Origin of the sequence: Nocardia miyunensis NBRC 108239, assembly GCF_001613065.1 — a bacterium.
GTDB lineage: Bacteria > Actinomycetota > Actinomycetes > Mycobacteriales > Mycobacteriaceae > Nocardia > Nocardia miyunensis.
This window is the reverse complement of sequence record NZ_BDBQ01000072.1, coordinates 1-57,671: the sequence shown is the minus strand read 5'-3', so window position 1 is coordinate 57,671 and position 57,671 is coordinate 1. Positions and strand designations below refer to the sequence as shown.

Below are 57,671 nucleotides of genomic sequence, written 5' to 3'. Positions count from 1 at the left end.
GTGGGCGGCCTGGCCGCCGCGCTGGCGGACACCGCGGCCTACGCCCGTCACCCGGTGGGTCCGGATGCTCGAATGTTGTTGCTGATCAACGCGATCACGCCGGCCCGGGTGATGCACCACATGATCCGGCTGCTGCTCGGGATTCCGCGGCGCGGCAGCCTGCGGACCCAACCGCGGAGTGCTCAACCAAATATTTGATCCGATACGGCCGAGCGGCGAGCTACCGGACTCCGGCGGGACAGAGTTTCGATCAGGCTGAACGCAACAGGCGGGTAGGGGCGCTCGATCGCCCTACCATGACCCGGCGTGCGAACGAACTGCACCCATCGTCCGCACGGCGTCTCGAGAGGATTTGTTGTGAAGCCGAACCGTTTTCGGAACTCCCGTCTCCGTGCCGTGGCCGTGTTGGCCGCGGTCGCCGCCCTGAGCCTGCCGCTTACCGCCTGCGGGAAGGGCGATTCGGTGCAGTCCGAAAACGGCGTCACCACGCTGCGATACCTGGGTTGGGCCGATCAGGTGCTCCTGCCGGAACTGGCCGAGAACCTCGGATATTTCAACGGCAAGGTCAAGCTCCAGTGGCAGGGCACCACGACCAGCGGCCCCGCGGAGATCCAGGCCGCGGCCACCGGCCAGGTCGATTACGGCGGGGCCTTCGCCGGTGCCGTGGCGAAGCTGATCAGCGCGGGCGCGCCGGTCACGGCCGTGATCAACTATTACGGGTCGGACGAGAAGCAGTTCCAGGGCTACTACGTGCGCGACGACAGTCCCATCCACACCGCCGCGGATCTGGTCGGGAAGAAGGTCGGCGTGAATACGCTGGGCGGCCAGAACGAGGCCGATATCCACGACGCGCTGGTCAAGGCCGGTCTGAGTCAGGATCAGGTCAAATCCGTCCAGCTGATTCCGCTGCCGCCGCCGAATATCGAGGACGCGGTGCGCAAGGGGCAGGTGGACGTTGCCTCGTTGAGCGGGCAGTTCCAGCAGCGCGCGCTCGCCGTCGGCGGTCTGCGCCCGGTCTTCACCGAACTCGACGAGTTCGGCGGGCCGATCGACGGCGGGCCGTACGTCTTCCGCAACGACGTCATCGCGAAGCACCCCGATGCGGTGCGGACCTTCACCACCGGCGTCGCCAAGGCGATCGAATGGGAGCGCGACACCCCGCGGGACCAGGTGGTCGCCAAGATGAGTCAGATCATCGAAGCCCGGCACCGCGCCGGTGAGGACACCAGCACCCTGAAGTACTGGCTCTCGGTCGGCATCCCCGCCAAGTACGGCGTCATCTCCGACCAGGACTTCACCCGCTGGGAGAGCTGGCTGCGCGACACCGGCGCCATCCACGGCAAACTCGACGTCAGCAAGTTCTACACCAACAAGTACAACACGTTGGCCGCGCATTCGTAATACATAGCGGGACTTGATAATCCGGTGCGATGAGTCAGGTACTCATCGCACCGGTCCGTCCGCGTCGACTGAAATCCCCTGGTGTGCAGACGAAATCGCCGGTTGCTCAGTCGGTGGGTTGGTAGCCTGGATCGAGAGAGGCCGTGGTGCCCAGAATTATCGCTGCCTCAGCGGAATCCTGCGAGGCCGCCGAGGATTCCGCGCGAGCGTTGTCCGAGCTGCCTCGGCGCTGGTGTGAGACCGTGCGTCCCCGGGCCAACTCCGCCGACGGGTTGCTGATCGAATCATTGCTCGGCACACCAATTTTCAACGCCGACACGGCGCAAAAGATCACCGGTACGTCGGATGCCAGCACATACCGTGCGCTCAACAGCTTGACCGACGCAGGCAAGCGAAACCGAATCTGGGCCGCAGTGGATGTGCTGGCCGAACTCGACGCGCTGAGTGCTGCGATCAGCAAGCGCACCACAGAGCATTTGCGGTGATCGAGATCGGAGTCTGTGGCGACGACGCCGGTCGCTCGCTGTCCTCATGGCGGGTCGAACGGGGTGCGGCCGAGAGTCCCGAGTCGGGTTCAGCGGCGGAAAGCCGCCTTCGGTGTTGATGACTTGTCCTGTGATCCAGGAGGATTCGTCGGTGGCGAGCCAGGAGATCAGGCGGGTGGGTGCGTCGGGGGCGGCGAGGTCCAGGCCGAGCTGGTGTACCGCCGCGCCCTCGGGATGGAGCTGGGCGACATCGTCGGCAATCGCCTGTGGTCCTTCGGGGTCCGCGCCCCACGGCTGGTCCGCGTCGTGTGGTGCGTAGTGATGCAGGAACAGGCTCGCGCCCGACGCTGCCAACCGGCGAGCGATGGCACGACCGATACCCTGACGTCGGCTCACGCCGGTGAGCAGCGGTAGCGGATCGCGGCGCAGCTCGAGGGGAGCGGGGTCGATGTGGGACACCATAATAGTGTCGTGCGATGGATGGTTCGCTGTCCGCTGGATTTACGGCGGATATTCGGCCGACCAGGTATGACCGAGCTGAGAGGGGGAGCCCGTGGACTGGAAGACGCTGGGCGCGCAACTGGACGAGGTGTCTCGGCGATATGCGCAGCAGCACGATTTCCAGCGGACGCCCGAATGGCTGGTGTTGAAGATCGCCGAGGAAGCCGGTGAGCTGGTGCAACAGTTCCTCGCCGCGACCGGGCAGGGGCGTTCCCGCGGCAAATCGCCTGCTGAGCTGAACGATGCGGTGGACAACGAGATCGCCGACCTGCTGGGGCACACGATCCTGCTGGCTCACCACCGCGGCACCGACCTACAGGCGGCACTCGATCGTAAGTGGTTGTGGCGCATCGCGAACGAATCTCCGCCGCGGTCGGTGGAACAGCGGACCGTGGAAGGTGCGACCGCGGTTACGAATCTGCCGGATATGTTGCAGGCGCCGAAAACCGACAACTCGGGAGCCTCGCACATCGCGCCGAGTGATGACGAGTAGTGTCGCGTGATAAGCCACTCGACTGGGTCGTAGGTGAGACCGTTGAGCGGCCGTGAGTTCCGTCGAAGATGACGTGAATTTGCCACTGCGCGATAGCATTACAGCCGCACTCAACACGGGCGATCAGTTTGGAGTCGATTCTTGAGCATGCCCAGCCCCGGACCGCGGACCTCGTCCTGTCCCGTCGGACAAAACGTGCCGTTCGGCAGCGACGACGCGCGGTTCCTGTTGTGGCAACCGGAATTCGCCAGTGATCCGTACAGTTACTACGCGCGAATGCGCCGAGTCAATCGGTCCATGGTGCCTGTGGAGCTGTCGCCCGGAGTCCCGGCGACGCTGGTGGTCGACTATCGGACCGCCGTGCAGATCCTCAACGATCCCGAGCACTTCCCGGCCGATCCGCGAACTTGGCAGAGCACCCTGCCCGAGGACTGTCCGATTCTTCCCCTCGTCGGATACCGGCCCGTCCCGGCTCGTACCACCGGCCAGGAGCACAACCGGTTACGGGAGGTTCACACCGCGGCGATGCGCGGGGTGGATCTGCTCGCCATGCACTCCCATATCGAGAAGCTCGCCATTCCGCTGATCAACCGCTTCTGCGGAGACGGGCACGCCGATCTGATTCAGCAGTACAGCTTTCCGCTCTCGTTCGCCGCCTGCAATGTTCTCCTGGGCTGCCCGCCGTATCTGGGTGATCGGATCGCCGAGGGGATGGCGAAGATCTTCGAGAACGTCGATGCCGCGACGGGCAATCAGATCGTCGGAGCGGCGCTGATGGAACTGCTCGAGCTCAAGCGCAGTCAGCCCGCCGACGACGCCGTCACCCGGATGTTGCAGCATCCGGCCGCGCTGTCCGACGAGGAGATTCTGCACCAGATCAACAGCCAGTACGGTGCGGGCATCGAGATCCAGCAGACGCTGATCGCCAACTGCCTGCTGCGGATCCTGTCCCACGGCAGCGTCGGCGACAGCCTGCTCGGCGGCAGCATATCCACCCGCGATGCCCTCGACGAGGTGCTGTTCACCGATCCGCCGATGGCGAACTTTCTGCTCACCTATCCTCGCCAGCCCATCCTGATCGACGAGGTGTGGTTGCCCGCCAATCAGCCGGTGGTCATCAGCATCGCCGCGTGCAACAACGATCCGCGGGTGCAGAGTAACGACCGCAGGGGCAATCGCTCGCATCTGTCCTGGGGCCTGGGTAACCACAGCTGCCCGGCGCAGACCGTCGCGTACATGATCGCGCAGGACGCGATCGACCAGTTGCTCGACGCCCTCCCGGAAATGGAGTTGGACTTCCCGAGCGGCGCGCCCGTGTGGCGGCCCGGTCCGTTCCACCGTTCCATGACCGAGCTACCGGTCCGTTTCAGCCCCAGCCCGCCGCTGAACTTCTAGCCGCCCGCGCGTCGGCGGTCCAGGTCGGAGCTACCGATCCGCTACGGACCACCGGCGTGCCGGACCGGCCGTTGCGGGCCGCGATGGGGAGCGGATTCTTTTGTGCCCCAATAGAGTTGGTGCTAGCGTGCGGGCCGCAGGTACTCTTTGAACGCGATCGCAAGATGAGGTGGGGTTCGAGCATGACCACAGACATGTCCATAGACATGCTGCGCACTACTTATCGCCGGGATTACGACCCGTACAGTTCGACGACCATCGGCGACCAGTTGGCGGAACTCGCGCAGCGCCGGGAGGTGCAGCCCATCAGCTATTCCGCGCGCGGCAACGGATGCTGGGTGCTGACGCGTTATGACGACATCTCCAGCGTGCTGCGCCGCAGCAACCGCGGTTTCATCAGCTTTCCCAACGATCCGGACGGCATCAACTCCGCCGGTTCGGAGGAGGGGATGATCCCGATCGAGATCGACGGAGCCCGCCATCGGCAGTTCCGATCGGTACTCGAACCAGCGTTCGCGCCCAAGCGGGTGGCCGAACTCGAGGACGGTTTGCGGGCGTGGGCGAATCGGTTGATCGATGCGTGGATCGCGGACGGCGAATGCGATTTCGGCGCGGGTTTCGCGTTGCTGTTCCCGAATGTCACCGTCATGAAGATGATGGGCTGGCCGGAGGATGACGTCGAGCGGCTGAACCGCTGGGTCGACGTCGTGATGCACGGCGTGCCGAATGTGTCGCAGGACGAGGCCAATGCCGCGCGGGGCAAGGCACACGGTGAAATTCGCGAGTACATGTTCGCGTTGATCGCGCAGCGCCGCGCGGAACCGTCCCGCGAGGACGTGACCTCGGCGGCGCTCGAGGCCGAGATCGATGGCGAGAAGCTTTCGGACGCGGAGTTGTTCGACCTGTTCCTGCTGATGATGCTCGCGGGCCTGGACACGGTTCAGAGTGTGCTGAGTCAGGCGATAGTGCACCTGGCGGGCAATCAGGAGAAGTGGGACCGGATGTTCGACACGCCCGAGATACTCGCCTCCTCGGTAGAGGAGTTCCTGCGCTGGGCCACTCCGCCGGTTCCGACCCGCACGATCAACCAGGACGCGGTCCAGGTGGGTGAGCTGACGCTGCCGAAGGGCGAACGGGTGCATTTCCCCCTCGCCGCCGCCAACCGCGATCCCGCCTACTACGAGCGTCCCGACGAGGTGATTCTGGACCGCTTCGTCAGCACCGAGACGAAGCCCCATGTGGCATTCGGCCTGGGCCCGCACCACTGCGTAGGCGCGCCCCTCGCCCGACTGGAACTGCGCATCGCCTTCGAAGAACTCCACCGCCGGATCCCCCGTTTCACCCTGAAGCCCGATCACCACCCCCAGGAACACCTGGGCCTGGCGTGGGGCATCGACAACGTGCACATCCAGTTCGAACCCGGCGAACCCGAAGTGCATTCGCCGAACCAGGGGTAATCAGGGCAACCGGGTTGATCGTCGCGGACCGTCCGGTCCGGGCGGTCGACCCCGCCGCTGCCGGAGGTGGTGTCGATCGCACCCGACAGCGTGGTAGGCACGCCGCTCAACCCGTCCCGGCCGGGACGGGTGCGTCGGCCTCGTGCTGATCAGGCTCCGGCGAAGACGTCGGTCATGTGGTTGATCCGGTGGGCGCGTGCGAGTTTGGGGAGATCGCTGCCGTCGGCGACGCGCTCGCCCGCGGGTCCGAGTCGATCGATGGTTTCCGCCGCCCAGGCGACCTCGTCGGGCTGCGGGCTCAGTGCGCGGTTGACGACCGCGGTGTCGCGAGCGTGCATGCAGAGCTTGCCGCTCATCCCCATCGACTTCGTCACCGCCAGTTCCGCGGGCAGGTCCGCAGGTCCGGTGACGCACGGTCCATCGATCGGCCCGGCGATGTCGGCGGCTCGGCTGGCCACGACCAGGCGGCTGCGCGCATAGCCCAGGGCGTCCGCGCCGACGTTGGTGTCCCGGCGGAAATCGCCTGTGCCGAAAGCCAATCGGATCGTGGCATCGGCCGAGGCGATATCGAAGGCGAACTCGATGCCGCGCGCCGATTCGACCAGGGCGAGAACCGGAATGCCGGGGAGTTCGGCGGCGGTGCGATCGACCTGCTGCCCGGATTCGGTCTTGGCGAGCATCACGCCGCGCAGGCCGGGCAGGTCGCGCAGAACCGCGAGGTCGATGTGCCAATCCGCGGTGGTGATGTTGTTGATCCGCACCCAGCCGCTGCCGCCGGCGGTGAGGAAGTCGGAGACATGTTCGCGGGCAGCGGTTTTCGCGGACGGGATCACACCGTCCTCGAGGTCGAAGATGACGGCGTCGGCTGCCGAATCGATGGCGTCGTCGAATCGATCGGGGCGCGACCCCGGGACCAGGAGCCAGGAGCGAGCGTGGATCGCCGGGACTGAGACGGTCTGCGGCGCGGACGTACGGGTCATTCGGGTTCTTTCCTCTCGGCGCTCAGCTGTCCCGCTGCGCGGATTCGAATCGGTACGCCAACCGCGTCGAACAGTACACCACATCCAATATATTGGATGTGGACAGGGTCACTCCATGCCGTGCGTATCCCGGGAGTTTGTCGGCCGTACAGTATCCAATATGTTGGGTGACCGGGTGGAGCGGCGACGCATGAGCGATGTGGCGTTCGATCGGATCTGCGATGCGATCGTCACCGGTCAGCTCGCGCCCGGTTCGAAGGTTCGCGACAGCGATCTGGCAGATCAGTTGGGCCTGAGCCGGACTCCGGTTCGCGAGGCCCTGGCCCGGCTGATCGATACCGGACTCGTCGAGGCCAAACCCGCCGCATTCACCCGGATCACTCCGCTGCACCGCGCGGACGTCGAAGCGACGCTGGCCGTCCTGGAGGTACTGGATCAGCTGGCCGTCCGAACCGGTGTCCCCAATCTCACCCCCGACATGATCGCCCTCATGCGCACCGCCAATGACGATCTCGCACAGGCGATCAAGGCAGACGATATCGGCTCCGCCCTGGCCGCTGACGACATCCTGCACGGCGTGATCGTCGACGCCGCCGGGAACCCCTTGCTCAAGCGCCTCATCCAACAGGTCCACCCGCAGATCCACCGCATCTACTACCGCAAGTTCTCCAGCCTCCGCGGCTGGCAGGACGCCCTCGAACACCACGACAACCTGATCAAACTGTGCGCGGCGGGCGACAGCGCCGCCGCTGCCGAAATCTCCTCCCAGCACCGCCGTTTCCTGGGCGGCCTGATCGGCGAACTCTTCGATATCGACGAGGACGGTTCTACCGATCCGTCGCAGTGACAGGCCGGTCCGCTCGACCAACGCTCCATCGCGGAGGGGCGAGATTCGAACTCGCACAGGCTGTTCGCCCGGCCACTCGGCAAGTCGCCGGTTCATCGATTCGTCCGGCTTTCCCGGAGAAGCGATTACGCGTCGGGGTGATCGACTGCTCGGGCATCATCGGGCGAAGATGCCGCGAATACATTGCGATGCAAGCGACTTCATTCATCGATCACAGTCTGCACGATTAGGGTGCGGCGGATAGCCGGAAACCCAGTCGCCGCTGGGCCGACTGGGCGGGGGGACAATTCTCCGGCGCTTGTGCCCGGGGGATCAGGCGTCGGTGAGGCGGCGGCTTTCCAGGACGGTCCCGACGATGTAACCGCCGCCTCCGAGGATGGCCAGGATCGAGAAGAAGACGGGGGAGCTGAACCAGCACGCGGCGGCGGAGATCAGAGTCAGCCAGCTGCCGAGACTGTAGTGCAGGATGTTGCGGCGGTGGGCGCCCTCGGCGATGTAGATCAGCCCGACCATGAGGCCGGAACCGGCGGGCCAGAGCCAGGTCGCCAGACCGGGGTAGTCGAGGCTGGACGTGAGTCCCGTGATGGCCAGGCACAGGGCGGCGAAGGCCACGATCCAGGCCAGGCCCAGGAGCCTGGCGCTGAGTATCTGCGGTTGGCCGGCGCCCCGCTGGGAGCGCTGAGCTGCGATGACGGCGCAGACGGTGCCGATCGCGATGCCGGTGAACAGCAACGTTGTCGGCAGCCATCCGGGGAGGTGGATCAGTGGATCCGTACCTTGGGACAGCGCCGCGGCGCCGTGTCCGATGACGTAGGCGAGTCCGAAACTGACGTAGGTGGCGCGATTGTCGATTCAGCGCGGTCAGTCGGGCCGCTGCCGGTCGACGAGGAGCCGCGGGTGGTGTTATGCCTGATCCGCGTCCGGGACGATGACGACTTTGCCTGCGACGGTGCGGGATTCGGCGAGCGTCAGGGCGGATGCCGCCTCCGACAGCGGGAATCGCGCCGCGATCTGCGGGGTGAGCACCCCGTCGGCCAGCAGACGCAGCACCTGGGTGAGGTCCTCGCGCAGACGCGCCTGGAATGACGACGGGCAGCGCCGCCCGGCCCAGAAGTTGTAGAAGTGCGCGGATTTGCCGTTGGGCAGGGCGTTCCACACCCCGAGCTGCCCGAACAGCTTCAGGACCGGCAGCCGCGAGTTGCCCTCCTCGTCCTTGGTCGCCGCCGTGCCGTAGGACACCAGCGTCCCGCCCCGGCGCAGCAGCCGCCACGACTCCGCCACCGCGGGCCCGCCGATGTGGTCGAACACCGCGTCCACGCCGTCCGGTGCGATCTCCCGGATCCGGCCGTACATATCCGGGTCGCGATAGTCGACCGGCGTGACGCCCAGCTCGCGCAACGCGTCGTGGTGGCGCGGCGCCGCCGTGCCGATGACGGTGATCCCGGCGTGCCGCGCCAGTTGCACGAGGGTCGACCCGACGCCGCCGTTGGCCCCGAGCACCACGATGGTTCCACCGGAGCGAACTTCGGCGGTGCGGTGCAGCATCTGCCAGGCGGTGATCCCGTTGACCAGCACGGTCGCCACGGCCGCCGGATCCATGCCGTCCGGTACCGGCAGCAGGTCGGTGGCGTCGACGAGCAGGTGGCTGGCCCACGCGCCGGTCTTGGTGACCGCGGCGAACCGGCGTCCGATGAGTGAGGCGTCCGCACCCGGGCCGACCGCCGTCACGGTGCCGACCACGTCGTAACCGGGGACGAACGGAAAGGGCGGCTGGTCGAAGTACTTGCCGCGGCGCATCTGCTGCTCGGCGAACGACACGCCGGTCGCGTCCATCCGCAGCACGACCTGCCCCTCGCCCGGCGACGGAAGGTCGCGGGTGGTGACCTGCAGCCCGGTCGGTTCGACCTTGCCGGGCAGGACGATCTCGGTGACGTTGCTGGTGAAGACGTTGTTGCTCATGGGATTTCCGATCTGCTCAGCTTCAACTTACAGACGTAAGGTTACGAGCGTTTCCTTGTCTCCGCAAGAGCTAACAACTGTAAGTTTTGAGGCGTAAGCTGACGGCATGGCAGAAGACGCATCAACAACAGGGGCCCGCGTTCGCAATCGCCGTGGTGAGGGCGGTCGCCTACGTGAGGAGATCGTCACGGCGGCCGCCGAGATGCTCGACGAGACCGGCGACCCCAGCGTCATCACCCTGCGATCGATCGCCCGGCGCGTCGGTATCGCCGCCCCGTCGATCTATCGGCATTTCCCCGACCAGTCGGCCATCATCCTGGAGGTGTTGCGCAATGCCTTCGCCGAGTTGGACGAATGGCTGCGCGTTGCCATGGACGCCGCAGGCGACACCCCCCGTGAGCAACTGCTGGCTTTGTGTCAGGGCTATCTGGAGTACGCGAGCGAGCACCCGGGCCGCTATCTCATCATGTTCGGCGGGACGTGGTTGCCCAATCTGAACGAGACTGCCGTAACCGCGGAGGACTTGGCGACGCTCGGCCAAGCAACCATGCGCCGGCTCACCGAAGCCCTCGAGAGCTGCGTGAACGCCGGCTGCTCGACCAGCACCGACACATTCGCCGACATGGTGGCTCTGTGGATCGGCCTGCACGGCCTTGCTCACCAGCGGCTGTCCACCCAAGCCTTCCCCTGGCCGCCGGATATCGCCGAACGCATCATCACTCCGCTCGCACACCTCACCGAGGAATGAAGATTCCGGCAGCAGCGGAGAGCGGCTACCAGAATCCGATGTGAGCGGCCGCAGCCTCTTCCTCGAGCACGGGGCCGTACACCTCGACGACGCGTTGTCCACGCGCGAAGATCTCGCGGCACGGCAGTGCGAAGGTGGGATTCTCGGGGTTGTCGCCGGTGAGGCCGAGCAGCTTTTCCTCGGACAACGCGTAGACGACCCGGCCGATGCCGGCCCAATAGATCGCGCCCGCGCACATGACGCACGGTTCGGCGCTGGTGTACAGGGTGGCGCGTGTGAGTTGCGCCGCGGTGAGGTGTTCGGTGGCGCGGGCCGCGGCGGTCAGTTCCGCGTGCTGGGTGGGATCCCCCTGCGGCGGCATCGAGTTGTTGCCGCGGCGAGCGACGACGACGCCGTTCTCATCCGCGACGATGGCCCCGAAGGGGTGTCGTCCGCGTTCCCGGGACGCGTACGATTCGGCGATCGCCTCGCGCAGCAACGCGAGTTCGGGCGCGGTAAGTGTCTGTGCGGCAGATGTATTCGTATTCACTGGCGGCTGGACCAGGGGGCGTGGCGGGGTCATGCACTGACCTTCCGGGAGACGATGGCGTAAGCGAAAACGGCTACGGCGCAGCCGATCACGTGCCCGAAGCCGCTGACATCGGGGTATGCGGCGGCGATCGGGCCGGTGAAGAGGCTTTGGCTCATGAAGGGGACGGAGGCGGCGACGCCGAGTACGGTGGCCGGCAGGGCCCAGCCGAAACGGTGTCGGCGATCGGCCAGGTGGACCGGCGTAGGCGCCGCGCCTCGGTCGCGCCAGAAGAACGCGGCGACGGTGACCGCGGCCCACGGGGCGAGCCAATAGCTGGTGATCAGCAGGAAGTTCTGGAAGGCGTCGGCGAAGGCGTGCTGTCCCACCCACCAGGCCAGGGCCGATCCGATGGTGCAGACGATCGCGACCGAGACCCAGCGCGGAATCCGCAGCCCAGCGGCCAGGGCCGCCATCGAACCCGAGTACAGATCGATCACGGTCGAGGAGAGCGTCGACAGCAGCAGCGCGATCAGCACGATCCGTCCCAGGACCGGCGGGTTCACCGACGATACGCAGATGACCCTGTTCACTGCCGAGGGTCTGCTGCGCACTGAGGTGGGTGCGGATCCTGTACCGGCGCTGCGGCAGGCGTACCTGCGCTGGCTGGATACGCAGCGCAGGGAGTCTCCGGGCCCGGATCCTGATGGCTGGCTGCTGGCCCAGCCGTTCCTGTACGCGGTGCGCGCGCCCGGCAACGCGTGTTTGTCCGGGCTGGATCGGCAAGCGCGTGAATATCTTCCGGCGCGGCGGCTCGGGGAGCCGGGGCTGGTGAACCCGCAGTCCAAGGGGTGTGGTGCTGTGATGCGGTCGGCTCCTTTCGGTCTGATCGGCCTGGGGCCCGATGCCGCGTTCACCACTGCGGCTCGAGCCGCACAGCTCACGCACGGACATCCGACCGGTTATATCGCTGCGGGCGCATTTGCTGCTTTGATCGATCGGGTGGCCGGCGGTGTCGATCTGCCGACGGCTGTACAACAGACCATTGCGCAGCTCACTGATGTGCCTGCCGCAGGAGAGACAGTTCAGGCGTTGGTGTGGGCGGTCGAAGTGTCCCAGAAGAGGCTGAACCCGATCTGGGTCGAACAGGTCGGTGGGGGTTGGGTCGCTGAGGAGTGCCTGGCGATTGCCGTGTGTTGTTCTCTGTACGCGGCCCGTTCCGGAGATGTGCGTGGCGCATTGTTGTTGTCGGTCAATCACTCCGGTGATTCCGATTCGACCGGCGCGGTCACCGGCAATCTGCTTGGTGCCAGCCAGGGGGCCGCTGCGCTTCCGCAAGATTGGGTGTCGGCCGTGGAGGGGCGTGCGGTACTCATCCGGGTCGCCGACGATCTCGTCGCGGCCTTCGGTCCGCCCGGCAACGGTCGGCATGAGCGAGGATGAGTCGAGGAGCAGTGGGTGGATCTGCTCGTCGGCGGATAGTGCGGTCCGGCGCTGCTGTTCGCTGCGCGCAGCGGTCAGCTGCTGCTCCAAGTGAGTGGTGTTGGCGGGTGAGCCGAATGCCGTGGTGATGTGTCGGTTCGGGGCGTTGGGATCTGTTGGGGGAGAAAGGTATCCGACCGGACGGAATCCCATAGCCTGAGCCGCATCCCGGTAACCCATTGCGCTTCGAACCCCAGACTTCAGTGCTGATTATTGGATTCGTCGAGCAAGGTCTGTAGTGCGCTTCGCAGTTCGGTGCGTTCGGCAGGGGCGAGCGGAGTCAGTAGGTCTTTTTCGATGTCGGCGCTGAGACGGCGGAGCGTCTTTGCTACCCGCCGACCGTGGGACGTCAGCTCGAGTACCCTGCGACGCCGATCGGCGGGATCGACCTGTCGGATCAGGAGCCCCTGCTCGACTGACGTCTCGATGATCGGCACGGCATTGCGGCGATCGATGCCCACCAGCTCGGCGAGTCGTTGCTGGCCGAGCGGGCCGGTCTCATCGAGGGCCAGCAAGAGCTTGTGCTGACTGGAGGTCAGGTCGAGCTGTGACTGGATCTCGGTCCACCGTCTCAGGACGAGTTTGCCGGCGCCCGCGAGCAGCCAGGGGATCGTGCGCTGGAAGGCGAGTGGTCCCGTCCCGGCGGGCAGCTGGACGTCGTCCGTACTCGAATCCATAGGCAGAGCCTAGCGTTTCGGCATGCGCCATGATAGACATGTCTCATGTCATGACGTGAGACATGTCTATCTGAAGGAGGTCGGCAATGCGAGCAGTTCGTTTCGATCATTACGGCGACGTCGATGTGCTCGACGTTCGTCACACCGATGATCCCGTCGCAGCACCCGGGCGGGTCGTCGTCGAGGTTCGGGCCGCGGCCGCGAACCCCGGCGACATTTACGTGCGGGAGGGGCTCGCCGAGGAAGCCTGGGCGCTGCGGGCGCGGCTTTCCGGAAAGGACTCTGATATGCCGAAATGGTCGATGAGTTTCCCCGCGGCGCAGGGCCAGGACGTGGCGGGCGAGATTGTTTCGGTCGGTGATGAGGTCGATGCCTGGCGCATAGGCGATGAGGTACTCGGCTGGTCCGAGGAGCGCGTCGCCCAGGCTGAGCTAGCCGCTGTACCTGCCGGCCACCTGGTCCGCAAGCCGACTCGGATGAGTTGGGAAGTGGCCGGGTCGATGTATGTCGCGCCGATGGCCGGCCTGGCGGGCGTTGAGGCCGTGGCGCCGCAGGCGGGCGAGACGGTCGTCGTCTCCGGTGCCGCCGGTGCCGTCGGTGTCGTGGCGGCCCAACTCGCCCGCCGGGCCGGTGCTGACGTCGTGGGCCTGGCCAGCGAGTCCAACCACGCGTGGCTACGCGACCACGGCATTACTCCGGTCACCTATGGCGACGGTCGAGCGGATCGGATCCGAGCGGCCGTCGGGGGCCGCATCGACGCCTTCATCGACACATTCGGCGAGGGTTACGTCGACCTCGCCCACGAACTCGGCGTCCCGGCGGAGCGCATCAATACCGCCGTCGATTTCCACGCGGCGATCGACGGTCGGGCCCACATCGCGGGCACCAACGATGCGGGCGGCGCCGCCGGGCTCCAGCGACTCGTCGATCTCGTCGCGGGTGGTGAACTGGAGATCCCGATCGCGGCTACCTACCCGCTGGCCGAAGTCCGCGATGCCTACCGGCGACTCGCCGACCGACACACCCACGGGAGGATCGTCCTCATCCCATAAAGCGTGGGCGCACCGATCGTTTCGTGCCTCCTGTTGTCCCAATTAGATGTGCTCGCAAGGGATGTCACGCTGGTGGCGGCCGCGTCCGGCCGGGGCGGGGTGCTTCGCCACCCGCACAACTTCAACCGCACATGGCGGGACGCGCGTGGTAGCGCGTACAAGGACGTCACGCAATACACGACCGCCGCGAAGCAGTTGGGCCACGCCCAGGAAGGTGTCACCGAGCGGCATTTACATAGCGTCGCCGCAACAGGCACCCGATTCGTCGGCTGTGCTGGAAAGGGGCCGAGCAGCGCCAACTGGCAAATAGTTCGGCCGGGAATTCTTGGTGTTTTTTGGCCAAGACTCGATAGGCCAAGACGTCGCGACCCGAATTTTGGGTCTGACCTGGGAATTTAGGTGCGCCATCAGGGACTCGAACCCCGAACCCGCTGATTAAGAGTCAGCTGCTCTGCCAATTGAGCTAATGGCGCTGGTGCAGTGTTCCGTTCCGGGGCCCTCGGGCTCCGTTCCGGTGCGAGGGAAACCATAACAGTTCGGTGCTTGGAACGTGAAATCGCCTGGTCAGGGTGGGTGGGGGTGATGGGATCGTCGTGTTTGCGGGGTTGGGGTGGGTTCGGCTGGCAGTATGAGGGGCGCGTGGTCTCGGTTCATCCGTGTGGGTGTCTGGTGAGTTGCGTAGCCGGTTTCCGGGTGCGCCCGACTGGAACGGGGTTGCCTATGCGCACAGGGCGGCAGGGGAGTCGGGGGCTGTCGTATCTCGTGGTGCTGATGGTGGTTGCGTTGGTGGCGGGGTGCGCGGCGAATGCGCGGGGACCGGGGGCCGCCATCGAGCGGCGGCCGATGCTCGACATGATCACGCCGAAGATCGTCGCGCCGGTCGCGGACGGTGCGGTGAATGTGCCGGTGGCCGATCCGGTTCGGGTGCGGGTCGACGACGGCGTGCTCACCGGCATATCGCTGCTGAATCCGGAGGGGCGGCCGGTGCCGGGGCGGATCGCCCCGGACGGGCGGTCCTGGCAGGCCGACGAGCAACTCGGGTTCGGGCGGACGTATCGGCTGCGGGCCACGGCGATCGGCATCGGCGGCGGCGCGACCAGGACGGCGAGTTTCACCACTATGCAGCCGCGCAAGCGCACGCATCCGTGGCTGCTGCCGGGGGAGAACGAGGTGGTGGGTATCGGTCAGCCGGTCGCGGTGCAGTTCGACGAGGACATCCCGGATCGTCACGCGGTGCAGAATGCGATCGAGGTGACCACGACACCACCCGTGGAGGGCGCGTTCTACTGGGTGAACAAACGCGAAGTGCGTTGGCGGCCAGAGCATTTCTGGGCGCCGGGCACCCGGATCGGCGTCAACGTGAACACCTACGGTCGCGATCTGGGCGGACTGATCGGCGACAGCGATATCCATTCCCGCTTCACCATCGGCGATCCCATGGTCTTCACCGCCGACGACAACACCAAGATGGTGACCGTCGAACACAACGGCCGGGTGGTGCGGACGATGCCGACCTCGATGGGCAAGGCCTCCTCGCCGACCAACAACGGCATCTACATCATCAGCGACCGTTTCGATCACATGATCATGGACTCCGCCACCTTCGGCCTCGCCGCGTCCGCACCCGGCGGATACCGCAGCCGCGTCGACTGGGCCACGCGCATGTCCTACAGCGGCATCTTCATGCATTCGGCCCCGTGGTCGGTCGGCCAGCAGGGGTACTCCAACACCAGTCACGGCTGCCTGAACCTGAGTCCGGCCAATGCCCGCTGGGTCTACGAGAACGCCAAGCGGGGCGATATCGCCATAGTGAAAAACACTGTGGGAAGCACACTTTCGGGTGTGGATGGTTTGGGCGACTGGAACGTCCCCTGGCCGGAATGGAAGGCCGGCAACGTCGACGCCAACCATTGACGCGGTGCGACGCCGGCCGACACCGCCGCAGATCGGTTCGACCGCCGTGGATCGGTAGCGCAGGCCGGCTGTGTGCGGATATTCGATGCCTGTTCGCTGTCGCGGCCACGTGCTCCGTCGGCTGGCCCGCACGACCGTGTGGCGGGCGGGCCGGCACGAGTGGATGACGTCGCGGCAAGCGTGCCCGTCGTAGATGAAGCGGTCGTGGCCACGACGGCGGCGATAACCAGGACTTCAGCGGACGCCCAGTTGCGTCGTTGTCTGGCAGACTTTTCTGTAGACCTCGGGGGACGGGGCGATGATCTGCACGGGGAGGGCGGGGGACGGTATGCCGGGCTGTGAAGTCGTCCGGGCGCGGGCGGATGGCGGCGAATTCGGTGACGTCGTCATCGAACGTGCCGAGTCGCGCGTTGCGACCTGGTTCGAATCGGACGCGTCGAGGGTGTTCACGATCGAACGTCGCGGGCCGAGAACGCGGGACAATGTTCCGCTCGGCACGCGCGATGAGAATTCTCTGACCGCTGATCTGGCCGGAGAACCGGTCGGGATTCGCCCGGGCGGCGGCCGGATCGTCAAGAGGACATATCGAATTTTGATCGAATACGATTCCAGGACTTCGAGTTTCGGGCCGAAAGATCTCACGACGTGCAGATTCATCGGCGGAAACCCTTGGGAGATCGAAAAAGAATTCTGCTCACTCACCGCCTATACGGACGGCGGCGTGGGGATCGAGTGGGCTCTGCCGGTGCGCATCGCCCTGCTGAAACGAACGGTGGTCCCGCCCGAGCCCACCCCCGATGACGTTCTCATCGCATGCGGCGTCGCCGCCGCCTTCGGGACGGGTTCGTTGTCGTTGACCGCCATCGTGATGGGGCTCGTGTCGTCGGTATTTCCCAACTGAGCGGGCGGAAAGATCTCATTCGCCGTGTGCGCGGATTCGGTCGACTGCCTCGTCCAGCGCGGCTGTGCCCGGCTTGTGGCGGGTCAGGGTGGGCAGGACGAGTATGCGTTCGCCGTCGGGGCGGCGGTGGGTGCGGAGGGGGGTTTGCAGATGAGGGCGGGGGCCCACCTCCAGAAATATCGTTTCGGTTCGGGCGGCGCGGTGGGCGGCTTGTCGCAGCAGGGTGGTGGTGACGAAATGCCGGGTCCAGTATTCGACGTTCAGATCGGGGCCGTCGATGTAGTCGCCGGTCACCGTGGAAATCATCGGAACGGTGGCCGGAGCGGTCCGCACGTGATCCATCTGCTGTTGGAACAGGGTGCACACACCCGCCATGAGTGGTGAGTGGTAGGGATACGGAAATTCCTCGAGTATGTGGTAGTAGACGCCCTCGCGAGCCAGTTCGGTACCCAGGTCGTCCAATGCGGAGTCGGTGCCCGCGAGTAGCACTCCGCCCTCGGACATGACGACGGCTATCTGGATATCGCCGTGCGAGGCGGCGGCGATGTCGTGTGCGCGGTCCTCGGAGATGGCCGCGGTCGCCGTGCCGCCGATGCCGTTGGCGGCCTTCAGCGCCAGCGCCGAGGCGGCGACGAGTCGGCATGCCTCGGGGAGGGTGAGAACCCCGGAGGCCGTGGCTGCGGCGTATTCGCCGAAGCTGACGCCGACCGTCACCGAGGGGGCGATTCCGCGTTCGGCCAGCGCGAGGATCAAGCCGTACTGGATCGCGAAGATCGCGGGGCCGCCGACGGTCAGGTTCCGGTAGTCGCCCGTCCTGGCCGATTTCAGCTGCTCCTCGACCGACCAGTCCATATGGTTGTCGAACTGTCCGGATACCTCGTGAATCGCGGCCCGGAACGTCGCGTCCTCGTGCATCAGGGCCACCCCCATGCCTTCCCACAGGGCACCGTAACCCGAGAAAACGTAGGCGACGCGGGCCGCGACATCGGTCGCCGGGCTTCCGCTTTCGGTCATGACCCGATCCTCCTTCGAAATATCATGTGACACAGGCTTTATCGTCATCGCCGGATGAATCGTCGACCGATGATCGCAGGGGCTCACCGGATTTCGGTCGCCCTCGCACGACGGGCCACCAGTTGCGCGGTCCGAGCACCGCCGCGATCGCCGGTACCACGATGGTCCGCACGACCATCGTGTCGATGATCAGCCCGAGGCCGATGGTGAAGCCGACCTGGGCGGTATTGCCGACCGCGGCCGCGGTGAGGGCCAGCATGGTGATCGCGAAAACCGCACCGGCAGTGGTGATCACGCCACCGGTCGAGGTCACCGCCTGAATGATGGACGATCGGGGCGAACCGCGCAGACCCGTGCGTGACTGCAACATCCGGTCACGCACGCGCGAGGTCAGCAGGACGTTGTAGTCGGCGGCCACCGCCACGAGGATGATGAACGCCAGTGACGGCACGGCCCAGTGCAGCGGCTGGTGCAGCAGATGCTGCCAGACCGCGACGCTCAGTCCCAGTGCCGCGCCGAACGACAGGATCGCCGAGCCTACCACATAGAGCGGCACCACCAGGCTGCGCATCAGTGCGGCGATGACCAGCAGCGCGAGCACACTCGCGAGCACGACGATGGTGGCGAAATCGCGCAGCGCCATCGACCGCAGGTCCCGATAGGTGGGCGTGAGACCCGTGATCTCGACGGCCGAACCGCGCAGATCGGTCCCGCGCACCGCCTGCCGCGCGGTGTTCAGCATCGTGCCGGTGCGGTCCATCGCCTTGGTGCTGAACGGATCACCGGAATCGGTGACGATCATGCGGGCCATCCGGCCGTCGGGCGAGATGAACAGCCCGATGGCGGTCTGCAGATCGGGGCGGGACATGGCCCACTGCGGAATGTAGAAACCGCCGGTGTTTCCGGCCGCGGTGTTCCTGCGCAGTTCGCTCAGATAGTCCGATGCGGTCTTCAGGCCGGTCTGCAGGCGGGACAGTTGCGAGGTCATCAGGTTGACACCATCGTCGACCCGGGTGGAACCGTCCGCGAGCTGCCCGCTGCCCGCGACGAGTTGATCGGCGCCCGCGTCGAGTTGACGCAGACCGGTGTCCAGGCGACGCTGCCCGGCCAGGAGCGCGCCCGTGCCATCGCTGGCTCGGGTCAGCCCGTCGTCCAGTTGCGCCAGGCCGTCGGCCAGGCGGCGGTTGCCGTCCGCTACCTGCTGGACCCCGTTCTGGAGCCGCTCGGCGTTGGTCAGCGCCTGCCCGGCGGGCGTCGAATCCAGAAATGCCAGTAGGGATTTCGACGCCGCGCACATCGGCTGCGCATCGCAGTCCGGCGTCGCGGCCGTCTGCTGCCGGAGCGCGGCGAGATTGCTCTGCGGGGTGTTCAGGAAGGCGAGTGCCTGACCCACACCGTCCGCCAGTTGACGCGAACCCTTCGTCAGCTGATCCGCGCCGTCGCGCAGTTGCTTGGTGCCCGAACGTGCCGCGGTCAGCCCGTTGTCGAGTTGTACGTCCCCGTTCACGAGCTGGCCCGAACCGGCGACGGCCTGTTTCATGCCCGCGCTGAGTTGCTGTGAGCCCGCGTGCAGGACCCGCGCACCATCGGCCAGACGGCCTGTGCCATCGGTCAATTCGTGAATCTGCGGCTGCGCGGCGGCGAGCTGGACCACGCCGCCGGACAACCCGTCCGCCACGACTCCGGCCTGATAGCCGAGCGAGCTCTCGGGGATCGTCTCGCCCAGCGGGCGGCTGATCGACTGCACCGAGACCACCCCGGGGACCTTCGCCACGGCGGCCGACATCGATTCCAGCGCCGCGAAGTCCTTGGTGTTGCGCAGATCGTGATCGGCTGTGACAGTGACGTATTCGGGCAGCAGGATATTGCCGTGGTAGTGCTTTGCGACGATGTCGTAGCCCCGGTTGCTGTCGGTGGTGGCGCGCTGGGCCTGCCGCTCGTCGTAACTCAGATGGATGGTCGGGATGACCGCGGCGAGCAGGATGAGCCCCCCGAGCGAGAACGCCAGTGCGCGACCGGGACGCCGCACCGTCCGCACCGCGATCCAGCGCCAATACCGCGATCGGCCGGACTGTTTTCGCGGTTCGAGCATACCCAGCCGAATCGCCAGGGCGATCATCGCCGGGGTCAGCGTGAGCGCGGCCAGCAGAGTCACGAAGACGCCGATCGCGCACGGCAGACCCACGGTGCGGAACAGGCCGATCCGGGTCACCGACATGCCCGCGCAGGTGAGCGTCACGACTAAACCGGATGCCAGGATCACCGAGGCGATCCGCGGGAAACTCGTCGTCATCGCGTCGGTCGGGGCCGCACCGGTCCGCCGGGCCTCGTGGTATCGGCTGATCAGGAAGATCGCGTAATCGGTGCCCGCGCCCAGCACGATCGCCGACAGCAGCGATACCGAGAAGATCGACAACGGCATCCCGTGCATTCCGAGGAACGCCGCGGTCCCGTTCGAAACCGCAAGGGCCAGACCGATTGTGGCCAGCGGTATCGCGACCGCCGCCGGTGATCGGTAGACCGCGAACAGCACCAGCATGATGCACAGGACGGTCAGCGCGGTGACGAACGGAAGCGAGGACTCGATGCCGGAGAATTCGTCCGAGATCGTCGCGGCGGGTCCGGTCGTCAGGACGGTCAGATCCGGCGGGTGCGCGAGGCGGTCGATCGTGGCGCGGATGGAGTTCACCGACGCGATGGACGCGGATGTGCCGGAGTCGCCGACCAATCGAACGAGTGCGTAGGTCGTGGTCTTGTCCGCGCTCAGCGCCGCCGGTGCGGTCGTCGGGTTGCCCCACAGATCCTGGACGGACTGCACGTGGGCGGTGTCGTGCCGAAGCGCGCCGATGAGTTTTCCATAATAGGCGCGGTCGGTATCGTTCAGTCCCCCTGCACGATTCAATACGACATACGCGGAACCGGACGAAGTGGACTCGTGGAACGTGATTCCCATGTTCTGCAGTGCGCGCACCGCGGGCGCGTCTCGGGGGATGAAGTCCGCCGAATGGTTCGAGGCGACCGAACTGATTTGCGGGACAGCGATATTCAGCACGCCCGCCAGAACTATCCAGACTCCGATGACGAACAGTGGTCGCTTGCGAGCAACCCGCCCGAAACCTTCTATCAAGTCGAATGGGACTTTCATGCGGTCCCCACCGGCGGGAATATCGACGGCCCGAACGTATCGAGGGCCGGGGTACGATCGCCTGTTACGGACGCTGTCAGCAGCACGTATGTGCAAGTGGGACAGCGATCTTGGCACAGCATGGTGCCCACCATACGTGAGTGTCGGTCGCTTGTGCCGTTGCTCAGCGAATTCTGAAAATCGTTGGACAACACAGCGCTATCCAGTCGATAATTCGGCGGTCATCAGTTTCCATACAGTAAGTGGGGGCCATGGTTGCCATCGCCATAATCGGAATCGGGTGCAGGTATCCCGGGGGCATAGTCGATTCGTCCAGTTTCTGGGATTTCCTGGTACGCAAGGGAGATGCGGTCACCGAGATCCCGGACTGGCGATGGGATGTCGACCGTTACTACGACCCGGATCCGGAGGCGCCGGGCCGGATGTACACCAGGCACGCGTCTTTCGTCGATGAGCCATTCGCCCGATTCGATTCGGACTTCTTCGGAATCTCCCGGCGGGAGGCGGCGACCCTCGATCCCCAGCAGCGTCGGTTGCTGCAGGTGTCCTGGGAGGCGCTCGACGACGCGGGCGTCGCCGGGAATGTCAGCGGCGCCTCGGTCGGCACCTTCATCGGCGGGTTCACCAACGACAACGCGGTCGGCAAGGCCGGGTCGCACGCGCTGGACCGGATCGACAACTTCGCCGCGACCAGTTCGTCACAGACGTTGCTGTCCAACCGGATCGCGTACACGTTCGACCTGCACGGGCCCAGCCTGACCGTGGACACCGCGTGCTCGTCCTCGCTCGTGGCCACCCATCTCGGCGTCCGCGCCATCGCCGACGGGGAGTGCGACATCGCACTGGTCGGCGGCTCCAACGTGATCTTCCAGCCGGAGACCTTCATCACGATGTGCAAGGGTCGGTTCCTGTCCGTGGACGGTCGATGCAAGTCGTTCGACGCCTCCGCCGACGGCTACGGCCGCGGCGAGGGCGTCGGCGTCGTCGTGCTCAAGAATCTGGAACAGGCTGTGCGCGACCGGGATCGGGTCTACGCGGTGATCCGCGGCAGCGGAGTGAACCAGGACGGTCGCACCCTGGCGCTGCCCGTGCCCAATCCGGATTCGCAGTACGCGTTGGCCCGGAAGGTGGCCGAGCAAGCCGAAATCGACCCTGCCCGAGTCGGTTACGTCGAGGCGCACGGCACGGGCACCGGCGTGGGCGACCCGCTGGAGGCCTCCGCGCTCGGCCGCGCCTACGGGATGGCCGAGGGGCGCACCCGTCCCCTGCGGATGGGGTCGGTGAAGAACAACTTCGGCCACACCGAGGCGGCGGCCGGGGTGGCCGGACTGATCAAGGCGGCGCTCACGGTGCGGGAGGGGCGCGTCGCGCCGCAGGCGTACCTGGAGAACCCCAATCCCGAGATCGCATTCGACGATCTGGGCCTGACGGTGCCGCTCGAGGTCGAGGATCTCGACGGAATCCACGCGGGGGTCAACAGTTTCGGATACGGCGGCACCAACGCCCACGTGCTCGTCGAGCGCGCCCCCGAAGCGGTGCACGGCGACGAGGCCCGCGATACGGTCCGGGTGTTCCCGGTCTCCGCCCGCAGTGAGGAGTCGCTGCGGCGGCTCGCGCGCGGATACGGCGATCTGCTCAGAACACCTTCCGGCGCAGCCGAACCCGCATCCCCGACCGTCGATTCTCCGACGGTCGATGCCGCCAGCGGCGGCGGCCCGGTCGACCTGCCGCGGGTCAAGGCCGCGGCGGTGCGGCGTCGGGCGCATCACCACCTCCGGCGCGGATTCGTCTATCGCGACACCGAAGACCTTGTGGCACAGCTGGATTCGTTCGCGTCCGGAGAGGGCAAGATCGGCGACCGGGTCCTGGTGGAGGGCCTGCGCACCCCGGTGTTCGTCTTCAGCGGCATGGGTCCGCAGTGGTGGGCGATGGGCCGGTCCCTGCTCGTCGAGCCCGGTCCGTTCCGCGACACCGCCCAGGCGATCGACGCCGAGTTCCGCAGGATCGCCGGATGGTCGATCCTGGACGAGGTGCTCGCCGGCGAGGACGACTCCCGCATCGCGCGCACCGATATCGCCCAGCCCGGCAACTTCCTGATCCAGGTCGCACTCGTGGATCACTTGGCGCAGTGGGGCGTTCGTCCCGCGGCGGTCGTCGGGCACAGCGTCGGCGAGGTCTCCGCGGCCTACGTCAGCGGGGCGCTCTCGCTCACCGACGCGCTCACCGTCGCCTACCACCGGTCCCGCCTGCAGGCGCAGACCGCGGGCAGCGGCGGCATGCTCGCGGTGGGACTGGGGCCGGACGAGGCGCGTCAGCGTTTCGAACGATTCGGCGACGCGGTGTCCGTCGCGGCGGTCAACGGCGCTACCGCGGTCACGCTCGCGGGACTGGAGGGACCGCTCGAGGAGTTGCGCGAGGAGCTGACCGGCGAGGGCGTCTTCGCGCGGCGGCTGCGGGTCGAGGTGCCGTATCACAGTCATCTCATGGACCCGATCCTCGGCGAGCTGGAACAATCGCTGGCGGGCCTGACTCCGCGCGAGGCCACGCTGCCGGTCTACTCGACCGTCACCGGCGGCCGGTTCGACGCACGGGAATTCGCCGATCCCGGCTACTGGTGCCGCAACGTTCGCGAGACCGTACGATTCGCCGACGCGATCGACTCGCTCATCGACGAGCGATTCCGGGTGTTCCTCGAGGTGGGACCGCACCCGGTTCTCGTCGGCAACATCCGCGAGGCGTTCGTGCGACAGAGCGTGAGCGGCGCGGGCATCGGCACCCTGCATCGCGACGAGGACGCCGAGTCGGCGACGCTGACCGCCCTCGCCGAGCTGTACCGGGTCGGCGCGGTCGACGCGCCCGGCGACGCCGCGACGTACCGGGACAAGAAGGTCGCGCACCTGGACCTGCCGCCGTATCCGTGGCTGGATCTGGAAGTGTGGGAGGAGAACATCCGCACACTTCGCGCCCGGCACGGCGACCCGAACCGATACGCGCTGCTCGGCGACCGCACCGACTCCCTCGAATCGGAATGGGAACTCACCCTGGCTCCGGCGAATCTGCCGTGGCTGCGCGATCACAACGTCGGCGGTGCGGTGGTCCTGCCGGGCGCCGGATACATCGACGCGGCCCTCGCCGCGGCGCGTCAGCGCACGAGCCGTGACCAGGTCGGCGTGGACGCCCTCGCGTTCATCGCGCCCCTGATCGTCTCCGAGCACGATGTGCCGGTGGTGCGCGTCGCGGTCGAGAACGCCGCGAAACGTCTGTCCATCAAGGCGCGATCGGGTCACGGGGATCTGTGGACCCAGCACGCCTGGGGCCGGCTCGTGGAGATGGATTCCGGTGCGCACCGGCTGGAGGTACCGGCCGAGGAACCCGGCGACATCGCGTTCGACCACGACGAGATCTACGCCGCGATGGATGCGCTCGGCCTTGCCTACGGGCCCGCTTTCCGGCGGATCCAGCGGGCCCGGGTCCGGGGCACGACCTGTGTCGCCGAACTGGACACCCGCGGCATCGTCGAGGGCGAATTCGTGCCTGACGCACCGCATGTCGTGCATCCGGCACTGACCGACGCGGCGTTCCAGTGCGCCGCGGTACTGCTCGCCGCGAGCAGCACCGCGAACAACACCCGGGCCGTCGCACACGTTCCCGCCGCCGTGGACCGGGTGCGTCTGTTCGGGCCCATTCCGGACGAACTCCTCGCGGTCGTCTCGGTGGTATCGACCGAGCCGTTGCGCGTGGACGCGTTCCTGACCGACCGGAACGGCGAGGTCGCGCTCGCGCTCTACGGCGCGGAATTCGCACCCATCGGCGTCGCGCCCGACCCGCTGGACGACCTCGAGCGCCTGTTCTACGAGCGGCGCTGGGAGGACCTCCCCGCGCTCGCACCCAACGATCAGAGCCGGGCGATCAACGTTGCGGTCACGATCGGCTCACCCGCCGAGACCGTGCTGTCGGGTATGACGCAGGGCCCGATCGAACCGCTCCGGATCACCTGGGACGCCGACCCCGACGACGCGGCGGCCGTGGACGCGATGACGAAGCAGCTCACCGACGCCCTGGCCCGCGACGGCTATCTGCGGATCGGCCTGGCCGCCGGACCCGGATACGACGCGGCGGGACTCGCCTACCGCGTCGTGTCGTTCGCGCGCGTCGTCGCGGCCGCTTCCGCCGGCCGGCTCGAGACCGACCCGGCCGACTTCGACGTGCGAGTGGTCATCGTGACCAGCCACGGCATGGTCGGCCCGGGTGACACCGAACTCGATCCGGCCCACGCCGCCCTCGTCGGATTGCGCCGCACGCTCGCCCAGGAGCAGAGCCCCGTCGGCTGGTCGGCGATCGACATCGACGGCTCGGTGAGCCCCGATTCCCTTGTCGCCGAATTGATTCGGGGGACGACCGCGGAGTCGGACGAGATCCGGTTGCGCGCCGACGGCCGATCGGCCGAACGTGTGCAGCGCTCGGCCGCGGAGTTCGTCGAACGGTGGGATGTGCCGAACCGGCTGGCGAGCACCGAGGAACCCTACGAGGTGGTGCTGCCGCGCACGCGGCTGCTCAAGGATCTGACCCTGCGCGCATGCGATCGGGTCCCACCGGGCCCGCGCGAGGTGGAGATCCGGATCGAGACGATCGGCCTGAACTACAAGGACCCCCTCAAGGTGCTCGGCATCCTCACCGAGCGACAGCTGTCCGGCACCTACTTCGGCACCGTCCCGGGTATGGAGGGCTACGGAGTCGTCACCCGCGTCGGATCCGAGGTCACCGATATCGAGCCCGGCGACGCGATGGCGGTCGCGGCACGCGGCCTGCTGCGCCGATACACCCTGCTCGATGTCGACGGTGGCGGTGCGTGGGTGCGGGCCCCGCGGGCGGTTCTGGGCGATCACCAGGAATTGGATCCGCTGGCCATCGGCTCGGGGCTGCCTTACATCACCGCGTACTACTCGCTGCGCGCGCTCGCGGATATCGGGCCCGGCAACAGCGTGCTGATCCACGGTGCGGCCGGGGGTATGGGGATGGCGGCCGTGCAGGTGGCCGCGAGCCTGGGCGCCACGGTGTTCGCGACGGCCGGTTCCGCGGAACGTCGTGCGGCAGTGGCGGAAATCGGTGCGACCCATGTGCTGGATTCGCGTTCGTCGAGCTTCGTCGACGAGGTGCTCCGGCTTACCGACGGCCGCGGTGTGGACGTCGTCTACAACTCGATGCCCGGCGAGGTGATCAGCCAGGACTTCACGGTCGCCGCGGAATTCGGGCGGATCATCGAGATCGGGAAGGCGGATGTCTACTTCGGCGGCACCGTGGATCTGCGGCCCTTCAACCGGAACCTGAACTTCTACTCCATCGATATGGACCGGCTGCTCGCGCAGCGGCCCGAGCGTTTCCGGGAACTCATGCAGGAATGCGTGATCGCGATGGCTCAGGGGAAGGTCGAACCGCTTCCCTACGTGCGGTTCCCGATCACGGAACTGTCCGCCGCCTTCGAGACGGTGTTGCGAGCGTCGCAGGTGGGACGCGTCGTCGTCGACCTGCGCACCGACATTCCCGAGGTGCTGCCGCAGCGTCCACCGGCCTTGCCGGTCCGGCCCGACGCGACCTATCTGATCACCGGAGGTTTCGGCGCGTTCGGTCTGGCGACCGCGCGGGCGCTGGTGCAGCGCGGTGCGACCAGGCTGGTGCTCGTCGGTCGTCGCGGGGTGACCACCGACGACGTCCGCCGGCAGCTCGAGGTGCTGGCCGCGCGCGGCGTCGACGTGGTCTGCGAATCCGCCGACGTCAGCGATGTGGCGTCGGTGGGACGTGTGCTGGACGCGACCGCGGATCCCGAACGCCCGTTGCGGGGCGTGTTCCACACCGCCGGGGTGGTCGCCGACCAGCCGGTGGCCGAGATCAGCGCCGAGACGATCGGTTCGGTGTTCGCGCCCAAGTTCGGCGGGGCACAGGCCCTGGACGCGGCGACCCGCGAACGCGGCCTCGACCTCGATGCCTTCGTGTTGTATTCCTCGATCAGCGGGATCACCGGGACCATTCCGCAGGCGTCCTACGTCGCGGCGAACGCCACGCTCGATGCGTTCGCCGCGGCTCGCCGTGCCGAGGGATTGGCCGGGATGTCGGTGAACTGGGGCGCGATGGCCGGCGGCGGTATGGCGGAGTCGTCCGTCGCGGTCACCAAGTATCTCGAAATGCTCGGGTTCAACCCCCTCGATCTGGATCGCGGGGCGGGTCTGCTGTTCGATGCGGCCAGGTTCGGGCAGGCGAATCTCATGCTCGCCGACGTCGACTGGGCGACGTGGCGCGGCAGTAACCGGGTGGCCGCGAACAGCGGTCGATTCGAGGAGGTCGTCGACGAGGTGCCGGAGTCGCAGCAGGCCGCGGCGGCTCGCCAGATGCTGCTCAATCTGCCGCCCGAGGAGCGGGCGCCCGCGGTGATCAAGGTGATCGTCGAACAGTTGTCAGAGGTATTGGGCGTCGAACCCGACAGTATCGATACGCGCGGGCCGATCGCGGATCTCGGCATCGATTCGGTGATGGGTGTCGAGTTCGGAGCCCGCGTGCAGAAGCAGCTCGACGTGCAGATGAGCGTGTTCCAGTTCACCGGGGATCTGACCATCGAGTCGATCGCCGCCCGCGTGGTCAAACTTCTGGAGCAGGAACAGGAGAAGGCGTGAGCGGGCAGGGCTGCGGTGTGAGCGGAGGGAGTACAGCGTGAGCGGGCCTACGGCGCTGGAGAAGTGGTGGTTCCCGACGGCGGATTATCGAGGGAGACGGCCGTCTGTGTGGTTGTTCGGCGGTGCGGGCGTCGAGCAGGCGTGGACGGCGAATCCGCTCATTCCGCTCATCGGGGACTACGACTTCGCGGTATGGCGGATGCCGGGCCGGAGCGTGCGCAAGGACGAACCGGACCCGACCAGTCTGCGCGCGGTGGGCCGGGAGGTCGCCGAATCGATTGCCGAGATCGGCGCCGTGCGACCGGTGCTGTCCGGCCTGAGCTTCGGCGGCCTGCTCGCCTTCGTCGCGACCCAGGAGCTGGAGAAGCTCGGGGTCCAGGTCGGGCGGTTCATTCCGATCGTCAGCGCATGTCCCAACGAATGGCGTATGGGAGCGGTCTACGCGTGGCTGAACGGTGGGCCGATCAGGTATACGAAACGTCGGCTCGCCGCGGCGGACGCGGCCGGGAAACTGCCGCCCGAACTCAGCGGTGCGAACCGAGAGGTGATGCAGCGCCCGTACGTCGCGGATCTCACCGCGGGTTTCCGGGAATGGTCCCATTCGGTGATCGAGACCTCGATCACCGATATCTCGGCGTCGGATGAGCAGCGTCTGCACATTTCCAGTCTCACTCGGTGGCGGCCCTACACCCGCGGAGAATTCGATTCGATCACCTCCACGGGCGGTCATTTCTTCTACCGTGAGCACCCGGAGGTGGTATCGCGCGTCTTCGATCGGGAGTCGGAGATCGCCTACAGCGGCGGTTTCTGAGAATTATGTGATCGGGGTGTGGTCTGGCCGTGGCAGATGTAGCGATCGTGGGAGCCGCATGCAGGTTCCCCGGTGCGGAAAGTCTGGAAGAGTACTGGGATCTTCTGAACAACGCGGTCGAGGTCGCTACGACGACGGGGCTGCGTCGGCCGTCGGGTGATCCGGAATCGTCCGGGCGCGGCCTGTCGGGGCGGTTTCTGCGGGATGTCGAGGAATTCGACGCCGATTTCTTCGGTATTCCGCCGAGGGAAGCGGCCGCGATGGATCCGCGGCAGCGTATCGTTCTGGAGCTTTCCTGGAATCTCGTCGAGAGTTCCGGTATCGATGCCGATACCCTCGCCGGGGAGCAGGTCGGTGTATTCATCGGCGCAATGGGCGACGATTACGCCGCGATGACGCGCAGCGGCGGTTCCGCGGTATTCGATCGGTACTCGCATACGGGGACCGGTCGCGGGATGATCGCCAATCGCGTCTCGTATTTCATGCGGCTGCGCGGTCCCAGCCTGACGGTGGATTGTGGTCAGTCCTCGGCACTGATGGCGGTGCATCTGGCCTGCCGGAGTATCGCGTCCGGTGAATCCGCGACGGCCATCGCCGGTGGTGTGCAGCTCAATCTCGATTCCGTGGCCGAGGAGATCGAATCACATTTCGGCGGCCTTTCGGAGCAGGGGCGATGCTTCACGTTCGACTCCCGCGCGGACGGGTACGTCCGGGGCGAGGGTGCGGGGCTCGTGCTGTTGAAGCGTCTGCCCGACGCCATCGCCGACGGTGATGAGATCCTGGCCGTTGTTCGAGGTAGTGCCGCCGGACACGGCGGAGAGGGCCGGGGTGGCATTGCGCTGCCCACCGTGGCGGGTGAGACCGATGTGCTGCGGCGTGCCTATCAAGACGCGCGAATGGACCCGCGCAGCGCGCATTATGTCGAATTGCACGGGACCGGTACGAAGGTCGGTGATCCGGTCGAGGCCGCGGCGCTGGGCGCGGTATTCGGTCCGCGTTCGGCGGATGATCCATTGCTGGTCGGATCGGTCAAGACGAATATCGGGCATCTTCTCGGTGCTGCCGGTATCGCCGGCCTTCTGAAGACGGTCCTGGCTATTCGGCATCGGAGGATTCCGGCCAGTCTGAATTATCGTGCACCGCGGTCGGATATCGATTTGGATGCTTTCGGTATACGGGTCAGCAAGGTATCGACTGCATGGGATGATAGTGCTCCGCGGATTGCCGGTGTGAGTTCTTTCGGTATGGGTGGCGCGAATTGTCATGTGGTGCTTTCGTCTGTAGACGAGTGTGAGGTTGAGGATTCGGTAACCGACAGGGCCCTGTCCGATGGTGTTTCGGCGGGTGTGGGTTCCTCGGTGGTGCCGTGGGTGTTGTCGGGGAAGTCCGCCGAGGGGTTGGTGGGGCAGGCGGATCGGTTGTTGCGATATGTGCGGGAGCGTCCGGAATTGGATGTTTCCGATGTTGGTTTTTCGTTGGCGGGTCGGTCGGTGTTCGAGTATCGGGCGGTGGTGGTCGGTGGTGATCGTGAGGAATTGGTTCGTGGGTTGGGCGGGCTGGTTGTAGGTGAGCCGGGGCGGAATGTCGTGCATGGCCGGGGTGGTGGTGTGGGCAAGACGGTGTTCGTGTTTCCGGGTCAGGGTTCGCAGTGGCTGGGTATGGGTGTGGGGTTGCTGGATGGTTCGCCGGTGTTCGCCGAGCACGTGAGGGTTTGTGCTGAGGCGTTGTCGGAGTTTGTGGATTGGTCTTTGGTTGATGTGTTGCGTGGTGAGGCCAATGCGCCGGGGCTTGATCGGGTGGATGTTGTGAGCCGGTGTTGTTTGCGGTGATGGTGTCGTTGGCGGGGTTGTGGCGGTCGGTGGGAGTGCAGCCGGATGCGGGATCGGGCATTCCCAAGGTGAGATCGCTGCGGCGTATGTGGCGGGTGCTTTGTCGTTGCGTGATGCGGTTCGGGTTGTGGTTTTGCGAAGCAAGTTGTTGGTGGGGTTGTCGGGTGCGGGTGGGATGGTGTCGTTGGCGTGTGATGTCGAGCGAGTGCATGAACTTGTGGACCGTTGGCGTGGTGCGTTGAGTGTCGCTGCGGTGAATGGTCGTTCGGCCGTGGTGGTGTCGGGTGCGCCGGTTGCGTTGGAGGAGTTGCTGGTTTACTGCGAGGGCCACGGTGTACGTGCGCGTCGTATCGATGTGGACTATGCGTCGCATTCGGGTCAGGTCGAGTCCATCAGGGACGAGTTGCTCGAGGTGTTGTCGGGTATCGAGCCGCGCACTTCGGAGGTCGCGTTCTTCTCTACGGTGACCGGAGGTTTGTGTGATACAGCCGGTTTGGATGGTGGCTACTGGTATCGCAATATCCGGCAGACGGTGGAGTTCGAGACAGCGGTCCGCGCGGCTTGTGACCAGGGGTTCCAGGTGTTCGTCGAATCCAGCCCTCATCCCGTGTTGATCCCCGGTATCGAGGGCACGACAGGTGATTGCGTCGAAGATCTTGGAGCAGTTGCCATTCCATCGCTCGGTCGTGGCGATGGCGGGCTGGATCGGTTTCTGATCTCTGTCGCGCAGGCCTATGTGCGCGGTGTGGGGGTGACATGGCGTGCGGTGTTCGATGGAACGGTCACTCGTCGTATTCCGTTGCCGTCGTACGCGTTCCAGCGCAGACGATTCTGGTTGCCGGAGCCCGGTCGTGCGGCTGGGTCGAGTGAGGTGGGGCGCGGGTCGTCGGACTCGATTGCCGGACCTCCCGGCGAGGACGTCGTTGCACCGGTCTCGGCGATGGCACAGCGGTTGCACGGGTTGGCCGAGGGCGAACAGTATGCCGTGCTGGTGCAGATGGTCCGATCTCAGGTCGCCGTCGTGCTGGGACACGACGGTCCCGGCGATATCGATCCGGATACGGTGTTCCGCGACATGGGATTCGACTCGCTGTCGGCGGTCGAACTACGTCATCGGCTCGAGGCTGTCGCCGGGTCGGCGCTCTCGTCCACACTCGTTTTCGATTACCCGACGCCCGCGATGCTCGCTCGCCACATGTGGGAGGAGATCGTCGGGGCGCGGGATCGAGGGCACCCCGAGTCGCCGGTGCGCGCGGTGGTGGACGAGCCGATTGCGATCGTGGGGCTGGGGTGCCGGTTCCCCGGCGGGGTGGCATCACCGGATGATCTGTGGGAGTTGGTCTTTCGTGGACGAGACGTCGTCTCCCAGTTTCCGGTCGACCGGGGTTGGGATATTGCGGGGTTGTTCGATCCGGACCCGGATGCGGTGGGTAAGTCCTACACGCGGTCGGGCGGATTCCTCGACGACGCGGCCGGATTCGACGCGGCGTTCTTCGGCATCGGCCCGCGCGAGGCGACGGCGATGGATCCGCAGCAGCGATTGTTGCTGGAGGTGTCGTGGGAAGCGTTGGAGCACGCGGGAATTGATCCGCAGCGGCTGCGCGGCAGCTCGACCGGAGTCTTCACCGGCCTGATCGCGCAGGGCTACGGCACGCAGGCGGCGGCCGCCGAAACCGAGGATTACTCGGGCACCGGCCAGACGTCGAGTGTGGCGTCGGGTCGGGTGGCGTATGTGCTTGGTTTGGAAGGGCCGGCGGTGTCGGTGGATACGGCGTGTTCGTCGTCGCTGGTGGCGTTGCATTTGGCGGTGCAGTCGTTGCGGCTGGGTGAATGTGATCTGGCCTTGGCCGGTGGCGTCACCGTGATGGCCACGCCGAGGATCTACACCGAGTTCAGTCGGCAGCGGGGGTTGTCGGTGGACGGGCGTTGCAAGGCATTCGCCGCCGCGGCGGACGGTACGGGTTTCGCCGAGGGCGCGGGTGTCGTGGTGGTGGAGCGATTGTCGGACGCGCGGCGGCTGGGGCACGAAATCCTCGCGGTGGTAAAGGGTTCGGCGATCAATCAGGACGGCGCGTCCAACGGGTTGACCGCACCGAACGGTCCTGCGCAGCAGCGAGTGATCCGGGCCGCGCTCGCCAATGCCGGTCTGTCGGCATCCGATGTGGACGCGGTCGAAGCGCACGGGACCGGCACCAGATTGGGCGATCCCATCGAGGCGCAAGCGCTGTTGGCGACCTACGGACGCGATCGCGCCGAGGGGCGGCCGGTCCAGCTGGGATCGGTGAAGTCGAATATCGGCCACACCCAGGCCGCGGCCGGAATGGCCGGTGTGATCAAGATGGTGCAGGCACTGCGGCACGGTGTGCTGCCGCAGACACTCCACGTGGATGCACCCACCCCACATGTGGATTGGTCCTCGGGCGCAATGGAATTGCTGACCGAGCCCAGGGAATGGCCCGACACCGGCGCGCCACATCGTGCGGCTGTTTCGTCGTTCGGAATCAGTGGTACGAACGCACACGTAATCCTGGAACAGGCACCACCCGAAGAAGCACGCCGTCGAACTCACGGCGCTCCAGCCGTTGGCGCTGTAGCCGATGGTGTCGGACCGACTGGTGTCGTAGCCGATAACGCTGGCCCAGGCGACGGTGTCGTACCTGCTGGTGCCGCCGCCGACGGTGCTGTACTTGTCGGCGGAGCAGCCGATGGTTTCGTCTCCGTTGGTGCTGTAGCCGATGATGTCGTGGCTATTGGCGGCGTAGTGGCTGGTGGTGTCGCACCTGCTGGTGCCGTAGCTGGTGGTTTTGTACCCGTTGATGATGTACCCGCTGGTGTTGTGCCTGGTGGTGGCGAAACGGATGGTGTTGGACCTCGTGCGGGTTCGGTGGTGCCTTGGGTGTTGTCGGGGAAGTCCGCCGAGGCGTTGGTGGGGCAGGCGGATCGGTTGTTGCAGTACGTGCAGAGGCGTCCGGAATTGGGTGCGGCCGATGTCGGGTTTTCGCTTACGGGTCGGTCGGTGTTCGAGCATCGGGCGGTGGTGGTTGGTGGTGATCGTGGGGAATTGGTTCGTGGGCTGGGCAGGCTGGTTGTAGGTGAGCCTGACCGGAATGTGGTGTGCGGGCGTGCCGGGATCCCCGGCAAGACGGTGTTCGTGTTTCCGGGTCAGGGTTCTCAGTGGCTGGGTATGGGTGTGGCGTTGCTGGATGGTTCGCCGGTGTTTGCCGAGCACATGAGGGCTTGTGCGGCTGCGTTGTCGGAGTTTGTGGATTGGTCTTTGGTCGATGTGTTGCGTGATGAGAATGGTGCGCCGGGGCTTGATCGTGTCGATGTGGTGCAGCCGGTGTTGTTTGCGGTGATGGTGTCGTTGGCGGGGTTGTGGCGGTCGATGGGAGTCCAGCCGGATGCGGTGATCGGGCATTCCCAAGGCGAGATCGCTGCCGCCTATGTCGCGGGTGCTTTGTCGTTGCGTGATGCGGCTCGGGTCGTGGCCTTGCGGAGTCGGTTGTTGGTGGGGTTGTCGGGTGCGGGTGGGATGGTGTCGTTGGCGTGTGATGTCGGGCGGGCTCGTGAGTTGGTGGCTGGTTGGGGTGGTGCGTTGAGTGTTGCTGCGGTGAATGGTCGTTCGGCTGTTGTGGTGTCGGGTGTGCCAATTGCCCTGGAGGAGTTGCTGGTTCACTGCGAGGGCCACGGCATACGTGCGCGTCGTATCGATGTGGACTATGCGTCGCATTCGAGCCAGGTCGAGGCCATCCGCGACGAATTGCTCGAGGTGTTGTCGGATATCGAGCCACGTACTTCGGAGGTCGCGTTCTTCTCTACGGTGACCGGAAGCCTCTGTGATACAGCGGTTTTGGATGGTGAGTACTGGTATCGCAATATCCGGCAGACGGTGGAGTTCGAGACAGCGGTTCGTGCGGCTTGTGACCAGGGGTTCCGGGTGTTCGTGGAATCCAGTCCGCATCCGGTGTTGATCCCCGGTATCGAGGACACGGCGGGTGATCGCGTCGAAGATCTTGGAGCAGTGGCCATTCCATCGCTCGGTCGTGGCGATGGCGGGCTGGATCGGTTTCTGATCTCTGTCGCGCAGGCTTATGTGCGCGGCGTGAGTGTGGAGTGGAATTCGTTCTTCGCGCGGCCTGGAACCCGTCGTATTCCCTTGCCGACGTACGCGTTTCAGCGACGCCGGTTCTGGCTGGCGGGTTCGGCCGAAGTCGGGGACGCGAGTCGGTTCGGTGTGGGCGAGACCGGACACGCCCTGCTCGGCGCGGTGGTCGAGCAGCCCGGTACCGGCGGAGTCGTTCTGACCGGGCGACTCTCGCTGGCGGCCCAGCCATGGCTTGCCGGTCACGCGGTATCCGGAGTGGTGCTCTTTCCCGGGGCCGGATTCCTGGAACTGGTCGTTCGTGCCGGTGACCAGGTCGACTGCGGTGTCGTCGAGGAACTGGCCCTGCGGGCCCCGCTGGTGCTGCCGGCCGAGGGAGCGGTTCAGGTGCAGGTGGCCGTCGGAGCCGGTGGAGACGCCGGGCAGCGGACGGTGGCGGTGTACTCGCGGCGAAGTGCGAACTCCGACTGGGCATTACACGCCGAGGGAACGTTGAGCGCCGATGCCGTCGTGTCGCACGCATCGGATCTGTCGGTGTGGCCACCACTCGACGCCAGCGCGGTCGACGTCTCCGATGCCTACGACCGGTTGACCGCCAGAGGATACGAGTACGGCCCGGCATTTCAGGGCCTGCGTGCGATGTGGCGTCGCGGTGACGAACTGTTCGCCGAGGTCGCCGTCCCCCCGGACGCCGGTGTGGACGTCACCGGTTTCGGAGTGCATCCGATGCTGCTGGACGCGACCCTGCATGCCGCGGTAATCGCTGCCGATACGGGAGAAATCGCGCTGCCGTTCGCCTGGGAGGGAGTATCGCTGCACGCATCGGGAGCCGGTGCCGTACGTGCGCGGATCAGCCCGGCCGCCCCCGATGCGATATCGCTGGAATTGGCCGACAGCGAGGGTCTTCCGGTGTTGTCGGCGCGGTCGGTGGCAATGCGTCCGGCGTCCGTCCGACAACTGCGTGCGGCGGCAAAGGGCCAACTCGGGGCCGATACGGACAACGTGTTCGAGGTGCTGTGGTCACCGGTTCCCGCGACCGCGACCCTCGCCGTGCCCGTGACAACATTGACCTGGGAGGCATTCCAACAGCACACGAGCATCCCGGACGTGGCGACACATGCTGCCGCGTCGGATGTTTTGGGCGCCAATGCCGCCCGGGGCGCAGCCGCTCCGGATGCGGCGGCCCCGGATGTGGCGGCAGCGGATGTCGTTCGAGATCCGGATGCTGTGGTGTTGGAGGTGGGTGCCTCCGGCGGGGAGGTGGTGGCCGACGTCTACGACGTCGTTCATCGCGTGCTGGAAACGGTGAAATCGTGGTTGGCGCAGGATGTTTCGGGTGTTCTGGTCGTAGTTACCCATGGTGCGATGGCGTTGCCGGGCGAGGATGTCGTCGATCTGGCCGGTGCGGCGGTGTGGGGTTTGGTGCGGTCGGCGCAGACGGAGAGTCCCGGGCGAATCATCTTGGCGGATACCGACTCTGACGCCGATGCGGCAGCGATTCTGGCGGTGGGAGAACCGCAGGTGCTGGTCCGCAACGGGATCGCGCACATCGCCCGCCTCGCCGCGGCATCCGTCGGTGAGATCCTGATACCGCCGGACGACGGGCCCTGGCGGTTGGGTATCGCCGAGAAGGGCACGCTGGAAAACCTCTCCCTGGAGGCATTTCCGCAAGCCGATGCCCCGCTCGAGGCCGGGCAGGTGCGGGTGGCGGTGTACGCGGCCGGAGTCAATTTCCGCGACGTACTGATCGCGCTCGACATGTATCCCACGCAGGACGCCGTGCCGGGTGGCGAGGGTGCTGGGGTGATCGTCGAGATAGGTTCTGCGGTAACCGATTTCGCGGTGGGCGACCGGGTGATGGGTGTGCTCATCGGAGCGGGTCCGCGTGTGGTCGCCGATCACCGGATGGTGGCGGCCATTCCGGCGGGCTGGTCCTTCGCCGAGGCCGCCGGGGTATCGGTGGCGTTCCTGACCGCCTATTACGCACTGGCGGATCTGGGTGAGGTGCGCGCCGGTGAATCGCTGCTGGTGCATGCCGCAACCGGCGGCGTGGGCATGGCGGCGGTGCAATTGGCCCGGCACTGGGGGCTCGAGGTGTTCGCCACCGCGAGCACTGGTAAGTGGAATATGTTGCGGGCCACGGGCTTCGACGAGGATCACATCGCCGATTCCCGGACGCTCGAGTTCGAACGGAAATTCCTGACCGGCACCGGGGGGAACGGTGTGGATGTGGTGCTGGATTCGCTGGCCGGAGAGTTCGTCGACGCGTCGTTGCGGTTGCTGCCGCGCGGGGGACGATTTCTGGAGATGGGAAAGACCGATATCCGGGATGCGGGGGTGATCGCCGACCGCTATCAGGGGGTGCGCTATCGGGCGTTCGATCTGTTCGAGATCGCACCCGAACGGATACGGGCGATGCTGGCCGACCTGGTGGGGTGGTTCGAGGCCGGGGTGCTGCGGCCGCTGCCGGTGACCACCTGGGATGTGCGCCGGGCACCGGATGCGTACCGATTCCTCGGTCAGGCGCGGCATACCGGCAAGCTCGTCCTGACGATGCCCGGCGCGTTCGCGGCGGGCACGGTGTTGATCACGGGCGGCACCGGTATGGCCGGTGCCGTGCTGGCCCGTCACCTGGTGGCCGAGCACGGTGTCCGGAATCTGTTGCTGGTCGGCCGGCGCGGTCCGCGGGCGGACGGTGTGGATGATCTGGTGACGGAGTTGTCCGCGTCGGGCGCGCGGGTACGGGTCGCGGCCTGCGATGTCGCCGATCGGGATGCGTTGGCGCGGTTGCTGGTTGACGTATCGGGAGAGGTACCGCTGTCGGCGGTGATCCATGCTGCCGGGGTGCTCGATGACGCGGTTGTCGACTCGTTGACCGTCGAGCGCGTGGACCGGGTGTTGCGTGCGAAGGTCGACGGCGCGTGGAATCTGCACGAACTGACCCGCGACATGAATCTTCCCGCGTTCGTACTGTTTTCGTCGGTGGCGGGCACCGTGGGTACGCCCGGACAGGGTAACTATGCCGCGGCGAACGCTTTTCTGGACGGCTTGGCCGCGCATCGTCGGGCGCAGGGTTCCGCGGCCGTATCGCTGGCGTGGGGACTGTGGGCGCAGGCCAGCGGCATGACCGGACATCTGCAAACGCAGGATGTGGCCCGGATGAGTCGCGGTGGACTGGCGGCGATGTCGTCGCGGGAGGCAGTTGCGTTGTTCGACAACGCCTTACGCTTCGATCGCCCCTGTCTGGTCGCGGCGCGCTTCGATCCGGCGGCGATGCGCCGGGCGGGCACCCACGCGCCATTGTTCGCGGGCCTGGTCCGTGGCCCGGGGCGGCGGTCGGTCGATGACGCTGCCGGGGAGCCGGTCTCGACGCTGGCCCGGCAGTTGCACGGGTTGGCCGAGAACGAACAGCACGCGATCCTGCTTCGAATGGTCCGGTCGCAGGCCGCTGTGGTGCTGGGATACACCGGCCCCGACGATGTCGCCCCCGATGCGGCCTTCCGTGATGTGGGGTTCGATTCGCTGTCCGCGGTCGAACTGCGTAATCGGCTGAAAGCGATGACGGGACTGGCATTGTCGTCCACGCTCGTATTCGATTATCCGACACCAGCGGCCCTCGCCCGGCATATGCGGGAGAAGTTCGATATCGGATCACCTCGGCAGACGGATTCGACTGGATCCCGGGACACCGAAATTCAAGACCTGATCTCGTCCATACCCATCGATGAACTCCGCCGGTCGGGAGTTCTGGAGACTCTGCGACGGCTCGCGAACGCGCAAGACGATGAGAGCATGCCGACTCACAAAGAAGAAGATCTCGTCGATATGAGCTTGGACGACCTTCTCACTGTCGCTCTCGGTGATCAAGACGACCGATGAATTGGGAGACCGCATGACCACGAAGCTCGAGCAAGCGACCGAGGCCTTGCGAAAGGCACTCATTCAGATCGAGCGGTTGAAGCAGCAGAACAAGACGCTGATCGAGCGTACCTCCGAACCTATCGCGATCGTGGGCTTGGGATGCCGGTTCCCCGGCGGTGTGACGTCGGCGAATGACCTGTGGGAGTTGGTCTTTCGCGGTGCGGACGCGGTATCGGATTTTCCGGTCGATCGTGGTTGGGATATTGCGGGGTTGTTCGATCCGGATCCCGACGCGGTGGGGAAGTCGTATACGCGGGCCGGTGGATTCCTCGATGACGTGGCCGGATTCGATGCGGGGTTTTTCGGGATTTCGCCTGCCGAGGCGATGGCGATGGATCCGCAGCAGCGGTTGTTGCTGGAGGTGTCGTGGGAAGCGTTGGAGCACGCCTGGATTGATCCGCAGAAGTTGCGCGGCACCCCGACGGGAGTTTTCGCCGGTGTGATCGCGCAGGGATACGGGGTGGAGTCGGAGGGCTTCACGGCGACCGGGCAGATATCGAGTGTGGTTTCGGGTCGGGTGGCGTATGCGTTGGGTTTGGAAGGGCCTGCGGTGTCGGTGGATACGGCGTGCTCGTCCTCGCTCGTGGCATTGCATTTGGCGGTGCAGTCGTTGCGGTCGGGGGAGTGCGATCTGGCCTTGGCCGGTGGCGTGACCGTAATGGCAACGCCGAGTGTGTTTTCGGAGTTCAGTCGGCAGCGGGGACTGTCGGTGGATGGGCGGTGTAAGGCCTTCGCGGGGGCTGCGGACGGTACCGGGTTCGCTGAGGGTGCGGGTGTCGTGGTGGTGGAGCGGTTGTCGGATGCGCGGCGGCTGGGGCACGAAGTTCTCGCGGTGGTGAAGGGTTCGGCGTTGAATCAGGATGGTGCGTCGAATGGGTTGACCGCGCCGAATGGTCCTTCGCAGCAGCGGGTTATTCGGGCGGCGTTGGCAAATGCGGGTTTGTCGGCGTCGGATGTGGATGCGGTCGAGGCGCACGGGACGGGCACGACTCTCGGGGATCCCATTGAGGCGCAGGCGTTGTTGGAAACGTACGGACAGGGTCGTGTCGATGGACGGCCGTTGTTGTTGGGTTCGGTGAAGTCGAATATCGGTCATACGCAGGCTGCCGCGGGTGTGGCGGGTGTGATCAAGATGGTGCAGTGTCTGCGGCACGGGGTGTTGCCGCAGACACTGCACGTGGACGTGCCCAGCCCGCATGTGGATTGGTCCTCCGGCGCGGTGTCGCTACTGACGGAGTCCAGGGAGTGGCCGGTAACGGGTGCGCCACGTCGTGCCGGTATTTCGTCGTTCGGGATCAGCGGGACGAATGCTCACGTGATCCTCGAACAGGCACCCGCCGTTTCCGGCAATGCCGAACCCGCCCCGGCCGTACTCGTCGAGGCCGTATCCGATGATGCGGGCCTGCCGGTGGTGCCGTGGGTTTTGTCGGGGAAGTCGGCTGAGGCGTTGGCCGGTCAGGCGGGACGACTGTTGGGGTACGTGCGGGAGCATCCGGAGTTGGGTGCGGGTGATGTCGGCCTTTCTTTGGTCGGCCGGTCGGTGTTCGGGCATCGGGCGGTGGTGGTCGGTGGTGATCGTGCGGATTTGATTCGTGGACTTACCGGTTTGGTGGAGGGGGAGCCGGGTCGGAATGTGGTGCATGGGCGTGCCGAGGTCCCCGGCAAGGCGGTGTTGATTTTTCCCGGTCAGGGGTCTCAATGGCTGGGTATGGGCGTGGGGTTGCTGGATAGTTCGCCGGTGTTCGCCGAGCACATGAGGGCTTGTGCTGAAGCGCTTTCGGAGTTTGTGGATTGGTCTCTGGTCGATGTGTTGCGTGGTGAGGCCAATGCGCCGGGGCTTGATCGGGTGGATGTTGTGCAGCCGGTGTTGTTTGCGGTGATGGTGTCGTTGGCGGGGTTGTGGCGGTCGGTGGGAGTGCAGCCGGATGCGGTGATCGGGCATTCCCAAGGCGAGATCGCTGCCGCCTATGTGGCGGGTGCTTTGTCGTTGCGTGATGCGGCTCGGGTCGTGGCCTTGCGGAGTCGGCTGTTGGTGGCGTTGTCGGGTGCGGGTGGGATGGTGTCGTTGGCGTGTGATGTCGAGCGGGCTCGTGAGTTGGTGGCTGGTTGGGGTGATGCGCTGAGTGTCGCTGCGGTGAACGGTCGTTCGGCCGTGGTGGTATCGGGGAGTCCGGCAGCGCTCGGAGAACTGTTGGCGGTGTGCGAGAGTCGTGATATTCGTGCACGCGGAATCGACGTTGACTATGCGTCGCATTCGAGCCAGGTCGAGTCCATCAGGGACGAATTGCTCGAGGTGTTGTCGGGTATCGAGCCGCGTACTTCGGAGGTCGCGTTCTTCTCTACGGTGACCGGAGGTTTGTGTGATACAGCCGGTTTGGATGGTGAGTACTGGTATCGCAATATCCGGCAGACGGTGGAGTTCGAGACAGCGGTTCGTGCGGCTTGTGACCAGGGGTATCGGGTGTTCGTGGAATCCAGCCCGCATCCGGTGCTGGTCGGTGGCGTGGAGGATACGGTCGGTGAGTGCGTCGACGGCGTTGGGGCGGTTGTCGTTCCGTCGCTCGGCCGTGGAGAGGGAGGGCTGGATCGGTTTCTGATCTCCGTCGCGCAGGCATATGTACGTGGCGTGGCCGTGGAATGGGATGCGGTATTCGCGGGATCTGACGCGCAGCGTATTCCCTTGCCGACGTACGCATTTCAGCGGCGTCGCTACTGGTTGCCCGGGGTCGGCGCTGGTTCGGGCGTGGGTGAAGCTGGGTCTGCGGCAATTGGTGCGGCGATCGACCGGCTCGACTCCGAGATCGCCGGGGCCGGTTCGCACAACATGTTCGAACTGAAGTGGTCGCAGGCCCCCGCCGCGGGTGGACCGGCCACGGAGTCGACGACGCTGACCTGGGAGGAATTCGCGCGGCGCAAGAACCTCCCGCACGCGGTGGTGGCGGATGCGGCCGCGTTGGATGCAGTGGGTGCCGACGTGGCCCGGGGTGCGGCTGCGTCGGATGGGGCTGTTCCGGATGCGGTGGTCTTGGGGGTCGGTGCGCTGGGGGGTGAGGTGGTCGCCGATGTCTACACGGCTGCTCATCGAGTGTTGCTGGTGCTGCAATCGTTTCTGGCACAACCCGTTTCGAGCACACTGATCGTGGCGACGCGTGGCGCGGTCGCGTTGCCGGGTGAGGACGTGAACGATCTGGCTGGTTCGTCGGTGTGGGGTCTGGTGCGGTCGGCGCAGTCGGAGAATCCTGGTCGGATCGTGTTGGTGGATACCGACTCCGACGTCGATGCGGGCGAGGTTCTGGCAGTCGGAGAGCCGCAGGTACTGATCCGTTCGGGGATTGCGTATATCGCCCGCTTGGCGCGGGTTCCGGTTGAATCGGACACGAGCACAGCGAGATTCGATCCCGCGGGCACGGTATTGATCACCGGCGGCACCGGTATGGCCGGTGCGGCAATCGCACGACATGTGGTCGCCGAGCACGGTATTCGGAATCTGTTGTTGGCCGGTCGGCGCGGTGCGGATGCCGAGGGTGCGTCCGATCTGGTTGCGGAATTGACCGAGTCGGGTGCTCGGGTACGGGTGGCGGCATGTGACGTGGCCAACCGGGACGCGTTGGCGAGATTGCTGACGGAGGTGCCTGCCGAGGCTCCGCTGTCTGCGGTGATCCATGCTGCCGGGGTGCTCGATGATGCGGTGATCGGGTCCTTGACCGCCGAGCGCGTCGACGCAGTACTTCGCGCGAAGGTCGACGGTGCTTGGAATTTGCACGAGTTGACTCGTGGCATGAATCTTGGTGTGTTCGTGTTGTTTTCGTCGGTGGCGGGGATTGTCGGTTCGCCGGGGCAGGCCAATTATGCTGCGGCGAACGCTTTTCTCGATGGTTTGGCTGTTCGTCGGCGTGTGCGGGGTTCGGCGGCGGTGTCGTTGGCGTGGGGGTGGTGGGCGCAGGCCAGCGGCATGACCGGCCACCTGCGGGCCGAGGACCTGGCCCGGATGAATCGTGTTGGCCTGGTCGCGATGTCGGCTCGGGAAGCGCTCGGGTTGTTCGACGCCGCGTTGAGTATCGATCGGCCGTGCCTGGCACCGGCACGCATCGATCCGGCCGAGGTGCGGTCCCGCGCGGTCGCGGGCACCGTCGCACCACTGTTCGCGGACCTGATCCCTGATTCCTCACGCCGATCGGCCGATGACGAGGAGACCGCGCTGACGCGCCGGTCACACGGATCGACCGAGGAAGAACAGCGCGAGGAACTGTTGCGAATGGTCCGGTCGCACACCGCAGTCGTTCTCGGATACCCCGGCTCCGGCGACATCGACCCGGATATCTCCTTCCAGGACTTGGGATTCCGGTCACTGACCGCGATCGAATTCGGCAACCGGCTCAAAGCCGCTACCGGGCTGGCGCTGTCATCCACACTCATCTTCGATTACCCGACGCCCGCGACGCTCGCCCGCCACATTTGGGAGGAGATCGCGGGGGTACGGGATCAGGGGCGGGAAGAGTCGCCGGTTCGTGCGGTAGTGGATGAGCCGATCGCGATCGTGGGTCTGGGCTGCCGGTTCCCGGGCGGTGTGGTGTCCGCAGATGGCCTGTGGGACTTGGTTTTCGATGGCAGAGATGTGGTGTCGGAGTTTCCGGACGATCGGGGCTGGGACGTTGCGGGGGTGTACGACCCGGATCCCGACGCGGTCGGTAAGTCGTATACCCGGTCGGGCGGATTCCTCGATGACGTGGCCGGATTCGATGCGGGGTTTTTCGGGATTTCGCCTGCCGAGGCGATGGCGATGGATCCGCAGCAGCGGTTGTTGCTGGAGGTGTCGTGGGAAGCGTTGGAGCACGCCGGGATTGATCCGCAGCGGCTGCGCGGCAGCTCGACCGGAGTCTTCACCGGCATCAGCAATCAGCCGTACGGGGCTGCGTCGACCGAGGGCGAGGGTTACCGGTTGATCGGTTCGGCGTCGAGTGTGGCGTCGGGTCGGGTGGCGTATGTGCTGGGTTTGGAGGGGCCCGCGGTGTCGGTGGATACGGCGTGTTCGTCGTCGCTGGTGGCGTTGCATTTGGCGGTGCAGTCATTGCGGCTGGGGGAGTGTGATCTGGCCTTGGCCGGTGGCGTCACCGTATTGTCCACGCCGGGGGTTTTCCCGGAGTTCAGTCGGCAGCGGGTGCTGGCCGCGGACGGGCGATGCAAGGCGTTCGGCGAATCCGCCGACGGGATGGGCTTCGCTGAGGGTGTGGGTGTCGTGGTGGTGGAGCGGTTGTCGGATGCGCGGCGGCTGGGGCACGAAGTTCTCGCGGTGGTGAAGGGTTCGGCGTTGAATCAGGATGGTGCGTCGAATGGGTTGACCGCGCCGAATGGTCCTTCGCAGCAGCGGGTTATTCGGGCGGCGTTGGCAAATGCGGGTTTGTCGGCGTCGGATGTGGATGCGGTCGAGGCACACGGAACGGGCACAGCGCTGGGCGATCCCATTGAGGCACAAGCGTTGTTGGCGACCTATGGACGCGATCGTGTCGAGCGGCGGCCGGTCTGGCTGGGTTCGGTGAAGTCGAATATCGGTCATACGCAGGCTGCCGCGGGGGTCGCGGGTGTGATCAAGATGGTGCAGGCGTTGCGATTCGGTGTACTGCCGCGGACGTTGCACGTGGATGTGCCGAGCCCGCATGTGGATTGGTCGTCAGGGGCGGTCTCGCTGTTGTCCGAATCTCGGGAATGGCCGGACACGGGTGCGCCGCGCCGTGCCGGGGTTTCCTCGTTCGGGATCAGCGGCACCAACGCTCACGTAATCCTGGAACAGGCGCCCGAGGATGCCGTCTCCGAGGATGCCGAACCCGATGGTGTGCGGCTGCCCGTGGTGCCGTGGGCGTTGTCGGGCAAGTCGGCCGAAGCATTGACAGGACAGGCGAACCGGTTGTTGGCGCATGTGCGGCGATATCCGGAGTTGGATGCGTCCGATATCGGTTTCTCGCTGGCGGGCCGGTCGATGTTCGAGCATCGGGCCGTAGTGGTCGGTGGTGACCGTGACGAATTGATCCGCGGGCTGACCGAACTCGTCGAGGGCGAACCCGGCCGGAATGTGTTGCACGGCCGCGCCGACACCGGGGGCAAGACGGTATTCGTCTTCCCCGGCCAAGGCGCGCAATGGCTGGGCATGGGCGCGGACCTGCACGCGAACTTCCCGGTGTTCGCCGAGGCGTTCGATGCCGTGACCGACGTGCTGGACAAATATCTGGACCGGCCGTTGCGCGAGATCCTCTGGGGCCGTGACGAAGAGCTGCTGAACAGCACCGAATTCGCGCAACCGGCGTTGTTCGCGATCGAGGTGGCGTTGTTCGGGCTGCTGTGGCAGTGGGGGCTGCGGCCGGACTTCGTGATGGGGCACTCGGTGGGTGAATTGACCGCCGCCCATGTGGCGGGTGTGCTGTCGCTGCCCGATGCGGCCGCCCTGGTCGTCGCGCGGGGACGACTGATGCAGGCGCTGCCGGAGGGCGGAGCGATGGTCGCGGTCCAGGCCGGCGAGGACGAGATTCGCTCGTCGCTGATCGATGGGGTCGCCGTCGCCGCCGTGAACGGCCCGCGATCGGTGGTGATCTCCGGTAGCGAGCGAGCCGTGCACGCTGTGGCGGATCGGTGGGGTGAGCAGGGCCGCAGGATTCACCGTCTGCCGGTGTCGCACGCGTTCCATTCACCGCTGATGGAACCGATGCTCGACGAATTCGCCACGCTCGCAGAGTCTTTCGCGATCAGCGAACCGGAGATACCGCTGGTGTCGAATCTGACCGCGGGACCGGCCGACGCGGGCTTCGGCTCGGCACGGTACTGGACCCGGCACGTGCGGGAGACGGTGCGATTCGCCGACAGCGTGCGGTTCCTGGAATCGGCCGGTGTGACCCGATTCGTCGAGCTCGGGCCGACCGGCGGACTCGCGGCATCGATCGAGCAGTCGCTGTCGTCCCCCGACACCGCCGTGACGATCCCCGTCCTGCGGAAGGGACGCGCGGAGCCGGAGTCGCTGATGGTCGCGCTGGGACGTCTGGTGGTCGCGGGTGCGCGGTGCGACGGACTGTTCGCGGGGTCGGGCGCTCGTCGTATTCCGCTGCCGTCGTACGCGTTTCAGCGTCGGCGGTTCTGGCTTTCGAGTGCTGTTTCGGCCGGTGACGCGAGTCGGTTCGGTGTCGGGGAGACCGGACATGCGTTGCTCGGCGCGGTGGTGGAGCAGCCCGGCACCGGTGGTGTGGTGTTGACCGGGCGGCTGTCCTCGGCGGCGCAGCCGTGGCTCGCCGATCACGCGGTGTCCGGTGTGGTGGTGTTCCCCGGGGCGGGGTTGGTGGAGCTGGTCGTTCGTGCCGCTGACGAGTTCGGTTGCGGTGCGGTCGAGGAGCTGATCCACCGGACTCCGCTGGTGTTACCGGCCGAGGGAGCGGTTCAGGTGCAGGTGGCCGTCGGAGCCGGTGGAGACGCCGGGCAGCGGACGGTGGCGGTGTACTCGCGGCGCGGTGCGGACTCCGGTTGGGTATTGCACGCCGAGGGGACGTTGAGCCCCAATGGTTTTGGTCCGGAAGTGTCGGATCTGTCGGCGTGGCCGCCGCTGGACGCCACCGCGATCGACGTCTCCGATGTCTATGCGCGGTTGGCCGGGTGGGGTTACGAGTACGGTCCGGCGTTCCGAGGTCTGCGGGCGATGTGGCAGCGCGGCGCGGACACGTTCGCCGAGGTCGCCGTTCCCGCGGATACGGGTGTGCAGGTGGCTGGCTTCGGAGTGCATCCAGTGGTCCTGGACGCGGCGGTGCAGGCTGTTGTCGCCACTGCCGGTGGGGGAGAGGTCGCCCTGCCGTCCGCCTGGGAGGGCGTGTGCCTGCATGCGGGTGGCGCCGAGGCGGTGCGTGTGCGGGTCAGCCCGGTCGGTGCTGATGCGGTGTCGCTGGAAATGGTTGACAGTGCCGGTCTTCCGGTGCTTTCGGTCCGGTCGGTGACAATGCGTCCGGTGGCGGCTGGGGAGTTGCGTGCGGTGTTGTCCGGTGGCGGCGCGGACGACGTCTTCGAGGTGGTGTGGTCGCCGCTGCCTGCGACCGGTGAACCCGCTGTTGCGGTGAAGACGTTGTCCTGGAACGCATTCGACCAGCGCATGAGCAGCTCGGATGCGGTTGGGTCTGACGTGATGGGTGCTGACGGCATCCGGGACATGGTTGGTTCGGATGTGGCGGGCGTCGACGGCGTCCGGGATGTGGCTGCCTCGGATGTGCCGGTTGCTGACGTCCTCCGGTGTGCGGTTGCCCCGGGTGCGGCGGTAGGGGAAGCCGCTGCCTCGGATGGGATGGGCGCTGAGGTCGTCGTCCAGGGGGCAGTTGTTCGGGATGCGGGGCCAGCGGATCTCGTGGCTGCGGAGGCTGTCGCTCGGGATGTGGGCACTGCGGATGCGGTGGTATTGGAGGTCGATGCGCTGCGGGGTGAGGTGGTCGCCGATGTCTACACGGCTGCTCATCGGGTGTTGTGGGTCGTGCAATCCTGGTTGGCGCAACCGATTTCGGACACGTTGATCGTGGTTACGCACGGTGCGATGGCGTTGCCGGGTGAGGATGTGCGGGATCTGGCCGGTGCGGCTGTCTGGGGTTTGGTGCGGTCGGCGCAGTCGGAGAATCCGGGTCGGATCGTGTTGGTGGACACCGATTCCGACGTCGACGCGGCCGCGATCCTGGCAGCCGGGGAATCGCAGATCGTCATCCGCTCCGGCACTGCGCACGCCGCCCGGTTGACTCGGGCTTCCGCCGGGCCGAATGCGGTTGGGGCGGTGTTCGATTCAGTGGGCACGGTATTGATCACCGGTGGTACCGGTATGGCCGGTGCGGCGATCGCGCGACATGTGGTCGCCGAGCACGGTGTGCGGAATCTGCTGCTGGTGAGTCGGCGAGGTATGCGGGCCGACGGTGCGTCCGATCTGATTGCGGAATTGACCGAGTCGGGGGCACGGGTGCGGGTGGTGTCGTGCGATGTGGCTGATCGAGATGCGTTGGCGCAGTTGATGTCCGACATCCCGGCCGAGGCTCCGCTGACGGCTGTGATTCATACCGCCGGAGTGGTGGATGACGCGGTGATCGGGTCGCTGACCGCCGAGCGTGTCGACACGGTTCTGCGTGCCAAGGTCGACGGTGCTTGGAATTTGCACGAGTTGACTCGTGGCATGAATCTTGGTGTGTTCGTGTTGTTTTCGTCGGTGGCGGGGATTGTCGGTTCGCCGGGGCAGGCCAATTATGCTGCGGCGAACGCTTTTCTCGATGGTTTGGCTGTTCATCGGCGTGTGCGGGGTTCGGCGGCGGTGTCGTTGGCGTGGGGGTTGTGGGCGCAGGCCAGCGGGATGACCGGACATCTGGCGACACGGGATGTGGCCCGGATCGGCCGTGGCGGCCTGGCCGCGATGTCGTCGCAGGAAGCGCTGGCGCTGTTCGATGCCGCGCTGGGCATCGACCGGCCCTGCCTGGCCCCGGCGCGCCTCGAGATGCGAGCCGTCGAACGGGGAACCGACGTATTCCCGCTGCTGCGCACGCTCATCCCGACGCCGCTGCGCAGGCAGGTCGACACCCCGCGTGAGGTCGCGCGCACGAGCATCGACGAGCTGTCCCCGGCCGAGCGACGAGCCGAGCTGATGGCGATAATCCGTGCCAAGGCAGCCGTCGTCCTGGGTTTCGCCGGGCCGGACGATATCGACCCGGACTATCCGTTCGAAGATATGGGCCTGGATTCGATGGGCGCGGTCGAACTGCAGAACAGCCTGGGCGCGGTGCTCGGACAACCGCTGCCGCCCGGACTGGTTTTCACATACCCCACGACGGCCGAGTTGGCCGATCACCTGCTGGAGGACTTGTCGGGCGAGGTGAATCCGGGCTAGCCGACCCGCGAAACCTTGGTGGAACCGCCCGGCTCGTCCCCCGCGTGAATACGCGTCGTGTCGAGCCGGGTCGCGACGTCCACGGTGCGGAGCGTGGGATCGGCCAGGTGCCGGCTCACCGCCGCCGACACCTGCGCGGCGATCCGGCGACGCATATTGCCGAGTACGCCGAGCGTGCGCGCCCGCAATCCATCGGCTTGCAACCGGACCTCGATCTGCGCGGCCTGCGGCTGCTCCACGTCGATCACGATGAGCAGCGGAGCGGCCGTGCGCGTCATCAGGATCAGCGGAATCTCGACCTCGGCGTGATAGTGATCGGCCTTGCGCACATCCACGACGACATCCAGCGTGACGGGTACGACCATGTCGAAGGCGACCGCATCCTCGCCGGTTCGCTCGGTCACCCGGGGCATCCGGATAACGCCCCGCGCGGTGACCTCGGCCGCGTCGCGCGGTCCGATGCGCACGGGTTCCACATCGATCACCCGCCCCGACAGGCTCTCGGCCACCGCGCGCACCTGCGCGGGCGTCACGATGCGCGGCAGGAAGCGGCGGCCGAATTCCGCGTATTCGATCCAGTCGTAGTTCGCCGGATCCCGTTGTCCGGCGGTCTCGCCCGCCGAGATCGCCTCGATGTCGAACACCCGGGCCCGCCGGGCCTGCGGCTCGGAGAGCATGACATTGAGCCGGTCGGCGACCTCCTTGCGGACCATTTTCGCCGTCGGTTCCAGGAGCACCCGCGCCTCGGCGTCGACGGCCTCGGCGCGGATGACCGGCGGGCTGACGTCTCGCTTGGTCACCGGCGGGATATCGATGACCACCAGCAGCGGATCGGCGGTGCGCGCGTGCAGGGTCAGGTCGATCTCGACCGCCGCCTCCAGCCGCAGTTCCCGCCCGCCCAGCGTGATCGTCAGCTCCAACCGCACCGGGATGCGCACCGCGAAGACGACCGCCGACCCGGCCCGCGAGATGGTCGGCTCACCGATATCGCCCTGCACCCGCACGCGTGCGAGCTTGCCGGGCCCCACGGCGAACGGCCCCATCTCGATCCGCCCGGCCACGCTGGAGACGGCCGCTTCGATGCGCGCGGGAGTCACCGCGTGCGCAACGAAGCGTTCGCCGAACTCCGCATCGGAGATCCAGGTGGGCAGGTCGACTTCGCTGGACTGTGGCATAGGCTTCCCGGAATCTCGTGGTGTCGGACGGTGGCACGCTCCGCCCCGGGCACAGACCGCCAAATCTACCGATCGGGGGCCGACCGGCCAAGTATCGCATCTGCTCGCGTCGGCACCGGGATCGTCTCGGGGACACCGAGTTTGCCCGTTTCACGGCTGGTGGTGAACCCTGCCGCCGGTGAACCGTGACTCTCTCGAACAGAAGTTCCGCCCCGTCACGACGTCGCGGAACCTGTGCCGCGTGGATCCCGGACGGATCGGATCAGAATGATGGTGCTGACGGCGAGCACCCAGGCGGGGAACGCCAGCGTCGCCCATTTGGTCGTATCGCCAGCGATGAGCAGGGCCAGGGCCAGCAGGTAGGTGAGGGCGACCGACCAGCGCGGCATCAGTCCGGTTCGCCACCAGATCGTTCCCAGCGAGATCATGAACACTGCGGCCATGCGCAGCGCATAGGTCTGGGTCGCCGAAATCACGAACATCCTGCCGAACTCGACGACCTGGGCGTGGGCCGCCGGGTCGGCGGCGGCGCCGTGACTCGAGATCAGGGCGGCGGCCGCGACGGTGGCGACGAACATCATGGCCAGGAACAACAGTCCGCTGCCGAGGAATATCGAGGAGAAGAACCGGTCTTCGTAGTGCCCGAAGCCGTCGCGCACGACGCCGATGAACCAGAGGAAGCTGATGCCCGCGAAGGGCATCAGCACCGCAGCCGTCGTGATGGTGCCGTGCTGACTTTGCAGCCAGCGAGTGGCATCCGCGCCGCGTCCGGGCATTCTGATCCGGACCAGGATCAGGGTGGTCGAGAACAGGACCGCGAAGACCACTCCGGCCAGGGCGGCCGCGCGCGGTGTCGACAACTGACGCGGTGGCGGTGCACCCTCGGTATCGTGCGGCGAAGTCGGCATGATGGCATCCTGTCGAATCCATTTTCCGGTGGTCAGCCGACTCGCCGAAGCATACGATTGGAGACGTCCGGCTTACTTCCCTGGCTGAGGTGGGTGTCGACATGTCCGATCCTGAATCCGGTTGGAGCAGACCCGCGGCGGTAGCCATTCCGAAGGAGGGCTACTTCGAGTTGCAGCGGGGCCGGTACGGTCCGATTTATCCGAGAACACCGGCGTGTTACGGGTTCTCCATCATCGCGAAAGTGAAACCCGGTCGGGAAGAAGCAATTCGGGCGTACGGCAAGCAGATCGAAGAGGCGATAGCGGCTAGCCCCGACGTACTGGCCCCGCTGCGGTTGCATTATCTGCGGTGGGTGCTCTTCGACGTCGGATCGGGTCTGCATTTCCAGTACCAAGGGATATTCGACACCGATTTCGACAAATACACCGAAGACGCCGTGATGTTGTTCAGCCAGACCGGGATAACCACCGTCTTCACCAATCTCGAAGGCTTCCCGGAGGATTGGCGGGAGAATCCCGATTCGTTCGTCGAATTCGTTCGCGCGCACCAGTTCCCGAGCTTTCTCGAATACGGCGAGTACCCCTATGTCACCGCCGACGAGATCAAGAAGGCGCTGCGGCTGAAAGCGGCGTTCTCCGACATGCTCGACCAAATGCAATGAGCCCCACGGCCGTCCTGGAGCTCGACGACATTCAGCACATCCTGCTGACCCGCACCCCTGCGATGACCGGCCGCTACGAATTCCTGTCCTTCGACGACCCTGGCGGCGGCCGGGCCTGGTTGACCGGGCTGCTGGACCGGGTCCAGTCGGCCGCGGATGTGCGCGCCACGATGGACGGTTCGCGGCGTTGGATCACGGTGGCGTTCACCTGGCACGGCCTGCGCGCGCTCGGCGTGCCCCGGTCCGCGCTCGACAGCTTCCCCGACGAATTCCGTGAAGGCATGGCCGCCCGCGCCGACATCCTGGGCGATACCGGGCTCGCTCACCCCGACAACTGGATCGGCGGTCTGGCCGGCGACGACCTGCACGCCATCGCGATCCTGTTCGCGCGCACCGACGCCGAACACCGGCGCGCCACCGAAGCGCACCGGCAGCACGTCGCCCGATGCCCGGGTGTTCGCGTGCTGTCGTACCTGGATCTGAATGCCACGCCGCCGTTCGACCACGCCCACGACCACTTCGGATTTCGCGATCGGCTTTCCCAGCCGGTCATCGAGGGATCCGGTGAAGACCCCACGCCGGGCTCGGGAGCCCCGCTGAAGCCCGGTGAGTTCATTCTCGGCTATCCCGACGAGGAAGGACCGCCGCGCGGGTTGCCGCAGCCGGAGGTGTTGTCCCGCAACGGCAGTTACATGGCCTATCGGCGGCTGCGCGAGCACGTGGGCGCGTTCCGCGACTTCCTGCGCGAGCACGCGCACAGTGCCGAGGGGCAGGAACTGCTCGCGGCGAAGCTGATGGGCCGCTGGCGCAGCGGTGCGCCGCTGGTGCTGAGCCCCGATCGCGACGACCCGCAACTGGGCGCTGATCCGCTGCGCAACAACGACTTCGATTACGCGCGGATGGATCCGCACGGTTATGCGGTGCCGCTGGGCGCCCACGCGCGACGTCTCAACCCCCGCGACACGGCGGTGAACATGAACCGGCGCAGGATGATTCGCCGCGGCGCCACCTACGGGCCCGCGCTGCCGGAGGACGCGGCCGAGGACGGCGTCGATCGCGGCATCGCCGCGTTCATCATCTGCGCCAGCCTGATTCGGCAATTCGAGTTCGCCCAGAACGTCTGGATCAACGACAAGACCTTCCACGAACTCGGCAACGAACACGACCCCATCTGCGGCAGCCAGGACGGCACCCTGGACTTCACCGTCCCCGCACGACCGATCCGTACCGTGCACAGGGGCCTGCCTGCCTTCACCACCCTCGAGGGCGGGGCCTATTTCTTCCTACCAGGTATCAGGGCGTTGCACTACCTGGCCACAGTCGATGCGTGAAAGGCGGTCGGACACAAATGAGTACGCCATCCTCGGCACGCACCTACAACCAGGACCACATCCCCCGTCCGCAGGACGGCCGACGGCGGATCAGCATCTACTGGGCGTGGAGCTACCCGTGGGAAGCGCAACGCGATCCCGCCGAAATCTACAACCGGTTCTCCACCATCACCGAGGTCCGCCTCGCCGCATGGCCTGCCTACGAGACGCCCGAATACACTCCGGCAACCTTCCTGCAAGGCATCGCCGGCACGCTGGAGCTGTTCCACCGCTCGACGCTGGCGTTCCAGCACCTCGCGGGTGAGACGACCGGTCATCGTGTCGCGGTGTTCCAGCGCGTCGACCAGGCCGGTTACCGGCTGCCGATCGACGAGCGGATTCTCGCCGACACCGACACCCTGATGGTATTCGGGCTCGACCACCTGCTCTCGGACCAGCAGGCCGGGCCCGAGGAAAGCGACGCCATCCGGAATTGGCTACAACGCGAAGGCACCTGCCTGCTGCTCGCGCCGCACCACGACGTCGGGTTCACCGACGACTACATCCAACGGCAGACCGAATTCCGTCATCACGGCGATCCGCTGGTCCCGCGCCAGCAGCGTTTCGGCCGCTACACGCGCTCGTTGATGACCGCCCTGGACGTGCCCGTCCACAACATCTGGGGGCTGCGGCCCGCCGTCGTCGGCGACACGACCCGGATCGCCCCCCTGACCAGCTTCCCCGACCTCGACGAGCGCCGTTTGCTGGACAATGTCACCACGTTCAACTTCCATCCCCACCTGCCGCACTATCAACTCACCGCGCCCGAGAACGGCTCCCTGCGGGTACTCGGCCGTCAACCCGTCGACCTGACCCGGCCGCACCCCTTCACCGCCGAGGGCAACACCGAATTCAACGCCCTGATCTGGATGCCGCCCGAGGGCATGCGCGCCGGTGACATCGTGCTCGTCGACTCCACCAACTTCACCACGCTGTTCGGCGGCACCGACAGCCTGAAAAACTTCTGGCACAACCTCGCCGTCATGAAATGACGCCGGTGAAACGGGACGGCGTGATCATCGCGGCCACTCCGAAAAACAACTGGTCGAGCTCTATTCTGAATACAGACGAGGATTCTCGGGGCGTCGCTGATCGGAGCGATCGTGCGGGTACCCGCGGTAGTGAGCGTGCCCAGCGAGAATAACAACGCACCGGTATGCGAAAGCGGTTCGGTGAAATGCGCGTTAGTTCCCGCATCGTAATACGGCTTCGCGAAGGTGAGCAATATGTCCGAGCTCGTGGCCGGCGGGACGATCACAGTCCAGCGTGCCGGTCGGAGCTTGCGCAGTCATAGATCCAGAAAGCCACGTACATCGGGACCGGCACGGCCGCTACCGGTTCGATGCGCCGACGAGCCGCGTCATCGCGCGTATCGCCCTCGGTGGCAGCCCGCTCGATTCGGGCGCGGCAGCCGACAAACGCGGTGTGGTAATTCCGGATGAAACAATCGGAAATGGTGGGATGTATCTGGATGACTTAATCCTCTAGCTCTGCTGGGCGGGGTCGGACTAGGAAAAGGAGTGTCGGTGTCGACCGTTCAGTAGCGGCGATAGTGGCACGCCTTCGACGTTGCGCGTTCACAGCAGACGTTGCGGGTATGCGGGTTTCCGATTCGGAGCTCGACGCCTGCTCCGCCTGTCAGGGTAGCGGTCGTCGAGACGAATCGGAATTGATCGAAGGAGGAAAGATGTCGACGAAAATGAAAAAGATCATCGCCGCGACCGTCCTCGGGGTACCGCTGACGCTGTTGGCAACTCCCGCGGCCTTGGCCGAGTCGGCTTCGGTACCGGCACATACGTCGGCCGCTGCGGCTACGCCGGTCGCTGGTGGATCGGTTCACCTGTGCTTCCCACTCGGCAGTGTGGTGTGGTGCATCTGACCGTCCGCCCGGCCCGCTTCGAGTAGGCCGGATCAGAGCGAGCCCCCCGCCCGCTTCAGCCGAGCGCCGCCTCTAAGCCCTGGTGCCGATGGGTGGCATGCGCGAAGTCGGGGACGGTATCACTGCCGGTGCGCAGGTCGTCGAGCATGCGTTGGTATGCGTGGGCGACGGCGTAGGCGGGGGACTGCTCGACGCGATCAATTCCCGGTACGCGCAACAGGTCCGGCGGGGTGTCCAGCGGAGCGAGGACCCGCTGTGTGCCACGCCCGCCGAACAGCCGGAGCGGCGCGAGTTGCATATGTCCGCTGGGAGCGGTGACGACCAGATCGCCCTCGGTCCCGTTGATCTCCCAGTGCAATCCTTCACCGCGGGTCGTTCCGCCGCGGTAATGCATGCTTCCGACGACGCCGCCCGGGAACCGGACCGAGGCAACGACCTGGTCCGCCGAGTCGAACGGCACGGTCTTCCCGGACACCGTGTCCAGTGCGGTACGGCGCCGACGCGCCTGCTCGATCCTCAGGTACTCGGGCTCTCCCAATACGTACGCGACGCCGTCGAGCGTGTGCGCGAACGGGATCGTCAGAACCGTGACGCCGTTGGCCTCGTCGAGGTTGTAGCTGTTGCGCGGGTCCGTCTCAGCGCCCCAGGAGGAGCCGGTACCGACGACCGTCGTGGACAGCACCTCGCCGACGTACCCGTCCGCGACGAGCCTGCGGACGTGCGCGACGACCGGTGAGGATCGCGCCTGCAGCCCGATCGCGTTCGGCACCGCGGCGGCGCGGGCCATCGCCTCGAGCTCCGCGGACTCGGCCGCCCCGTTACCCAATGTCCACTCGCACAACACTGCCTTGCCCGCCTCGACCGCGGCGGTGACCAGCTCGCGGTGGTGCGGGACCTTCACCGCGACCACCACGAGATCGACCTCGTCGCATCGGGCGAGCTCCGCGGCACTGCCGAACGTTCGGGATACACCGTGCACCTCGCCGGACCGGGCAGCGGACTCGGCCGAACTGGCCGACAGCGCCCGCAGCTCGAACCCGGGCACCGCACGGAGGGCGGGGACATGGGCGCGGCCCGCCCAACTGCCCTCGGCCCCGAGGCCGATGATGCCGACCCCGATCGGCCTGCCTGCCCGCGCCGACTCGCCGAGCGGGGAGTTCGCGCCAATCACAATTATCACCTCGACAAGTGCGGCCGGATATGTCCGCAAAGCCTAATCGTTGTGATGCTGCCGAGAACGACTAGGGTGCGGTGCGCGGTTCCGGAACCGCGCGCCGACCGCTCCGGAGTCGACCTCATGCAGCTCGGTACTCATGCCCTCGGTAATGGTCGCGGTGTTGCACTCCCATGTTTCTTATCGTGATTACGACATAATTGGTCCCTGTAACGCGCGACGGCTCACGTACCGAACGCCTCGATCAGCTCGTGGTGCCGCTTCTCCAGCAACTCGCGCGTGGCTGGGTCGGTGAAGACCCACGCGCGGTCCTCGCGAACGCCGTCGAGCGCCATCCGGGCCACGTCGGCGGGATCGAGGGCAGCGGCGATGGCGTAGGACGTGCTGGGTGCGTCGGCGGGGCGGCCGGAGTCCTCGCCGAGGTGCTGCGGACGTACCTCCCCGGACCTTTGGATATTGGTGGACACCGCGGTGGCGCAGCGGACAGGGAGGGCCTTCGCGCCGAGGTCCCTGGCCTCTCCGGCGACCTGCTCGGCGGCCTCGCCGTTGACGTCCACGGTCACAACGGCGTACCCGGCCCGGGCCAACTCGAGCACCAGTGCCCGGCCGATCCCGTGCGCGGCCCCGGTGACCAGCGCCGTGCCGCCGTCGAGGGCGGTCACTTCGGGCCCCCACCGCGGTGCCCGGCGTGGGATGCGGGCGTCGGCGGGCCCGCGCCGCCTCGCCCTGCCTTCGCAGGGAAGCGGCCGTCGGCGAGCCATGTGAGCATGCCGGTAGGTGTCATCGACCGAACCCGGTACAGCCCGTGCTCCGGCGGGTTCCGGGATGTGGCGGGTGCCGAACGGTCCGCCGGGATCGACGGGCCGGTGGTGGAGGTGAAGCTCTGGTAGCTCGCCAGGCCGTCGAGGGCGGGCTCGTGCCCGGTCACCACCCAGAAGCCGCCGTGTGCGGTGGACCAGGAGACGGGTGCCTGTGTCCGCAACTTGTGGAGCGCGGTGAAGGGATCGGCGGCGAAGGCGCTCGCGTGGTGTTACTCACTTTCTGTTATTGCTTCGGGCTGGCGATCGCTACCCCGGCGGTGACCTGCGCCGACGTCGGCCTCGGGCGGCGGTCCGGTAATTCAGTACAGTCGTCTCGCTATGTCGGATGCTAGAGATGTCCCCGCTGGTATCGACAATGAGCAACGTGGTATCGCCAGAAGAGGCCAGGTTCCGGCCTGATCGCGACGGCCGGGGTTCGGACTTCGCCGAAACGAATAAGGCCCAGGCCGGAACTCATGTTCTCGGCCTGGGCCTTTCAGGGTGGCTGACGGGACTCGAACCCGCGACACCCAGGATCACAACCTGGTGCTCTACCAGCTGAACTACAGCCACCATGCCGGTAACAACCGGCGCGGTAGATACTAACGCGTACCCGCGTGCGGGACCTAATCGGTGCCTTACGCTGGGTTTTTACCCGGGGTTCCGAGTTGCGCGGCGATCGTGGCGATTTCCGCGCTGGAGGGGCCGGGTGCGGCGACGAAGGCGGTGCGTCGGTAGTACTCGAGTTCGCGGATGGATTCCCGGATGTCGGCCAGGGCGCGGTGGGACAGGCCCTTCTCCGGCTGGCCGTAGTAGATGCGCGGGTACCAGCGGCGGCAGAGTTCCTTGATCGAGCTGACATCGATCATGCGGTAGTGCAGGTGCGCGTCCAGGGCGGGCATGTCGCGGGCGAGGAAGCCGCGGTCGGTGGCGATGGAGTTGCCCGCCAGCGGGACCGTGCCGGGGGTGGGCGCGAACTCCTTGACGTAGTCCAGGATCTGCTGTTCGGCCTCGGCCAGGGTGACCGTGGAATGGCGTACCTCCTCGGTCAGCCCGGAACGCGCGTGCATCTCCTGGACGACCGGGGGCATCGCGGCCAGTGCCGCGTCGTCGGCGTGGATGACGATGTCCACGCCCTCACCCAGGACATTGAGTTCGCTGTCGGTGACCAGGGCGGCCACCTCGATCAGCTTGTCACTGTCCAGCCGCAGGCCGGTCATCTCGCAATCCATCCACACCACAAGTTTGTCGGACACCTGGGCAACACTAGCGCCGGGACAGCGCGGCGCGGCCCCGGCCTGGCTGTATTTCGGGCGAATCGGCGGCCGGCAGAGGGTCGCGACAAGATTGCTGATCAGTGGTGAATATCCGAAAGAAAGTCGTTGGCGATACTGTCTTCGCAGTATCTGAGCTTGTTCGAGGCGAATGTCAGTGTTGGCGGTAAGTTGGCAGAACAGACGGAGGATCGGCGATGACGACACCGGCGGAGAAGGCGGCGGCCGCGCGCAAGGCGGCCGAGGAGGCGGCGCGGGTCGCGGCCCA

Annotated in this window: 34 protein-coding genes, 2 tRNA genes and 2 pseudogenes (1 of these 38 running past the window's edge); 22 read left to right on the top strand and 16 right to left on the bottom strand. The window is 66.3% G+C overall.

Annotated elements, in window-relative coordinates:
* The 6 genes from NM2_RS29910 to NM2_RS29880 all read left to right on the top strand — a co-directional run.
* Window positions 1-198 carry the final stretch of an SDR family oxidoreductase gene (locus tag NM2_RS29910; RefSeq protein WP_067675616.1) on the top strand. The gene continues 702 nt to the left of window position 1, outside the view, so 198 of the gene's 900 nt are visible here — the last part of the coding sequence; its start codon lies beyond the left edge, outside the window; its stop codon occupies window positions 196-198.
* A 198-nt stretch (window positions 199-396) separates the two neighbouring features.
* Window positions 397-1,401 (top strand): ABC transporter substrate-binding protein, encoded by a 1,005-nt coding sequence (locus tag NM2_RS29905; RefSeq protein WP_245718279.1) that lies wholly within the window; start codon window positions 397-399, stop codon window positions 1,399-1,401.
* 242 nt (window positions 1,402-1,643) lie between these two features.
* Window positions 1,644-1,886 (top strand): hypothetical protein, encoded by a 243-nt coding sequence (locus NM2_RS29900; protein WP_245718278.1) that lies wholly within the window; start codon window positions 1,644-1,646, stop codon window positions 1,884-1,886.
* A 553-nt stretch (window positions 1,887-2,439) separates the two neighbouring features.
* The gene (locus tag NM2_RS29890) at window positions 2,440-2,880 is read left to right on the top strand and encodes a nucleoside triphosphate pyrophosphohydrolase family protein (protein ID WP_174575696.1); all 441 of its coding nucleotides are present in this window, start codon (window positions 2,440-2,442) and stop codon (window positions 2,878-2,880) included.
* Window positions 2,881-3,075: 195 nt separating this feature from the next.
* Complete coding sequence (locus NM2_RS29885) at window positions 3,076-4,275, top strand: cytochrome P450 family protein (protein WP_245718277.1); 1,200 nt, start codon at window positions 3,076-3,078, stop codon at window positions 4,273-4,275.
* Between the two features lie 182 nt (window positions 4,276-4,457).
* A complete protein-coding gene (locus NM2_RS29880) occupies window positions 4,458-5,732 on the top strand; it encodes a cytochrome P450 (protein WP_169816255.1) in 1,275 nt (424 codons plus the stop codon).
* A gap of 149 nt (window positions 5,733-5,881) precedes the next feature.
* Here NM2_RS29880 and NM2_RS29875 read toward each other — a convergent pair whose 3' ends face one another.
* Window positions 5,882-6,712, bottom strand: a complete 831-nt coding sequence (locus tag NM2_RS29875) for an HpcH/HpaI aldolase/citrate lyase family protein (RefSeq protein WP_067675597.1) — start codon at window positions 6,710-6,712, stop codon at window positions 5,882-5,884.
* A 190-nt stretch (window positions 6,713-6,902) separates the two neighbouring features.
* On the opposite strand from NM2_RS29875, the gene NM2_RS29870 reads away from it, so the two are divergent.
* Entirely contained in the window at window positions 6,903-7,559 is a 657-nt protein-coding gene (locus NM2_RS29870) for a GntR family transcriptional regulator (RefSeq protein ID WP_084531697.1), read from the top strand.
* Between the two features lie 312 nt (window positions 7,560-7,871).
* On the opposite strand, the gene NM2_RS29865 is transcribed toward NM2_RS29870, so the two are convergent.
* Both NM2_RS29865 and NM2_RS29860 read right to left on the bottom strand, forming a co-directional pair.
* Window positions 7,872-8,291: a hypothetical protein gene (locus NM2_RS29865; protein ID WP_218026016.1), complete on the bottom strand. Its 420-nt coding sequence runs from the start codon at window positions 8,289-8,291 to the stop codon at window positions 7,872-7,874.
* Window positions 8,292-8,462: 171 nt separating this feature from the next.
* Window positions 8,463-9,518, bottom strand: a complete 1,056-nt coding sequence (locus tag NM2_RS29860; protein ID WP_067675590.1) for a medium chain dehydrogenase/reductase family protein — start codon at window positions 9,516-9,518, stop codon at window positions 8,463-8,465.
* Between the two features lie 106 nt (window positions 9,519-9,624).
* On the opposite strand from NM2_RS29860, the gene NM2_RS29855 reads away from it, so the two are divergent.
* Complete coding sequence (locus NM2_RS29855; protein WP_067675587.1) at window positions 9,625-10,266, top strand: TetR/AcrR family transcriptional regulator; 642 nt, start codon at window positions 9,625-9,627, stop codon at window positions 10,264-10,266.
* A 25-nt stretch (window positions 10,267-10,291) separates the two neighbouring features.
* Here the strand turns inward: NM2_RS29855 and NM2_RS29850 are convergent, their stop codons facing one another.
* Window positions 10,292-10,828 (bottom strand): nucleoside deaminase, encoded by a 537-nt coding sequence (locus NM2_RS29850; RefSeq protein ID WP_084531693.1) that lies wholly within the window; start codon window positions 10,826-10,828, stop codon window positions 10,292-10,294.
* The gene (locus tag NM2_RS29845) at window positions 10,825-11,340 is read right to left on the bottom strand and encodes a purine-cytosine permease family protein (protein WP_067675584.1); all 516 of its coding nucleotides are present in this window, start codon (window positions 11,338-11,340) and stop codon (window positions 10,825-10,827) included. Before NM2_RS29845 ends, NM2_RS29850 begins: the two co-directional genes overlap by 4 nt.
* A 13-nt stretch (window positions 11,341-11,353) precedes the next feature.
* On the opposite strand from NM2_RS29845, the gene NM2_RS29840 reads away from it, so the two are divergent.
* Window positions 11,354-12,217 carry an ADP-ribosylglycohydrolase family protein gene (locus tag NM2_RS29840; RefSeq protein WP_067675581.1) on the top strand — a complete coding sequence of 288 codons (864 nt, stop codon included), beginning with the start codon at window positions 11,354-11,356 and terminating at the stop codon, window positions 12,215-12,217.
* A gap of 239 nt (window positions 12,218-12,456) precedes the next feature.
* Here the strand turns inward: NM2_RS29840 and NM2_RS29835 are convergent, their stop codons facing one another.
* Complete coding sequence (locus NM2_RS29835; RefSeq protein ID WP_067675577.1) at window positions 12,457-12,933, bottom strand: MarR family winged helix-turn-helix transcriptional regulator; 477 nt, start codon at window positions 12,931-12,933, stop codon at window positions 12,457-12,459.
* A gap of 86 nt (window positions 12,934-13,019) precedes the next feature.
* Between NM2_RS29835 and NM2_RS29830 the strand changes: the two genes are divergently transcribed.
* The gene (locus NM2_RS29830; RefSeq protein ID WP_067675574.1) at window positions 13,020-13,985 is read left to right on the top strand and encodes a zinc-binding dehydrogenase; all 966 of its coding nucleotides are present in this window, start codon (window positions 13,020-13,022) and stop codon (window positions 13,983-13,985) included.
* A gap of 400 nt (window positions 13,986-14,385) precedes the next feature.
* Here the strand turns inward: NM2_RS29830 and NM2_RS29825 are convergent.
* Window positions 14,386-14,458 (bottom strand) — tRNA-Lys (locus tag NM2_RS29825).
* 247 nt (window positions 14,459-14,705) lie between these two features.
* Between NM2_RS29825 and NM2_RS29820 the strand changes: the two genes are divergently transcribed.
* Window positions 14,706-15,899, top strand: a complete 1,194-nt coding sequence (locus tag NM2_RS29820; protein ID WP_067675571.1) for a L,D-transpeptidase — start codon at window positions 14,706-14,708, stop codon at window positions 15,897-15,899.
* Window positions 15,900-16,227: 328 nt separating this feature from the next.
* Window positions 16,228-16,800 (top strand): hypothetical protein, encoded by a 573-nt coding sequence (locus NM2_RS29815; protein WP_067675568.1) that lies wholly within the window; start codon window positions 16,228-16,230, stop codon window positions 16,798-16,800.
* Between the two features lie 15 nt (window positions 16,801-16,815).
* On the opposite strand, the gene NM2_RS29810 is transcribed toward NM2_RS29815, so the two are convergent.
* Complete coding sequence (locus tag NM2_RS29810) at window positions 16,816-17,814, bottom strand: acyltransferase domain-containing protein (protein WP_067675565.1); 999 nt, start codon at window positions 17,812-17,814, stop codon at window positions 16,816-16,818.
* 22 nt (window positions 17,815-17,836) lie between these two features.
* Window positions 17,837-20,959, bottom strand: coding sequence for an MMPL/RND family transporter (locus tag NM2_RS29805; RefSeq protein WP_067675562.1), 3,123 nt, complete (start codon window positions 20,957-20,959; stop codon window positions 17,837-17,839).
* Window positions 20,960-21,210: 251 nt separating this feature from the next.
* Here NM2_RS29805 and NM2_RS29800 point away from each other — a divergent pair, with 251 nt between their 5' ends.
* From NM2_RS29800 to NM2_RS51000, 6 genes and pseudogenes are all read left to right on the top strand, one after another.
* Window positions 21,211-27,624 (top strand): type I polyketide synthase, encoded by a 6,414-nt coding sequence (locus NM2_RS29800; RefSeq protein ID WP_067675558.1) that lies wholly within the window; start codon window positions 21,211-21,213, stop codon window positions 27,622-27,624.
* Between the two features lie 37 nt (window positions 27,625-27,661).
* Entirely contained in the window at window positions 27,662-28,435 is a 774-nt protein-coding gene (locus NM2_RS29795) for a thioesterase II family protein (RefSeq protein ID WP_157121393.1), read from the top strand.
* 29 nt (window positions 28,436-28,464) lie between these two features.
* A pseudogene (locus NM2_RS53460) lies at window positions 28,465-29,556 on the top strand (beta-ketoacyl [acyl carrier protein] synthase domain-containing protein); the annotation flags it as partial.
* Between the two features lie 36 nt (window positions 29,557-29,592).
* Window positions 29,593-30,264 (top strand): acyltransferase domain-containing protein, encoded by a 672-nt coding sequence (locus tag NM2_RS53455; protein ID WP_439956938.1) that lies wholly within the window; start codon window positions 29,593-29,595, stop codon window positions 30,262-30,264.
* Window positions 30,265-30,283: 19 nt separating this feature from the next.
* A complete protein-coding gene (locus NM2_RS29785; protein WP_084531687.1) occupies window positions 30,284-38,245 on the top strand; it encodes a type I polyketide synthase in 7,962 nt (2,653 codons plus the stop codon).
* A 13-nt stretch (window positions 38,246-38,258) separates the two neighbouring features.
* Window positions 38,259-48,113 (top strand): annotated as a pseudogene (locus NM2_RS51000) (SDR family NAD(P)-dependent oxidoreductase); the annotation flags it as partial.
* Window positions 48,114-48,157: 44 nt separating this feature from the next.
* Here NM2_RS51000 and NM2_RS29775 read toward each other — a convergent pair.
* Together NM2_RS29775 and NM2_RS29770 are read right to left on the bottom strand one after the other, a co-directional pair.
* Window positions 48,158-49,336: a hypothetical protein gene (locus tag NM2_RS29775; RefSeq protein WP_067675547.1), complete on the bottom strand. Its 1,179-nt coding sequence runs from the start codon at window positions 49,334-49,336 to the stop codon at window positions 48,158-48,160.
* Window positions 49,337-49,551: 215 nt separating this feature from the next.
* Window positions 49,552-50,244: a hypothetical protein gene (locus NM2_RS29770; protein ID WP_084531686.1), complete on the bottom strand. Its 693-nt coding sequence runs from the start codon at window positions 50,242-50,244 to the stop codon at window positions 49,552-49,554.
* 101 nt (window positions 50,245-50,345) lie between these two features.
* Here NM2_RS29770 and NM2_RS29765 point away from each other — a divergent pair, with 101 nt between their 5' ends.
* From NM2_RS29765 to NM2_RS29750, 4 genes are all read left to right on the top strand, one after another.
* Complete coding sequence (locus NM2_RS29765) at window positions 50,346-50,906, top strand: hypothetical protein (protein WP_067675634.1); 561 nt, start codon at window positions 50,346-50,348, stop codon at window positions 50,904-50,906.
* Window positions 50,903-52,237 (top strand): Dyp-type peroxidase, encoded by a 1,335-nt coding sequence (locus tag NM2_RS29760; RefSeq protein WP_067675544.1) that lies wholly within the window; start codon window positions 50,903-50,905, stop codon window positions 52,235-52,237. Before NM2_RS29765 ends, NM2_RS29760 begins: the two co-directional genes overlap by 4 nt.
* A 17-nt stretch (window positions 52,238-52,254) precedes the next feature.
* Window positions 52,255-53,268: a hypothetical protein gene (locus NM2_RS29755; protein WP_067675541.1), complete on the top strand. Its 1,014-nt coding sequence runs from the start codon at window positions 52,255-52,257 to the stop codon at window positions 53,266-53,268.
* 695 nt (window positions 53,269-53,963) lie between these two features.
* Window positions 53,964-54,155, top strand: coding sequence for a hypothetical protein (locus NM2_RS29750; protein ID WP_157121391.1), 192 nt, complete (start codon window positions 53,964-53,966; stop codon window positions 54,153-54,155).
* 55 nt (window positions 54,156-54,210) lie between these two features.
* On the opposite strand, the gene NM2_RS29745 is transcribed toward NM2_RS29750, so the two are convergent.
* The 5 genes from NM2_RS29745 to orn form a co-directional block, all read right to left on the bottom strand.
* A complete protein-coding gene (locus NM2_RS29745) occupies window positions 54,211-55,326 on the bottom strand; it encodes a Gfo/Idh/MocA family protein (protein ID WP_157121390.1) in 1,116 nt (371 codons plus the stop codon).
* Between the two features lie 227 nt (window positions 55,327-55,553).
* Window positions 55,554-55,991, bottom strand: a complete 438-nt coding sequence (locus NM2_RS29740; RefSeq protein ID WP_067675536.1) for an SDR family NAD(P)-dependent oxidoreductase — start codon at window positions 55,989-55,991, stop codon at window positions 55,554-55,556.
* On the bottom strand, window positions 55,988-56,311 hold the full coding sequence (locus NM2_RS50345; RefSeq protein ID WP_169816254.1) for a hypothetical protein: 324 nt from the start codon (window positions 56,309-56,311) through the stop codon (window positions 55,988-55,990). The genes NM2_RS29740 and NM2_RS50345 overlap by 4 nt, the downstream gene beginning before the upstream one ends.
* Window positions 56,312-56,629: 318 nt before the next feature.
* Window positions 56,630-56,702, bottom strand: a tRNA-His gene (locus NM2_RS29735).
* 65 nt (window positions 56,703-56,767) lie between these two features.
* A complete protein-coding gene (gene orn, locus NM2_RS29730) occupies window positions 56,768-57,385 on the bottom strand; it encodes an oligoribonuclease (protein WP_067675534.1) in 618 nt (205 codons plus the stop codon).
* Window positions 57,386-57,671: the final 286 nt, after the last annotated feature.

What these genes read in the sequence shown, in the direction of transcription:
- NM2_RS29880 (WP_169816255.1), top strand. Translation starts at nt 4,458, where the DNA reads ATGACCACAGACATGTCCATAGACATGCTGCGCACTACTTATCGCCGG.
- NM2_RS29875 (WP_067675597.1), bottom strand. Translation starts at nt 6,712, where the DNA reads ATGACCCGTACGTCCGCGCCGCAGACCGTCTCAGTCCCGGCGATCCAC.
- NM2_RS29870 (WP_084531697.1), top strand. Translation starts at nt 6,903, where the DNA reads ATGAGCGATGTGGCGTTCGATCGGATCTGCGATGCGATCGTCACCGGT.
- NM2_RS29860 (WP_067675590.1), bottom strand. Translation starts at nt 9,518, where the DNA reads ATGAGCAACAACGTCTTCACCAGCAACGTCACCGAGATCGTCCTGCCC.
- NM2_RS29855 (WP_067675587.1), top strand. Translation starts at nt 9,625, where the DNA reads ATGGCAGAAGACGCATCAACAACAGGGGCCCGCGTTCGCAATCGCCGT.
- NM2_RS29850 (WP_084531693.1), bottom strand. Translation starts at nt 10,828, where the DNA reads ATGACCCCGCCACGCCCCCTGGTCCAGCCGCCAGTGAATACGAATACA.
- NM2_RS29840 (WP_067675581.1), top strand. Translation starts at nt 11,354, where the DNA reads ATGACCCTGTTCACTGCCGAGGGTCTGCTGCGCACTGAGGTGGGTGCG.
- NM2_RS29835 (WP_067675577.1), bottom strand. Translation starts at nt 12,933, where the DNA reads ATGGATTCGAGTACGGACGACGTCCAGCTGCCCGCCGGGACGGGACCA.
- NM2_RS29830 (WP_067675574.1), top strand. Translation starts at nt 13,020, where the DNA reads ATGCGAGCAGTTCGTTTCGATCATTACGGCGACGTCGATGTGCTCGAC.
- NM2_RS29820 (WP_067675571.1), top strand. Translation starts at nt 14,706, where the DNA reads ATGCGCACAGGGCGGCAGGGGAGTCGGGGGCTGTCGTATCTCGTGGTG.
- NM2_RS29815 (WP_067675568.1), top strand. Translation starts at nt 16,228, where the DNA reads ATGCCGGGCTGTGAAGTCGTCCGGGCGCGGGCGGATGGCGGCGAATTC.
- NM2_RS29810 (WP_067675565.1), bottom strand. Translation starts at nt 17,814, where the DNA reads ATGACCGAAAGCGGAAGCCCGGCGACCGATGTCGCGGCCCGCGTCGCC.
- NM2_RS29805 (WP_067675562.1), bottom strand. Translation starts at nt 20,959, where the DNA reads ATGAAAGTCCCATTCGACTTGATAGAAGGTTTCGGGCGGGTTGCTCGC.
- NM2_RS29800 (WP_067675558.1), top strand. Translation starts at nt 21,211, where the DNA reads ATGGTTGCCATCGCCATAATCGGAATCGGGTGCAGGTATCCCGGGGGC.
- NM2_RS29775 (WP_067675547.1), bottom strand. Translation starts at nt 49,336, where the DNA reads ATGCCACAGTCCAGCGAAGTCGACCTGCCCACCTGGATCTCCGATGCG.
- NM2_RS29770 (WP_084531686.1), bottom strand. Translation starts at nt 50,244, where the DNA reads ATGCCGACTTCGCCGCACGATACCGAGGGTGCACCGCCACCGCGTCAG.
- NM2_RS29765 (WP_067675634.1), top strand. Translation starts at nt 50,346, where the DNA reads ATGTCCGATCCTGAATCCGGTTGGAGCAGACCCGCGGCGGTAGCCATT.
- NM2_RS29760 (WP_067675544.1), top strand. Translation starts at nt 50,903, where the DNA reads ATGAGCCCCACGGCCGTCCTGGAGCTCGACGACATTCAGCACATCCTG.
- NM2_RS29755 (WP_067675541.1), top strand. Translation starts at nt 52,255, where the DNA reads ATGAGTACGCCATCCTCGGCACGCACCTACAACCAGGACCACATCCCC.
- NM2_RS29750 (WP_157121391.1), top strand. Translation starts at nt 53,964, where the DNA reads ATGTCGACGAAAATGAAAAAGATCATCGCCGCGACCGTCCTCGGGGTA.